This is a genomic window from Sphingomonas sp. GW821-FHT03E12, from assembly GCF_059420685.1.
Genome location: NZ_JBWKUF010000007.1, coordinates 1 through 54,817, shown reverse-complemented (window position 1 = coordinate 54,817; position 54,817 = coordinate 1). Strand labels below are relative to the sequence as shown.

General features: G+C 65.9%; 60 protein-coding genes (1 of these 60 cut by a window edge). 36 read left to right on the top strand and 24 right to left on the bottom strand.

All coding sequences use genetic code 11. The annotated features are described in order from the left end of the window. The 4 genes from AC07TU_RS19300 to AC07TU_RS19285 form a co-directional block, all read right to left on the bottom strand. Positions 1-404: the start of a serine hydrolase domain-containing protein gene (locus AC07TU_RS19300; RefSeq protein WP_495189559.1), read on the bottom strand. The gene continues 655 nt to the left of window position 1, outside the view; only the first 404 of its 1,059 coding nucleotides appear in the window; the start codon lies at positions 402-404; its stop codon lies off the left edge, out of view. Beyond that, positions 404-1,153: a class I SAM-dependent methyltransferase gene (locus AC07TU_RS19295; RefSeq protein WP_495189558.1), complete on the bottom strand. Its 750-nt coding sequence runs from the start codon at positions 1,151-1,153 to the stop codon at positions 404-406. The genes AC07TU_RS19300 and AC07TU_RS19295 overlap by 1 nt, the downstream gene beginning before the upstream one ends. A gap of 88 nt (positions 1,154-1,241) precedes the next feature. Beyond that, complete coding sequence (locus AC07TU_RS19290) at positions 1,242-2,561, bottom strand: amidohydrolase (protein WP_495189557.1); 1,320 nt, start codon at positions 2,559-2,561, stop codon at positions 1,242-1,244. Between the two features lie 68 nt (positions 2,562-2,629). After that, the gene (locus AC07TU_RS19285; protein ID WP_495189556.1) at positions 2,630-3,676 is read right to left on the bottom strand and encodes a DUF6882 domain-containing protein; all 1,047 of its coding nucleotides are present in this window, start codon (positions 3,674-3,676) and stop codon (positions 2,630-2,632) included. A 121-nt stretch (positions 3,677-3,797) separates the two neighbouring features. Here AC07TU_RS19285 and uvrC point away from each other — a divergent pair, with 121 nt between their 5' ends. The 3 genes from uvrC to AC07TU_RS19270 all read left to right on the top strand — a co-directional run bounded on the left by uvrC (position 3,798) and on the right by AC07TU_RS19270 (position 6,964). Beyond that, positions 3,798-5,714 (top strand): excinuclease ABC subunit UvrC, encoded by a 1,917-nt coding sequence (uvrC, locus tag AC07TU_RS19280; protein WP_495189555.1) that lies wholly within the window; start codon positions 3,798-3,800, stop codon positions 5,712-5,714. A gap of 160 nt (positions 5,715-5,874) precedes the next feature. Beyond that, complete coding sequence (locus tag AC07TU_RS19275) at positions 5,875-6,375, top strand: hypothetical protein (RefSeq protein WP_495189554.1); 501 nt, start codon at positions 5,875-5,877, stop codon at positions 6,373-6,375. A gap of 163 nt (positions 6,376-6,538) precedes the next feature. Beyond that, positions 6,539-6,964, top strand: a complete 426-nt coding sequence (locus AC07TU_RS19270) for a hypothetical protein (protein ID WP_495189553.1) — start codon at positions 6,539-6,541, stop codon at positions 6,962-6,964. A 163-nt stretch (positions 6,965-7,127) separates the two neighbouring features. On the opposite strand, the gene AC07TU_RS19265 is transcribed toward AC07TU_RS19270, so the two are convergent. Then, positions 7,128-8,369 carry an MFS transporter gene (locus tag AC07TU_RS19265; RefSeq protein WP_495189552.1) on the bottom strand — a complete coding sequence of 414 codons (1,242 nt, stop codon included), beginning with the start codon at positions 8,367-8,369 and terminating at the stop codon, positions 7,128-7,130. A gap of 471 nt (positions 8,370-8,840) precedes the next feature. Between AC07TU_RS19265 and AC07TU_RS19260 the strand changes: the two genes are divergently transcribed. From AC07TU_RS19260 to AC07TU_RS19230, 7 genes are read left to right on the top strand one after another with little or no spacing between them, the layout of a single operon-like run. Then, positions 8,841-9,794 (top strand): polysaccharide deacetylase family protein, encoded by a 954-nt coding sequence (locus AC07TU_RS19260; RefSeq protein ID WP_495189551.1) that lies wholly within the window; start codon positions 8,841-8,843, stop codon positions 9,792-9,794. Continuing rightward, a complete protein-coding gene (locus tag AC07TU_RS19255) occupies positions 9,791-10,708 on the top strand; it encodes a GNAT family N-acetyltransferase (RefSeq protein WP_495189550.1) in 918 nt (305 codons plus the stop codon). Before AC07TU_RS19260 ends, AC07TU_RS19255 begins: the two co-directional genes overlap by 4 nt. A 57-nt stretch (positions 10,709-10,765) precedes the next feature. Continuing rightward, positions 10,766-11,167 (top strand): hypothetical protein, encoded by a 402-nt coding sequence (locus tag AC07TU_RS19250; protein WP_495189549.1) that lies wholly within the window; start codon positions 10,766-10,768, stop codon positions 11,165-11,167. A gap of 46 nt (positions 11,168-11,213) precedes the next feature. Then, entirely contained in the window at positions 11,214-11,945 is a 732-nt protein-coding gene (gene recO, locus AC07TU_RS19245) for a DNA repair protein RecO (RefSeq protein WP_495189548.1), read from the top strand. A gap of 49 nt (positions 11,946-11,994) precedes the next feature. Then, entirely contained in the window at positions 11,995-13,041 is a 1,047-nt protein-coding gene (leuB, locus tag AC07TU_RS19240; RefSeq protein WP_495189547.1) for a 3-isopropylmalate dehydrogenase, read from the top strand. Then, on the top strand, positions 13,038-14,141 hold the full coding sequence (locus AC07TU_RS19235; protein WP_495189546.1) for a glycosyltransferase: 1,104 nt from the start codon (positions 13,038-13,040) through the stop codon (positions 14,139-14,141). Before leuB ends, AC07TU_RS19235 begins: the two co-directional genes overlap by 4 nt. Positions 14,142-14,183: 42 nt before the next feature. After that, positions 14,184-15,128 (top strand): TraB/GumN family protein, encoded by a 945-nt coding sequence (locus tag AC07TU_RS19230; RefSeq protein WP_495189545.1) that lies wholly within the window; start codon positions 14,184-14,186, stop codon positions 15,126-15,128. Position 15,129: 1 nt separating this feature from the next. Here the strand turns inward: AC07TU_RS19230 and AC07TU_RS19225 are convergent, their stop codons facing one another. After that, positions 15,130-16,371, bottom strand: a complete 1,242-nt coding sequence (locus tag AC07TU_RS19225; protein WP_495189544.1) for a glycosyltransferase family 39 protein — start codon at positions 16,369-16,371, stop codon at positions 15,130-15,132. Positions 16,372-16,454: 83 nt separating this feature from the next. On the opposite strand from AC07TU_RS19225, the gene AC07TU_RS19220 reads away from it, so the two are divergent. From AC07TU_RS19220 to AC07TU_RS19200, 5 genes are read left to right on the top strand one after another with little or no spacing between them, the layout of a single operon-like run. Beyond that, positions 16,455-17,663, top strand: a complete 1,209-nt coding sequence (locus AC07TU_RS19220) for a trans-sulfuration enzyme family protein (RefSeq protein WP_495189543.1) — start codon at positions 16,455-16,457, stop codon at positions 17,661-17,663. Next, complete coding sequence (apaG, locus tag AC07TU_RS19215) at positions 17,660-18,058, top strand: Co2+/Mg2+ efflux facilitator ApaG/CorD (protein ID WP_066573578.1); 399 nt, start codon at positions 17,660-17,662, stop codon at positions 18,056-18,058. Before AC07TU_RS19220 ends, apaG begins: the two co-directional genes overlap by 4 nt. Beyond that, positions 18,055-18,849: a LysR family transcriptional regulator gene (locus AC07TU_RS19210; protein ID WP_495189542.1), complete on the top strand. Its 795-nt coding sequence runs from the start codon at positions 18,055-18,057 to the stop codon at positions 18,847-18,849. The genes apaG and AC07TU_RS19210 overlap by 4 nt, the downstream gene beginning before the upstream one ends. Continuing rightward, on the top strand, positions 18,849-19,721 hold the full coding sequence (locus AC07TU_RS19205; RefSeq protein ID WP_495189541.1) for a hypothetical protein: 873 nt from the start codon (positions 18,849-18,851) through the stop codon (positions 19,719-19,721). Before AC07TU_RS19210 ends, AC07TU_RS19205 begins: the two co-directional genes overlap by 1 nt. After that, positions 19,721-20,254: a GNAT family N-acetyltransferase gene (locus AC07TU_RS19200; RefSeq protein WP_495189638.1), complete on the top strand. Its 534-nt coding sequence runs from the start codon at positions 19,721-19,723 to the stop codon at positions 20,252-20,254. Before AC07TU_RS19205 ends, AC07TU_RS19200 begins: the two co-directional genes overlap by 1 nt. Before the next feature lie 3 nt (positions 20,255-20,257). Here the strand turns inward: AC07TU_RS19200 and AC07TU_RS19195 are convergent, their stop codons facing one another. The 4 genes from AC07TU_RS19195 to parE all read right to left on the bottom strand — a co-directional run bounded on the left by AC07TU_RS19195 (position 20,258) and on the right by parE (position 24,753). Then, on the bottom strand, positions 20,258-21,562 hold the full coding sequence (locus tag AC07TU_RS19195; protein ID WP_495189540.1) for a serine hydrolase: 1,305 nt from the start codon (positions 21,560-21,562) through the stop codon (positions 20,258-20,260). 22 nt (positions 21,563-21,584) lie between these two features. After that, positions 21,585-22,163 (bottom strand): hypothetical protein, encoded by a 579-nt coding sequence (locus AC07TU_RS19190; RefSeq protein ID WP_495189539.1) that lies wholly within the window; start codon positions 22,161-22,163, stop codon positions 21,585-21,587. Next, positions 22,160-22,702, bottom strand: a complete 543-nt coding sequence (locus AC07TU_RS19185) for an RNA polymerase sigma factor (protein ID WP_495189538.1) — start codon at positions 22,700-22,702, stop codon at positions 22,160-22,162. Before AC07TU_RS19185 ends, AC07TU_RS19190 begins: the two co-directional genes overlap by 4 nt. Before the next feature lie 71 nt (positions 22,703-22,773). Next, on the bottom strand, positions 22,774-24,753 hold the full coding sequence (gene parE, locus AC07TU_RS19180; protein ID WP_495189537.1) for a DNA topoisomerase IV subunit B: 1,980 nt from the start codon (positions 24,751-24,753) through the stop codon (positions 22,774-22,776). 147 nt (positions 24,754-24,900) lie between these two features. Here parE and AC07TU_RS19175 point away from each other — a divergent pair, with 147 nt between their 5' ends. Further along, on the top strand, positions 24,901-25,740 hold the full coding sequence (locus AC07TU_RS19175) for an outer membrane protein (protein ID WP_495189536.1): 840 nt from the start codon (positions 24,901-24,903) through the stop codon (positions 25,738-25,740). Between the two features lie 141 nt (positions 25,741-25,881). After that, positions 25,882-27,363 carry a ComEC/Rec2 family competence protein gene (locus AC07TU_RS19170; protein WP_495189535.1) on the top strand — a complete coding sequence of 494 codons (1,482 nt, stop codon included), beginning with the start codon at positions 25,882-25,884 and terminating at the stop codon, positions 27,361-27,363. 6 nt (positions 27,364-27,369) lie between these two features. Here AC07TU_RS19170 and AC07TU_RS19165 read toward each other — a convergent pair whose 3' ends face one another. From AC07TU_RS19165 to AC07TU_RS19155, 3 genes are all read right to left on the bottom strand, one after another. Further along, complete coding sequence (locus tag AC07TU_RS19165; protein WP_495189534.1) at positions 27,370-28,893, bottom strand: methyl-accepting chemotaxis protein; 1,524 nt, start codon at positions 28,891-28,893, stop codon at positions 27,370-27,372. Further along, entirely contained in the window at positions 28,890-29,150 is a 261-nt protein-coding gene (locus AC07TU_RS19160; RefSeq protein WP_495189533.1) for a hypothetical protein, read from the bottom strand. The genes AC07TU_RS19165 and AC07TU_RS19160 overlap by 4 nt, the downstream gene beginning before the upstream one ends. Before the next feature lie 138 nt (positions 29,151-29,288). Further along, complete coding sequence (locus AC07TU_RS19155; RefSeq protein ID WP_495189532.1) at positions 29,289-29,948, bottom strand: GcrA family cell cycle regulator; 660 nt, start codon at positions 29,946-29,948, stop codon at positions 29,289-29,291. Positions 29,949-30,008: 60 nt separating this feature from the next. On the opposite strand from AC07TU_RS19155, the gene AC07TU_RS19150 reads away from it, so the two are divergent. From AC07TU_RS19150 to queE, 8 genes are all read left to right on the top strand, one after another. Next, entirely contained in the window at positions 30,009-30,854 is an 846-nt protein-coding gene (locus AC07TU_RS19150; RefSeq protein ID WP_495189531.1) for an ABC transporter permease, read from the top strand. Position 30,855: 1 nt separating this feature from the next. Next, positions 30,856-31,425: a hypothetical protein gene (locus tag AC07TU_RS19145; RefSeq protein WP_495189530.1), complete on the top strand. Its 570-nt coding sequence runs from the start codon at positions 30,856-30,858 to the stop codon at positions 31,423-31,425. A 178-nt stretch (positions 31,426-31,603) separates the two neighbouring features. Then, a complete protein-coding gene (locus AC07TU_RS19140; protein ID WP_495189529.1) occupies positions 31,604-32,800 on the top strand; it encodes an aspartate aminotransferase family protein in 1,197 nt (398 codons plus the stop codon). A 53-nt stretch (positions 32,801-32,853) separates the two neighbouring features. Next, a complete protein-coding gene (gene argF / locus AC07TU_RS19135) occupies positions 32,854-33,777 on the top strand; it encodes an ornithine carbamoyltransferase (protein WP_495189528.1) in 924 nt (307 codons plus the stop codon). A gap of 124 nt (positions 33,778-33,901) precedes the next feature. Beyond that, positions 33,902-34,813 (top strand): Hsp33 family molecular chaperone HslO, encoded by a 912-nt coding sequence (hslO, locus tag AC07TU_RS19130; protein WP_495189527.1) that lies wholly within the window; start codon positions 33,902-33,904, stop codon positions 34,811-34,813. A gap of 68 nt (positions 34,814-34,881) precedes the next feature. Continuing rightward, positions 34,882-35,274, top strand: coding sequence for a hypothetical protein (locus AC07TU_RS19125; RefSeq protein ID WP_495189526.1), 393 nt, complete (start codon positions 34,882-34,884; stop codon positions 35,272-35,274). Between the two features lie 55 nt (positions 35,275-35,329). Then, positions 35,330-36,019: a 7-cyano-7-deazaguanine synthase QueC gene (queC, locus tag AC07TU_RS19120; protein WP_495189525.1), complete on the top strand. Its 690-nt coding sequence runs from the start codon at positions 35,330-35,332 to the stop codon at positions 36,017-36,019. A gap of 8 nt (positions 36,020-36,027) precedes the next feature. After that, the gene (gene queE, locus AC07TU_RS19115) at positions 36,028-36,660 is read left to right on the top strand and encodes a 7-carboxy-7-deazaguanine synthase (RefSeq protein WP_495189524.1); all 633 of its coding nucleotides are present in this window, start codon (positions 36,028-36,030) and stop codon (positions 36,658-36,660) included. Positions 36,661-36,701: 41 nt separating this feature from the next. On the opposite strand, the gene AC07TU_RS19110 is transcribed toward queE, so the two are convergent. The 3 genes from AC07TU_RS19110 to lipB form a co-directional block, all read right to left on the bottom strand. Next, positions 36,702-37,376, bottom strand: coding sequence for a hypothetical protein (locus AC07TU_RS19110; protein WP_495189523.1), 675 nt, complete (start codon positions 37,374-37,376; stop codon positions 36,702-36,704). Positions 37,377-37,572: 196 nt separating this feature from the next. Next, positions 37,573-37,821, bottom strand: coding sequence for a hypothetical protein (locus tag AC07TU_RS19105; RefSeq protein WP_495189522.1), 249 nt, complete (start codon positions 37,819-37,821; stop codon positions 37,573-37,575). An 87-nt stretch (positions 37,822-37,908) separates the two neighbouring features. Then, the gene (gene lipB / locus AC07TU_RS19100; RefSeq protein ID WP_495189521.1) at positions 37,909-38,577 is read right to left on the bottom strand and encodes a lipoyl(octanoyl) transferase LipB; all 669 of its coding nucleotides are present in this window, start codon (positions 38,575-38,577) and stop codon (positions 37,909-37,911) included. Positions 38,578-38,718: 141 nt separating this feature from the next. Between lipB and AC07TU_RS19095 the strand changes: the two genes are divergently transcribed. Next, on the top strand, positions 38,719-39,534 hold the full coding sequence (locus AC07TU_RS19095) for a hypothetical protein (protein WP_495189520.1): 816 nt from the start codon (positions 38,719-38,721) through the stop codon (positions 39,532-39,534). Further along, positions 39,531-40,265, top strand: a complete 735-nt coding sequence (locus AC07TU_RS19090; RefSeq protein WP_495189519.1) for a hypothetical protein — start codon at positions 39,531-39,533, stop codon at positions 40,263-40,265. The genes AC07TU_RS19095 and AC07TU_RS19090 overlap by 4 nt, the downstream gene beginning before the upstream one ends. On the opposite strand, the gene AC07TU_RS19085 is transcribed toward AC07TU_RS19090, so the two are convergent. Genes AC07TU_RS19085 through AC07TU_RS19075 form a run of 3 tightly spaced genes read right to left on the bottom strand, consistent with a single transcriptional unit; the run spans position 40,229 to position 42,158 of the window. Beyond that, positions 40,229-40,828, bottom strand: coding sequence for a GNAT family N-acetyltransferase (locus AC07TU_RS19085; protein ID WP_495189518.1), 600 nt, complete (start codon positions 40,826-40,828; stop codon positions 40,229-40,231). The two genes, AC07TU_RS19090 and AC07TU_RS19085, sit on opposite strands and share 37 nt — an antisense overlap. Before the next feature lie 4 nt (positions 40,829-40,832). After that, the gene (gene hemF / locus AC07TU_RS19080; protein WP_495189517.1) at positions 40,833-41,684 is read right to left on the bottom strand and encodes an oxygen-dependent coproporphyrinogen oxidase; all 852 of its coding nucleotides are present in this window, start codon (positions 41,682-41,684) and stop codon (positions 40,833-40,835) included. Between the two features lie 9 nt (positions 41,685-41,693). Next, the gene (locus tag AC07TU_RS19075) at positions 41,694-42,158 is read right to left on the bottom strand and encodes a tRNA (cytidine(34)-2'-O)-methyltransferase (protein ID WP_495189516.1); all 465 of its coding nucleotides are present in this window, start codon (positions 42,156-42,158) and stop codon (positions 41,694-41,696) included. A 215-nt stretch (positions 42,159-42,373) separates the two neighbouring features. Between AC07TU_RS19075 and petA the strand changes: the two genes are divergently transcribed. The 5 genes from petA (at position 42,374) to AC07TU_RS19050 (ending at position 46,338) form a co-directional block, all read left to right on the top strand. Beyond that, positions 42,374-42,946, top strand: a complete 573-nt coding sequence (gene petA, locus AC07TU_RS19070) for a ubiquinol-cytochrome c reductase iron-sulfur subunit (RefSeq protein WP_495189515.1) — start codon at positions 42,374-42,376, stop codon at positions 42,944-42,946. A gap of 11 nt (positions 42,947-42,957) precedes the next feature. After that, positions 42,958-44,241 (top strand): cytochrome b, encoded by a 1,284-nt coding sequence (locus AC07TU_RS19065; protein ID WP_495189514.1) that lies wholly within the window; start codon positions 42,958-42,960, stop codon positions 44,239-44,241. Between the two features lie 17 nt (positions 44,242-44,258). Then, entirely contained in the window at positions 44,259-45,113 is an 855-nt protein-coding gene (locus AC07TU_RS19060; protein WP_495189513.1) for a cytochrome c1, read from the top strand. Between the two features lie 78 nt (positions 45,114-45,191). Next, positions 45,192-45,725, top strand: a complete 534-nt coding sequence (locus AC07TU_RS19055; protein WP_495189637.1) for an adenine phosphoribosyltransferase — start codon at positions 45,192-45,194, stop codon at positions 45,723-45,725. Between the two features lie 79 nt (positions 45,726-45,804). Beyond that, complete coding sequence (locus AC07TU_RS19050; protein ID WP_495189512.1) at positions 45,805-46,338, top strand: hypothetical protein; 534 nt, start codon at positions 45,805-45,807, stop codon at positions 46,336-46,338. On the opposite strand, the gene AC07TU_RS19045 is transcribed toward AC07TU_RS19050, so the two are convergent. Next, positions 46,335-46,781 carry a MaoC family dehydratase gene (locus AC07TU_RS19045; protein ID WP_495189511.1) on the bottom strand — a complete coding sequence of 149 codons (447 nt, stop codon included), beginning with the start codon at positions 46,779-46,781 and terminating at the stop codon, positions 46,335-46,337. The genes AC07TU_RS19050 and AC07TU_RS19045 overlap by 4 nt on opposite strands. A 91-nt stretch (positions 46,782-46,872) precedes the next feature. On the opposite strand from AC07TU_RS19045, the gene AC07TU_RS19040 reads away from it, so the two are divergent. Together AC07TU_RS19040 and AC07TU_RS19035 are read left to right on the top strand one after the other, a co-directional pair. Then, on the top strand, positions 46,873-47,709 hold the full coding sequence (locus tag AC07TU_RS19040; RefSeq protein WP_495189510.1) for an oxygenase MpaB family protein: 837 nt from the start codon (positions 46,873-46,875) through the stop codon (positions 47,707-47,709). Positions 47,710-48,218: 509 nt separating this feature from the next. After that, a complete protein-coding gene (locus AC07TU_RS19035; protein ID WP_495189509.1) occupies positions 48,219-49,676 on the top strand; it encodes an alpha/beta hydrolase in 1,458 nt (485 codons plus the stop codon). A 6-nt stretch (positions 49,677-49,682) separates the two neighbouring features. On the opposite strand, the gene ychF is transcribed toward AC07TU_RS19035, so the two are convergent. From ychF to AC07TU_RS19020, 3 genes are all read right to left on the bottom strand, one after another. Next, a complete protein-coding gene (gene ychF / locus AC07TU_RS19030) occupies positions 49,683-50,783 on the bottom strand; it encodes a redox-regulated ATPase YchF (protein WP_495189508.1) in 1,101 nt (366 codons plus the stop codon). A 237-nt stretch (positions 50,784-51,020) separates the two neighbouring features. After that, a complete protein-coding gene (locus tag AC07TU_RS19025) occupies positions 51,021-51,518 on the bottom strand; it encodes a glycine zipper 2TM domain-containing protein (protein ID WP_495189507.1) in 498 nt (165 codons plus the stop codon). Positions 51,519-51,597: 79 nt separating this feature from the next. Continuing rightward, on the bottom strand, positions 51,598-52,197 hold the full coding sequence (locus AC07TU_RS19020) for a TIGR02466 family protein (RefSeq protein WP_495189506.1): 600 nt from the start codon (positions 52,195-52,197) through the stop codon (positions 51,598-51,600). Positions 52,198-52,310: 113 nt separating this feature from the next. Here AC07TU_RS19020 and AC07TU_RS19015 point away from each other — a divergent pair, with 113 nt between their 5' ends. Next, complete coding sequence (locus tag AC07TU_RS19015; protein ID WP_495189505.1) at positions 52,311-52,874, top strand: hypothetical protein; 564 nt, start codon at positions 52,311-52,313, stop codon at positions 52,872-52,874. Between the two features lie 128 nt (positions 52,875-53,002). Beyond that, on the top strand, positions 53,003-54,001 hold the full coding sequence (locus AC07TU_RS19010) for a HupA family protein (RefSeq protein ID WP_495189504.1): 999 nt from the start codon (positions 53,003-53,005) through the stop codon (positions 53,999-54,001). A 153-nt stretch (positions 54,002-54,154) separates the two neighbouring features. On the opposite strand, the gene pth is transcribed toward AC07TU_RS19010, so the two are convergent. Beyond that, positions 54,155-54,730, bottom strand: coding sequence for an aminoacyl-tRNA hydrolase (gene pth / locus AC07TU_RS19005; protein ID WP_495189503.1), 576 nt, complete (start codon positions 54,728-54,730; stop codon positions 54,155-54,157). Between the last annotated feature and the right edge of the window lie 87 nt (positions 54,731-54,817).

Below are 54,817 nucleotides of genomic sequence, written 5' to 3'. Positions count from 1 at the left end.
TTGTCGCCGCCATGGTCGTATAGCCCGCCGCTGTGGCTCAGCAGGTGGCGCACCGTGATGGCTTGCGTGTCATAGCCGTCGGCCCGCAGGATGCGGTCGAGCCGCGGGTTGATCAGGCCGCCGATCGGTGCGTCGAGCGCGATCCGCCCCTGCTCCCATAGCCGCAGCACCGCGGCGGCGGTGAAGGTCTTGGTGTTGCTCGCGATCCGCACCGGCGTGTCCACGGTCAGCGCGCGGCCGGTGGCAGGATCGGCGAGGCCGTCCGCATAGCTCTGATCCGTGCCGCCGCCGGTGACGAAGATCGCGGCAGGCTTGCCGATCGCCGCCAGCTCGGCCTCGACGGATGTGGTCGCCCATGCGGATGGCGCCGCGGCGAGCACGATCGCGAGGATAGCGATACGCATCACTGCGTGCGCGGACGCACGAACTTGAACACGAACTGGTCGGTCTTGCCGCGGATCGAGGGATCGAAGACGCCGGCGGTGTGCGGATCGGCGGTGTTGCGCAGCAGGTCGAGCTTGCCGGCGAAGCGGAAGCCTGCCTTCTCGATTTCGCGCCGCGCGACATCGGGGTCGATGCGGTGGAGCGCGGTCGGTGCCTTGTTCTCGGGGTCGGCATTGGCGACGTGGTCGACCACCAGTAGCACGCCGCCGGGTTTCAGTGAATTGTAGAGCTTGCGCGTCACCGCCTCGCCCGTGCCCTTGGGGAAGGGGGCGAGGAACAGGTCGTGATAGTTCTGGACGGTCACGATCGCGTCGAGCTTTTCGGGGAAGTTGACCGCTCCCAGGCTCTCGCTCAGCGCGACGGTGTTGGACAGGCCCGCCACCGCGGCCTTCTGCTCATCGGCATAGGCGGCGCGGAACTTGATGAATTCTTCGGGCTGATAGGCGTAGACCTTGCCCTTCGCTCCGACGAGCGGCGAAAGAATGCGCGTCCAATACCCGCCACCCATCACGAAATCAGCAACCCGCTGCCCCGGCCTTATCCCGGCGAAGGTGAGCAGTTCGGCGGGTTTGCGCGTGGCGTCGCGGGTCCGGTGATCGGCGGGGCGCGACGGATCGGCGAGTGCGGCGGTGATTGCCGGCGTCGCCTTTTGTGCGGCGATCGGCGTGGCGACGGCGAGCAGGAGCGCGGCAGTGACAGCTAGCTTCATCATATCCTCCCCTATGATGCGGAGAGGCTATGAAGGGTCGCGGCGGCCTGCAATCGGCTTTCGACCAACTACAGGCCGCGATTCCGGGCTACTTCTTGAGGAGGTCGAGCACCGCGACGGTCATCGCCGTGGTGCCGAGCGTGACCGAGGGCTTCGGGTCGATCTTGAAGAAGGGGGAATGGTGGCCCGAGACCGGCTTGCCGCCATTCTTGCCCGCGTCGATATCTGCCTGCGGCGTGCCGCCGACGACGAAATAGGCGCCAGGAACGCCCAGATCCTTCTGGATGAAATAGGCGAAGTCCTCCGCGCCCATCCCGGAGCGTTCCTCATAGTGGATGATGCCGTCGCCGAACGCGGTGGTGATCGCGCCGCGTACCCGCTTGGTGAGCGCCGGATCGTTTAGCGTGACCGGGGTAGATTCGAAGCCGACCTTCACCTGCGGCAATTTGTCCTCGGGCAGGCCGTTCATGCGGCCGACATTGGCGGCGATCCGCTTGATCCCGTCGAGCAGCTTCTTGCGCGTGTCCTCATCGTCCGAGCGGACTGTCAGCTGAAGCTCGGCCTTGTCCGAGATGATGTTGTGCTTGAACCCCGAATGGAACGATCCGACCGTGACCACACCGGGCTTGAGCGGAGCGATCTCGCGGCTCACCAGCGTCTGCAGCGCCATCACGATCTCGGCACCCATCACGATCGGATCCTTGCCCAGATGCGGCGCGGCGCCATGCGTGCCGATGCCCTGGATGGTGATATCGACACTGTCGGACGAGGAACTGCTGATCCCCGGCTCGAGTCCGATCTTGCCCGTGGGAATGCCCGCGGTGACATGGAAGGCGACGGCGTAGTTGGGCTTGGGGAAACGCGTATAGAGCCCGTCGGCGAGCATCCGCCGCGCGCCGTCGATCCGTTCCTCGCCCGGCTGGACGACGAACACCACAGTGCCCTTCCAGCGGTCCTTCATCTTGGCGAGCTGGCGTGCGGTGCCGATCATCGACGTGATGTGCACGTCATGGCCGCAGGCGTGCATCACCGGCTTCACCACGCCGTCGATGTCGGTCTGGGTGACGGTGGACATGTAGGAAAGCCCGCTGTCCTCCTTGAGCGGCAGACCGTCCATATCGGCGCGCACCAGTACCACCGGGCCGTCGCCATTCTTCATCACACCGACCACGCCGGTCCCGCCGACGCCTTCGGTCACAGTGATCCCGCCGACTGCGCGCAGCTCCTTCGCCATGATCGCGGCGGTGCGCGTCTCCTTGAACGACAGCTCGGGGTTCTTGTGGAAGTCGAGGAACAGCTTTTCGAGATGCGTGGCATAGTCCGCATCCACCGCGGGCGCGAAGTCGGGCCCGGCGAGCGCGGGCGCGGCGAGCAGCGATGTGGCGAGAAGAGCGGAAAGCATACGCATGTGACGGATCCCCCGATATTGGTCTGGACCAAAGCTATCAGATGGAAACCGGTGTGCAATCGCCGGATTCAGGGCGCCTCGTTCCGCTGACCGGGCGGCGTGGGCCAGACGAACCCATCGCCCCAGTCGATCAGCTGGTCGGTAATCTTCAGCCCGCCATCGACCTGCTCGATGCGATAGACGGTCTGCCGCGAAAGCTCGCCGATCGCGACATCCAGTGCGCCGCCCTTGGGATGGAGAATAGTGAAGCGGAGCTGGACGGTGTCCGGATCATGATCCGACGGCCAGCCGACAGACGAGGGTTCCCAATAGTCGTCGTCCCGCGACCAGTAGCGTTGATAGATCTCCAGCTTGCGGTCGAGCAGGTCGCGCAGGCCTCCGCTTTCCTCCTCCCGTGCATGATAGTCACGGTCGAACGGCAGCATCTCGCGATCATAGCCGGCGGCCAGCGCATGCGCCGCCTCCAGCAAGCCATTGTTCGGCTCAGCGGCGCCCTTCGGCGCGGGCCCGTCGAAGCGCAGCGCCACGAACAGCGAGGTCGATCCGTTGACCATACAGCGATAGACGCCGTCCGCCCCGCCCTCCTGCGCGGCGAGCGCGAGCAGCGGCAACAAGTCGTCGAAGGCGACCGTCTGGACCGGCGTGGTCAGCGACGCGGCGCCGAGCCGCTCGCCCTCGGCCTTCAGGCGCGCCGCATCCTCGCAGAGCTCGGGCCGGATCGACGGATTGGCCCAGCTCCACATGAAGCTGCGGTCGCGCGGATCGAAGCTGCCGAGGATCTGCGCGTGCGCGGCAAGGGTCTTCCGCCCGCCGAACTTCAGGACGAGCTGGCCGGTATCCTGATCGAATGCATAATCGCGTTCGAGACCGACGCCCCGCTCACGCGCCAGCGCGATGTTGCAGTTCGAGAGCCAGTCGCAGGCGGCGTCGAGGCGCGCGGTCAGGCCGTCCGTCGCGGCCAAAGGCGGATGGGCGGGCGCATCGGGATCATCCTCCGCAAGCGACAGCGTCTGCTGGACGCTGGCGATTCGCCCTTGCGCGTCGCGCTCCACCCTGGCGCCCGGCGGTGCGGCGTCCTGATCGCCGGCCATCAATTTGCGCAGCCAGTCCAGCATGATCCACCTCTCCCTGTGACGGATCCCCCTTGGGATGCATTGATGGCATCGCCGCGACAGATAGGGAAGGTGCGCGTGCGCCGTTGCTGGGGAGCGGGACCCGTCCTAAATCGCTTGCCTGATGTCGGACCCCAATTCCCCCAATCGCTTCAATGAAGAAACCGCCACCTATGCCGTGCGCGGGTCGGAGACCCCCGATCTCGACGCGGGCGTGGCGGCGATCCGTAATGTGCTGAAGACCCTGCCCGCGCGGCCCGGCGTCTATCGCATGCAGGACGCGCGCGGCGACGTGCTGTACGTAGGGAAGGCGCGCGCGCTCAAGAACCGCGTCGCCAACTATACCCAGCCCGCCAAGCTCTCGAACCGCCTGCGCCGCATGATCGCGCAGACCCGGTCGATGACGGTGGTGACCACCAATAACGAGGCGGAGGCGCTGCTGCTCGAGGCGCAGCTGATCAAGCGCTTCCGCCCCGCCTACAACGTCCTGCTGCGCGACGATAAGAGCTTCCCCTATATCCTGCTGCGCGGCGACCATGATTTTCCGCGGGTCCAGCTCCATCGCGGTGCGCGGCGGGTCAAGGGCGACTATTTCGGCCCGTTCGCGGGGGCGGGGCAGGTGCGCAAGACGCTCAACGCCCTGCAGAAGCTGTTCCTGCTGCGCAGCTGCACCGACGGCTTCTTCAACACCCGCGACCGGCCGTGCCTGCTCTACCAGATCCGCCGCTGCTCGGCGCCCTGCGTCGATCGCATCGACAAGACCGGCTATGAGGAGCTGGTGAGCGACGCCCGCGACTTCCTGTCGGGCAAGTCGACCAAGGTTCAGGCCAAGCTCGGCGAGCAGATGCAGGCCGCGGCGGAGAATCTGGACTTCGAGCTGGCGGCGGTGCTGCGCGACCGGCTGAAGGCGTTGACCTTCATCCAGGGCAGCCAGGCGATCAATGCCGAGGGGGTGGGCGACGCCGACATCTTCGCGCTCGCCGCCAAACAGGGCACGATCGGCATCCAGGCCTTCTTCATCCGCGGCGGCCAGAATTGGGGCCATCGCGCCTTCTTCCCCGCGCACACCGCCGAGGTGCCGGAGGAGGAGGTCCTCGCGCAGTTCCTGATGCAATTCTACGAAGAGGTTCCACCGCCGCGCACCATCTTCGTCGACCGCAACATGGATGATCTGAAGCTGTTGTCGGAGGCGCTGGCCGAGCGCGCCGGGCGCAAGGTCGCGATCGGCATGCCGCAACGGGGGACTCGGCGGCGGCTGCTCGAACAGGCCAGGCGCAACGCGGTCGAGGCGCTCGACCGGCGGCTCGCCGAATCGACTACCCAGGCGAAGAATCTGCGCGACATCGCCGACCTGTTCGGTCTGGCCGAGCCGCCTGACCGGATCGAGGTCTATGACAATTCGCATATCCAGGGGACCAATGCGGTCGGCGCGATGATCGTCGCGGGGCCGGAAGGCTTCCGCACCGGCCAGTATCGCAAGTTCAACATCAAGAGCGCTGCAACCGACGATGATTTCGCGATGATGCGGGAGGTGTTCACGCGCCGCTTCAGCCGCGCGCAGGAGGAGGATCCGGACCGTGAGAAGGGCATCTGGCCCGACCTCGTCCTGATCGACGGCGGGCGCGGGCAGTTGAATGCGGCGCGCGCGGTGCTGGAGGAGCTGGGGATCGAAGATGTCTGCCTGGTAGGCGTCGCCAAGGGGCCGCATCACGGTCGTGAGGGACGCGAGGTGTTCCACCTGATGGACGGCAGCGAACGGATGCTGCCGGTCAACTCGCCGGCGTTGTTCCATATCCAGAAACTGCGCGACGAGGTTCACCGCTTCGCGATCGGCGCGCACCGCCAGAAGCGCGCCAAGGCGCTCACCGCCAGCCCGCTGGACGAGGTGCCCGGCATCGGTCCCGCGCGGAAAAAGGCGCTGCTGATGCATTTCGGCACCGCGCGTGCGGTGCGAGGCGCGAGCCTCGACGATCTCAAGAAAGCCCCCGGCGTCTCCGCGGCGGTCGCGCAGCAGGTCTATGATTTCTACCACGCGCGGTGAGGCGCTGATCGGCGTTTCGACCCTCTTCGATGGAGTCGACTGAAAGGTCGAGGACGCGTGCGATGGTGTCGGGCAGTGAAACGGAGCAAGGGGCACCCTTGCCGCGACAAGCCAAGCGCTCCATGGCTTAGCCGTCGGGCGCGCAAGCAGCGAAGGGGCGATGGTGTTGGCAGGGCGGGGATGCATCGTTGCCAGTGTCGCAATCGGCATTGTGTTGCTTGCCCTGCTGACCTGGCACAATCGACTTGAGACCATCGAGAGTACCGTTTCGGCAAACGGAACGGGGTGCTCGATTTCCACGGGCAGCTACGGCGGGTGGCGAAACGGGGTATTGGCGTCGCCCGTTGCCTACCCTCTGAAGATATATGTTTTCGTGCACGATTGCACCGGCCTGCCGGAGGGGCGGCCATATTCCGCAACGATCGTATCCGCCCAGTCGGGAAAGGTCGTTGCTTCGGGACTATCCTGTGCGGACTCCGCCCATGCGGAAGGCTATCCCTGCCGGCTTGAACTGCCACCCCTCGACAAATTGGCCGGGCAGGACCGCTACCGCGTTCGGGTCGTGAAGACCAAGGGACAAAAGGCGGGCGCTGCCGAGTTGCAGCTGTTCATCAAAAGCGAGTGGCGCAGCGTCGCATATGACGTGCTTCTGTCGGTTTAGCGCTCGCGTCCGCGGTGGCGTTGCCGGCTGCTTGACCGCTGCGGGGCATTGACTGGCGCCGGGATGGCCGAAACCGGTTGGCAAGCGAACCTTCCGCTTGGCGCGCTCGACGTGTGGAGAGCTGCCGTTGCGCCGATAATGCAGCTCTGTCAGGCTAGCGGCGATGCGGATCGATCCCTCCGAATATGCGCGTCTGCGATCTTGGCTCAGCCACATCGTCCCTAAGGTCTTTCCATCTGATCTACTCACTGCGGATACTCATCCGGTAGCTGTGCTCGATCGAATTGCGGAGAAGACCCCCGCAAAGGCGCGGAGCGGCCTAGGGATGGCGATAGGGGACATTGTCGAGTTTACGAGTGACTGGCCCGCCAGCCAGGTGACCGCAAGCGATCACGAGCTTGCGCAAGCTGGCTTGCCGACGCTGTCGGAGATGCGCGCGAGGTTCTCCAAGCTGGTCCGGCGAGTAGTCCGCCGGGGTCACATCAAGAGCGACGACGAGTTCTATGCTGTTCGCAACGCGGTCGAGCAGCAGGGCGCGGACTCGAGCAGCCTGTGGGCGCTACTGGACGCATACGAAGCTCGGACGTGAACGGGCGATCGCTTTCGGCGGGCTTGAGCGGCGACCTGAACGACTGACATGGGCGGTTGCGGTCTGCCCGCCACTGACGGGGCGGTGCCGGAAGCGGAACGGCTAGATTCCGCCAATCCCGAACATAATCCGGCGCCGATCGTGCTGGTAGACTCCCGGCGCTCTACAACGCCCCAGACCGAAGCTCCTGACGCCGCACCAGTCGGCCGCACAGCACCATCAGGAACGCGGCGAGCACGGCAGTGCCGCTGAGCAGGATGAAGGGAATCCGATACGATCCCGTCGCATCGAACACATAGCCCACGCCCGCCGGGCCGACCGCCGCGCCCAAATTGAACGCCGTCGTCATCACGGCGATCACCCGGATCATCGCGACCGGGCCAAAGATCTGGCGGGACAGCACCGGGATATTGACCAGGAAGCCGCCCTGCGTCGGGCCATAGACGATCGCGAGAAGGACGATCGTGCCGACTCCGCCGACGGGCAGCGTCAGCAGCACGCCAAAGGCGGCGATGAAGAAGCAGGTAGCCGCCCCGCTCGTCGAAAAGCGCTGGATCAGCCAGCCGAAGCCGATCTTCCCGACATTGCTCATCAGCATGACGCTGGAGAAGCCGATGGCAGCAATGCCGGCGCCGAGCTGCACTTCGCGGTCGAGAAACAGGAAGAGGTGGGTGGCGACCGATTCATCGACCAGGCCGATCAGGAAGTTCGAGCAGAGCAGCAGGATCAGGACGGACGAAAAGCGGATGCTGCGAAACGCTTCCGCCGGGCTTTCCTCGACAGCAGGGCCATCCTCCGTTCGGGCGGACGGCCGAATATGCTCGCGCGCACCCCACAGCAGGACCGGCAATGCGACGAACCAGATACCGGCGCTCATGATCAGCACGGCACTGCGCCAGCCATAGGCTTCGACCGCGACGGTGGTCAGCCACGGCACCACCACGCCGGCGGAACTCAGGCCGATAAAGGCGATGCCCACCGCCACCCCCTGGCCCTCCGCGAACCATTGGGACACGAAGATCTTCATCGAGGTCGCCGTACCCAGCGCGCTGAAGCCGAGCAGCGCGCCGACCAGATAGAGCATGGGCAAGGTCGCGGCATTGGCGAACATCGCCAGCGCCACGCCCGCCATCACCGCGCACAGGATGGCAAGCCGCTTGACGCCGAACCGTTCGACCAGATGGCCGGTGAAGAATGCGGTGGCGGCGCCGACACCGAATTTGATCGAGTTGAGGGTCGACACGTCCCCTCTCGACCAGCCGGTATCGTCCTGGATGGCGCCGAGCAGCACGGGAATCATCATCGCCGGGATGCCGACCGTGCAGAACAGGATCGTGAAGGCGACGAACAGATTGCGGCGCGCCGCCTTTCGCTCGCCGGGAGCCGGAAGATCGTCTTGGCTCAAGGAACGCGATTGGATCATGATACCTCGAAAGCCGGCGGGAAGCCGGGCGTCATGCGATGCGGTCAGGCGGACGATCCCGGCATCGCTCGGTGAAAGGATCGCGACATCCCGGGATCTGCAAACCGCATCGTGTTTGAACGTGAGGGCGGCGGCGTTTTGCCACCCGTTGCCGCGGGAATCATGCACGCAATCGGCGCGCCCGGCGGCCAATCAGGCGGGGAGCATCAACTGAGGATGCCGGTCCGGCTCATGACAAGGGCGAAGGAGACCAGGCTGAAGCGGCGGATCGTCATACCGGTCATCGTTACGCTCCGCCCCGTTACGCCTCGGACATGCGGCCTGTGTTGCCTGCCTTGCGCCCCAGCTCAAGAATTTTCTCGAAGCGCGGGAGCTTTCACGCCTAGGGGAGGGGAAAGGCCGGACAATGTCCGGATTTGGGATTTCTTCACGGGGGAAGGATAAAGCGGCGTCATGCCGACTCGTACGTTCCTCACCGTCGATACCGAACTGATGTGGCGTCACCACGCCGCGGGGCTGGACATCGACGCCATCGCCGAACGCTCGCTCGAGCCGGCGGGGGTGGGGATCGGCTATCAGCTGCGCAAGCTCGCCGAACATGATCTGAAAGCGACTTTCTTCGTCGATCCGATGCCCGCGGTCGCGTACGGCATCGAACCGATCAGGCGCGTCGTCGGCGCGATCCTTGAGGCGGGGCAGGAGGTGCAACTGCATCTCCATCCCAATTGGGCGGCGGCGAGTGCAGAGGATCGCACCAAGCACGCCTCGTTCGAGCTGATCGACTTCACGCTGGTCGAGCAGCGCGAACTGATTCGTGCGGCGTCGGACCTGCTGGTCGCGGCCGGCGCGCCGCGGCCGATCGCCTTCCGCTCGGGCAGCTATTCGGCGAGCGACGACACGCTGACGGCACTGGCCGAGATCGGCATCCGGTACGACAGCAGCCACAATGGCTCCGAACATCCCTGGCCCAGTGCGATCGGACTCCACGAGCGCCAGATCGCGCCGACCGAGCATCGCGGGGTGATCGAGCTGCCGGTGACGCTGATCGAGGACCGCGCCGGGCATCTGCGCCACTTCCAGATCTGCGCACTGTCGACCGCCGAGATGCGCGACGCGCTCGACCATGCGGTGCGCGCTGGGCATGCCGCGGTGACCGTCGTCAGCCACGGCTTTGAGCTGGCGAACCGCGCCGGCACCCGCGCCAATGCGGTGCATGTCGGGCGGTTCGAGGCGCTGTGCCGGATGCTCGACGAACGCCGCGGCGCGCTCGTCACCAGTCATTTCGCCGGACTGTCCGGCCTGCCGCTCGACCATAACGACGTGCCGCTCGGCCCCAGCCTGATCCGTACCCGTATCCGTCAGGCGCAACAGCTCTGGTCGAACCTCGTTTCGGAACGCGCCGCGTGACCAGCGTCGCGGCGGCAGCGCTCAACTTCCGTATCGGCGCGCGCACCGTGCTGCGCGTCAAACGCAAGCTTGTGCCGGTCGCGATCAGCCTCGATGCCGCGCGGGAGGGGCGGTTGCCTGCGCTTCCGCCGTTGCCCGACGAAGCGCAGGGCTATGTCGTCACCTCGCTGCCCGAGGACCGGGTGGAGGCGATGACCTTTGCCTCGGGCGGCATGATCGGCTTCGTCCGGCAGCGCTATACGCGCTACTTTGCGGATCTGACGGGAAGCTATGACGGCTATCTCGCGAGCCTGTCGTCGAGCGCGCGCCAGGGGGTGAAGCGCAAGGCCAAGAAGGTCGCGCAGGTATCGGGCGGGCAGCTCGACGTGCGGCGGTTCCGCACCGCGGCCGAGTTGCAGCAATTCCACGGCATCGCGCGCGGCATCGCGGTCAACACCTATCAGGAAAAGCTGATGGGGGAGGGGCTTCCGGGGACGCCGGAGTTCGTGCGCACGATGCTGGAGAAGGCGGCGGCGGGCGAGGTGCGCGCCTGGCTGCTCTATGTCGGCGACCGGCCCGCGGCATATCTCTATTGTCCCGCGCAGGGTGAAACGTTGATCTACGAATATGTCGGGCACGACCCGGCGTTCAACGATCTGTCTCCCGGCGCGGTGTTGCAAATGGAAGCGTTCCGCGACCTGTTCGCCAACAAAGACTTCGCCCGTTTCGACTTCACCGAGGGCGAAGGTCAACACAAACGCCAATTCTCCACCGACGGCGTCGCCTGCCTCGACCTGCTGCTGCTTCGCCCCAGCATCGCCAACCGCGCTGCGACCACGGCGCTGGGCAGCTTCAATCGCGCGGTCGCGGGCGGCAAGGCGCTGGTCGAGGCGGCAGGGCTGGACGGGCTGAGCAAGAAGCTGCGGCGGGGGTAGCATAGGGTGGCCCTAACGCTATGGCAGGTATGATCTCGTCTGTAGTAGCGCTCTCGAATGTCGATCGATTTCCCAAGCTTTCATGACGGCTATCTCGATGGCCTGTTGCTGCGCGATCAAACAGCCACGCTTTATCTCAGCCGGGCGGACGGGGAAGCATACACGCTGCATCTTGACGGCGTGGAGGCCATCCAGATGGATGATTTTCGCCGCGGCAACATTGTCGCCGACCTAGAGGTTTCGACAAGATGCCGTCTGGACGCCGATGCCAGGTTCGATCGTTTGTTCGAACCGCCACATCCCTCGGCGGAGGCCAGATTTCACGAGAAGCATACCAGGTTTGTGGAAGGTCACCTGAGCCGAATCGCCACGGGCGAAATGAAGCTTGTCTCGATCATGCCTGTCTATGGCGCGGATCTGCTCGCCCTTTGTCGCGAAGTCGCTTGTTGCCGCGCTTAGCGTAGCGGACATTTCCGCGCAGGCGCCGACGGTCTAAACCACCCCCATGCACCTAGCGACCTCCGCCATCGTTCTCGCGATCCGCCCGCACGGCGAGTCCGGGGCGATCGTGCGTGCGCTGACGGCGGAAGCGGGGTTGATGGCGGGCTATGTCCGCGGCGGACGCTCCCGCCAGCTACGGCCGGTGCTCCAGCCGGGCAATGTCATCCTTGGTGACTGGCGTGCTCGGACCGAGGAGCAACTGCCCGCGCTGACGGTCGAGCTGGTGCACAGCCGCGCGCCGATGTTCCGCGAGCCGTTGCCCGCCGCCGCATTCGAATGGGCGACCGCGCTCACCGCCGCTTCGCTGCCCGAGGGGCAGCCCTATCCGCTGATCCATTCGGCCCTTGAAGGGCTGCTCGACGCGATCGAGGCAGCACCGGCGGCGCGCGGCTGGGCCGCGGCCCTGGTGCGGTACGAGCTGCTGATGCTCGCCGAACTCGGCTTCGGGCTCGATCTGGAGCGCTGTGCGGCAACAGGGATCAACGACGATCTCGCCTATGTCAGCCCGAAGAGTGGCATTGCGGTCAGCCGCTCGGGCGCGGCCGGTTACGAATCGCGCTTGCTGGCGCTGCCGCGTTTCGTGGTCGCGGGCGGGCCGGCGGAATGGGCGGATATCTTTGCTGGGCTCAAGCTGACCGCACATTTCCTTGAACGCGATCTCCTCCACGGTAAGGCCGCCGAAGTGTTTGCGGCGCGCGCGCGCCTGGTCGACCGGTTCAACAGGGCGGTTGCGTGATCCGCGTGAGGCGGTAATGCGCCCGTGACCTGAGTGGGTGGGAGCATAGATGCCTTTGATCGCAATTCTTCCCGGCGACGGGATCGGGCCGGAAGTCACCGCGCAGGCGCGCCGCGTCCTCGATGCGCTCGATCTTGGCCTGAGCTTCGAGGAAGCGCCCGTCGGCGGCGCCGCCTATTTCAGCGACGGCCATCCGCTCCCCGCGCGGACGCTCGATCTGGCGAAGCGTGCCGATGCGCTGCTGTTCGGTGCGGTCGGCGATCCGCGTTGCGACACGCTCGAGCGCCATCTGCGCCCCGAGCAGGCGATCCTCGGCCTGCGCAAGGAACTGGAGCTGTTTGCGAATTTGCGCCCGGCACGGCTGTTCCCCGGCCTTGAGGACGCCTCGGCGCTCAAGCCCGAGGTGGCGGGCGCGATCGACATGGTGATCGTGCGTGAGCTCAACGGCGACGTCTATTTCGGCGAAAAGGGCATGCGCACCACCGCGGCCGGCCGCCGTGAGGGCTACGACATCATGTCGTACAATGAAGACGAAGTGGCGCGCATCGCCCGTGTCGGCTTCGAGACCGCACAGGTGCGCAACAAGAAACTCTGCTCGGTCGACAAGGCCAACGTCCTCGAAACCTCGCAGCTGTGGCGTGACGTGGTGATCGAGGTCTCGGCCGAGTTCCCCGATGTCGAGCTGACTCACATGTATGTCGACAACGCCGCGATGCAGCTGGTGCGCAATCCCGGCCAGTTCGACGTGATCGTCACCGGCAATCTGTTCGGCGACATCCTGTCCGATCAGGCGAGCATGTGCGCCGGATCGATCGGCATGCTGCCCTCGGCCGCGCTCAACGGCAGTGGCAAGGGGCTGTACGAGCCGATCCACGGCTCGGCGCCCGACATCGCTGGACAGGGTAAGGCCAATCCCTGCGCGACGATCCTGTCGGCGGCGATGCTGCTGCGTTACTCGCTGGGCATGGACGAGGCGGCGGACCGGATCGAGGCGGCGGTGACCGCGGCGCTGGTCGGCGGCGCGCGTACCGCGGATCTGGGCGGGACGCTGTCGACCGAAGCGATGGGCGACGCCGTGCTGAAGGCGCTTGCGTGACGGCTGAGACGCTCGAACTGGCGGTCGTCATCCCGACCTTCAACGAGCGGTGCAACGTGCCGATCCTTGTCGCTGCGCTCGACAAGGCGCTGGCGGGGCGGCGCTGGGAAGCGATCTTCGTCGATGACGACAGCCCCGACGGCACCGCCGAGGCGGCGCGCGAGCTGGGGCGGACCGATACCCGCGTCCGGGTGATCCAGCGGATCGGGCGGCGCGGGCTTTCCTCGGCGACGATCGAGGGGATGTGCGCCACCGCCGCGCCGCATGTCGCGGTGATCGATGGCGACATGCAGCATGACGAGACGCTGCTGCCGAAGATGCTCGACACGCTTCAGGGCGACGCGGGTCTGGACGTCGCGATCGGATCGCGCTTCGTCGATGGCGGCGGCACCGGTGAATGGGACAAGGATCGCGTCGCCAAGTCGGCACTGGCGACGAAGCTGTCGCGTCGGGTGCTCAAGGCCGAACTCAGCGACCCGATGAGCGGCTTCTTCATGATCCGCAGCGACGTAGTGCGCGAGATGGTGCCGCATCTGTCGGCGATCGGCTTCAAGATCCTGCTCGACATCATGACGGCGAGCCCGCGGCCGCTGAAGTTCACCGAGCTGCCCTATGTCTTCCGTACCCGGCAGGAGGGGGAGAGCAAGCTCGATCATGTCGTCGCGATGGAATATCTGATCGCGCTGTACGACCGCATGTTCGGGCGCGTGATCCCGGTGCGGTTTGCGATGTTCTCGGGCATCGGCGCGCTTGGTGCGGGCGTGCATTTCAGCGCGCTGTGGCTGTTCTACCGGCTGTTCGGATACAGCTTCCTGACCGGTACCATCGTCGCGACATTGGTCGCGATGACCTTCAACTTCTTCCTCAATAACGCGCTCACCTATCGCGATGCGCGGTTGAAGGGGTTCCGTCCGCTGCTCGACGGCTGGATCGGCTTCTGCATCGTCTGCTCGGTCGGCGCGATCGCCAATGTCGGGGTCGCCGCGTTCCTGCATGATGTGCAGCAGGCGCAATGGGCCCCCTCCGCTCTGGCGGGGATCGTGGTGGCGGCGGTGTGGAATTTCGCGCTGTCGTCACGCTTCGTGTGGGGCAGATACTAAGGCTGCCTTATTCGCGCTTTGATTGCGCGCGAGGGAGCGGCGATGGTCAGGTCGCGTATGCTGCTTCTTCCGCTTGCCCTGTTGTCGGTGAGCATTGCGTTTCCCGTTGCAGCGCAGGAGGACGAACCTGAGCAAGAGGTGGTCGTCACCGCGCGGCGCTCGGGCGCGCCGATGTGGACGATAGAGACTCCGTCCGGCGTGGTCTTGCTCGTCGGTGAGATCACCAATGTGCCCAGGACCGCGCCGTGGCAGCCTGAGCGGCTGGAAGTAGCCACCGCCGGGGCACAGCGCATCATCCTGGGCACCAAGGCCCGGGTTTCGCCCGGCGATATCCTGCGGATCCTCTTCAAGGGCGGGAGGCTCACCAAGCTTCCCGACAAGGGCGTTGCATCCGACTATCTGGATGCGGACCGGCTGGCGCGCTTGCAGGCCCTCGAAGCGAGATATGGTCAGAATTATGCGCGCGGGAACTTCCTGATGACCGCGTTCGACCTGCTCTCGAAGCGGCTGGCGTTCAGCAAGGACACAACCGAAGATGCCACCGATGTGGTGCGCAAGTCCGCGCGCCGTGCGGACATTCCGACCCGTCCGGTCGGGGAGGTGCGGGGCGAAGATATCCTCGACAATCTGTTCGCGGCGGCGCCCGCCAGCCATCTCCCGTGCCTCGACGCCGCAATGGCCGCAGCCGAGATCGGGCCGGATATCGTGACCGCGCGGGGCAGGGCGTGGACCGGTTTCGATATTCCCGCGGTGATGGCCAATCCGCTCGAGACCGCACTGGGGCGCTGTTGGCCATGGACCGACAGCAGCTTCGGCTCCGCGCTGCGCGGGCACTGGATCGAAGCGATTGACGAGGCGCTGGCGCAGCCCGGCGTGACGCTCGCGGTGGTGCCGGTACGGGTGCTTGCAGAACCGGACGGTGTGCTCGACCGGCTCGAGCGCCGCGGGCTTTCGGTGAAGGGGCCGCTCTGGCGCGCTGCGCGCTAGCTCAGGCCCAGCTCGGGAACCAGATCCAGCGTTCGAACCCGCGGCTGCTCGGCAATGCCAGTGCAGCAAGGATCGGGTAGAAATAGGCGAACAGCCCGACGCACAGCACCAGATACCATTCGTCGGTCCGCTTCACCCGCGCGGCATAGTGCTGAAAGGCGACGGCCAGCACTACCGACAGGATGATGCCGGGCAGATAGTAATAATAGTAGAAGCCGAGCGACTTGGGGATCACCGCCCAGACTCCGAACGAGACGGTCCAGAGAATCGCTGCGGCGAGCGGTGCGCCCGCCTTGTCGCGCAGCCCTGCCCACCAGCAAGCGGCGACCGCGACCAGGCCGCCCCACATGATTGCGGGATTGCCGATCAGCAGCACACCGCGCTGGGCGCCCTGGTCCGGTTCGTAGAAATACCAGATCGGACGGAGCATCAGCGGCCAGCTCCACCAGTCGGACTCGTAGTTGTGCGGGGTCAGCGGCTGGGTCTGGAGCTTCCACATGTCGATCTGGAACGGGACGAGCCGGGCCAGTGTCAGCGGGTCGGTCGCGTAGAAGAAGGCGGGGGTGAAAGTGAGGAAATAGGTGGCGATGCTGACGCCGCCGAGGATGGCCAGACCGGCGAACCAGCCGATCCCGCCGAATCGCCCGGGATGCCCGCGCCGCAGCCAGAGGAACGCCATGCCCGCCAGCGCCACATAGGGCACCGCCGCCCATTTGACCGCGACGGCGGCACCGAACCAAGCGGCGCTGACAAACAATAGCGTGGCCGCACGCCATCGCGATTCGATCTGCATCGCGCGCAGGAACGCAGTGCCCGCCCAGACGAGGAACGCACCAAGGAACACGTCGAGCATTCCGATCCGCGCCTGGATGAATACCAACTGCCCGAGCATCGCGAACAGTGCGGCGAACAAACCGGCACGCACCGAACCGGTGAGATGGCGGGTAAAGGTATAGACGCCCACAATCGTCAGCGCGCCGGCCAACACCGACATTGCCCGCCAGCCGATCGGATTGTCACCGAAGATCATCATTCCCAATGCGATCAGTGACTTGCCAAGCAGAGGGTGCTCGATATTCACCGGATGCGCGAGATCGATCAGCACGCGCGCGGCAGGCACGTAGTGGACTTCGTCGAACATCAGGATGCTGGGGCGCTGCACGCCGATGCCGAACAGCAGCAGCGCTGCAATGCCGATCAGCAGCGCCAGCAGGACAGGGCGTTGTTCGAGACGATCGAGCATCGGCGGCGTGGATAGCGCAGCTTTTGGGTGCCGTCACCCACTGCCCTTGCGCGGCCATGCCCTAGGCTTCTAGAGGGTTCGCCATGAAGCGCCGTACAGGACAAGACCGTAGCATCACCCAGAACTGGAAGCCCGCGACGCAGGCGATCCGGGGTGGCACCGCTCGTAGCGAATGGGGGGAGACGAGCGAAGCGCTCTTCCTGACCTCGGGCTACGCCTATGATTGCGCCGGCGATGCCGCCGCGCGCTTCGCGGGCGATCAGCAGGGCATGACCTATTCGCGCCTGCAAAACCCCACGGTCGAGATGCTCGAGCAGCGCATCGCCCTGCTCGAAGGCGCCGAGGCGTGCCGCGCGACGGCATCGGGCATGGCCGCGATGACCGCGGCGCTGCTGTGCCAGCTCTCGGTTGGCGATCATCTGATCGGCGGTCGTGCCGCCTTCGGCTCGTGCCGTTGGTTGACCGATACGCAGCTTCCCAAGTTCGGGATCGAGACGACGGTGGTCGACGCGCGCGATCCGCAACATTTCATCGACGCGATCCGCCCGAACACCAAGGTGTTCTTCTTCGAGACGCCCGCCAATCCGACGATGGACGTGGTCGACCTCAAGGCCGTCTGCGCGATCGCGCGCGAACGCGGCATCGTCACCGTGGTCGACAATGCGTTCGCCACCCCGGCCCTGCAGCGGCCGATGGACTTCGGCGCCGACGTCGTCGCCTATTCGGCGACCAAGATGATGGACGGTCAGGGCCGCGTGCTCGCCGGCGCGGTGTGCGGGACCGAGGAGTTCATCAACAACACGCTGCTGCCCTTCCACCGCAACACCGGGCCGACGCTGTCGCCGTTCAACGCCTGGGTCGTGCTCAAGGGGCTCGAGACGCTCGACCTGCGTATCCAGCGGCAGAGCGAGAACGCGCTCAAGGTCGCGCGCTTCCTCGAAACCCGCGTGCCGCGGGTCAATTTCCCGGGCCTGCCCAGCCATCCCCAGCACAATCTGGCGATGAGCCAGATGGCGGCTGCCGGACCGATCTTCTCGATCGAACTGGATGGCGGGCGCACACAGGCGCATGGGCTGCTCGACGCGCTCGGCCTTATCGACATCTCGAACAATATCGGCGATTCTCGCTCGCTGATGACTCACCCGGCCTCCACCACGCATAGCGGCGTATCCGAAGAGCAGCGCCTCCTCATGGGCGTGGGCGAGGGGATGCTGCGGCTCAACGTCGGCCTCGAAGATCCGGAGGACCTGATCGCCGATCTCGATCAGGCCCTCGGCTCGGTCGGGTTGTGAAGGCGCTCTTCTCTCAGGAGGAAAACACGCGCGACATCGTCGTGCGCGTATCGGTGAGCTATCTGCCCGAACAGTCGGAGCCCGATCGCGGGCGCTGGTTCTGGGCCTATCACATTCGCATCGAGAACCAGTCGCATCAGGCGGTGCAGCTGCTGACGCGCCACTGGATCATCACCGACGGTCGCGGTTCACGGCATTCGGTGGAGGGCGAGGGCGTGGTCGGCGAGCAGCCGATGATCGCCCCCGGCGCCAGCTATGATTACGTGTCAGGGTGCCCGCTCGCGACGCCGACCGGATCGATGCAGGGCAGCTATCGGATGGTCGGCGCGGACGGCATGGAGTTCGACGTGGCGATCCCCAAATTTTCCCTATTGGCCCCGGCGGTTGCGGAATGAAGCGGACTCATCTTCCTCTGAACGGCCTGCGCGTGCTCGATGCGGCGGCGCGGCATCTGTCCTTCACCCGCGCGGCGGACGAGCTGGCGGTGACCCCCGCGGCGGTCGGCCAGCAGATTCGCGCGCTCGAGGATACGCTGGGTGTCGTGCTGTTCCGCCGCACCACCAAGGGGCTGGAACTGACGCCTGAGGCGGAGGCGGGTCTGGCCGCGTTGCGCGCCGGCTTCCTCCAGTTCGAGGAATCGGTCCGTGCGATGCAGGCGGGCCAGTCGTCCAAGTCGCTGACCATCGCCGCGCCGCGCGACCTGACCGAGAAATGGCTGATGCCGCGCCTTGCTGAGATTGCGCGTGACGACGCCGAACTGCGCTTCGTGCTGGTGACCGCGGACGACGCGATCGACTTCACCGAAGCCAATCTCGACCTCGCGATCCGCTGGGGCGAGGGACCGGGCGAGCATGAGGGCGAGGCGCTGGAAAGCGACGGCATGGTGACCGTCGGCCGTCCGGGTTCCAACGCCGATACGCCGATCGCATGGCCGGGCTGCGTTGCCGAGGATGGCGTCGCGCTGGTGCGCGTAGGCGATGCGGGGCTTGCGCTCGATGCGGCGGCGCAGGGGCTGGGCCGTGCGACCGTTCCTGAACTGCTCGCGCGTGACGATATCGAGGCGGGGCGCGTCGCTGTGCTCGGCGATCCCAAGGCGTCGCGGCTCGGCTACTGGATGGTCGCACCGCTGCCGCAATGGCGGCAGAAGAAGGTGAAAACACTGGTCGAGGCATTGGGAGAGGCGTGATGCTGGCAACTCTTGTGGCGATGCTCGCATTGGCGCAGGAGGCACCCCGGTTCCCGCCCCATTATGCCGGACGCGCTACGACCTGTCCGGTCGGCGGCGAGAAGTTCGATGCTCCGGCGTTGATGCACTATTCGACGTTCGGCGCGCTGCCGGATGGACAGCCGGAGGGATCGATCGAGTTTCCCATCCTGCTCGCTGAATGTCCGGGCAATGGCCTGGTGATCTATGACGAGTTCACGCCCGAGCAAGTGGCCAAGCTCGCGCCGCTGGTCTCGAGCGACGCCTACAAGGCGCTGCGCGGCGTCGAGAGCAGCTACTATCGCGCCTCATGGCTGGCGGATGCGCTGGGTGACAGGAAACAAGCGGCGTGGTTGCTCTTGTCCGCGACCTGGGAAGCCAAGAACATCGACCCCGCTGGGGAGCAGGCACGTCGGTACAATGCCGCGTTCGTTGCGGCGGCGATGGCGTTTCCGGCCGATATGAAGGACTTCACATCGATCGCACTGCGCGCCCGGGCTGCCAATGCGCTCCGTGAGCTGGGCCGGTTCGATGAGGCGGAGGCGTTGCGCGCCGCCATCGTCGTTGCGCCGGATGCGGGCGGTACCAAAGAGAATGCAGCGGAGAACCGCGAGGGCTGGGCCGGCTATCTCAAGAAACTGGCTGTGCCGATCGCACGGAAGGATCCGGCGCGCGAGCCGATCGATATGATGCCGGACCGCGAGGTCGCATTCCGCTGCCTCGGCAAGGAGTATGCGGTCCGCTATAAACAGCCCTCGCCGCCGCCCCTCACCGCGTTCGAGATCGAATATTGCGCAAGGCCCGAGTTCGCCGCGAACCTCGCCGAGCGCCGCAAGCAGCTCGCTGCGCAGTGATCGTGCAGCGCGAAACGATCGTGATCGAAACGTCGCGGCTGGTCCTGCGGCCGCGGACGCTCGACGATGCCGAGGCGCTGCACGCCGCCTTCTCCGATGTCGAGCTGATGCGCTACTGGTCCGGCCCACCGCATGCGAGCGTCGAGGAGACTCGTGCGGATCTGGCGCGGGACGCACCCGAATGGCGCCGCTGGGCGATCACGCTGAAGGGCGACGATAGGGCGATCGGCGTTGTCGTGGCCGGCGAGAAGCGGCAGGGCAATGTCACCGAGATCGGCTACATCCTCGTCCGCGATCACTGGGGCAGCGGGATCGCGCGCGAGGCGGTGTCGGCGGTGATCGACCGGATCTTCGCCGAGGGGCAGCGCCGCGTGTTCGCGGATACCGATCCCGACAACACGCCGTCGCGCGCAATGCTCGAGAAACTGGGGTTCAGGCTCGAAGCGGTGCTGCGCGCCGAATGGGAAACGCATCTCGGTGTGCGCGATACGACGATCTATGGGCTGCTGCGCGACGAATGGCAGGGCCGCTGAAGCCTATTGCGCCGCCACCTGCGTCAGCAGGCGGCTCATCAGCATCGCGAAACCGCGTTCGTCCACAGCGCTGTCCTTGCGCGCCCAGCCGCCGGTGACGGCATACCAATTGCCCTTCTTCGTCTTCACCAGCCAATTGGTGTAGATCACGCCCGATTCCGACCCGCCCTTGAACCCCGCATAGTCGAACAATGCCGCGCTGGCCGTGCCGGGGTTGATCGCAAGGATCTCCAGCGCTTCCTGGCCGCCGTTGGTGCGCAGCCAGTTGAGCACCGCGGCTTCGTCGCGGGCGCTTGCGAACCATTCCACATCGGGCGCCATTGGCTTGTCCGCGAACATCGACGGATCGATCTTCGTCGCGGCCAGCCGCGCGCGATTGTCAGCGAGCAGCTTGCGGCGGCCGTCCGGCCCGGCCGCCTTCCACTGCGCAGCCAGATCGGCATTGGCGGGCACCTTGAGCTGGAACAGCTCCATCGTCGTCAGCAGCGGGAGCGTCGCGGCGGGATCGGCGACTCCGGTCTGCGCGACCATTGCGTCGACCCTGTCGCGTCCGAGCGCGTGGAGCAGCGCATCGGTCGCGGTATTGTCGCTGATCGAGATCATCAGCGTCGCCAGCGTGTGGAGCGTCACCGGTGCGCCCTTGGGCCAGTGCTGAGTGATCCCGGATGGCATCGAGCGCTCGTTCAACGTGACGACGTCGCTCCACTTGCGCATCCCCGCGTTCACCTGCCGCGTGGCCTCGGCAAGGATCCACAGCTTGAACGCCGATCCGATCGGCATCGGCCGACTTCCCGCCAGTTCGGTGACGGGCGTCACACCGTCGCCCAGCGCATAGATACCGAAAGCGGCGGTGCCGGGCAGCATGCGGATATCTGCCGTCACCTTCGTCACGCTGTCGCCGCGCGGCTCGACGCGCGAGATCCGCAGGCCGGTGACGCGATGCGGCGGGGTGGGATCGACCACGATATCGACGATGGCGATGCCCTTCTCGAAACCCAGTTCGACCGTGGCGGCATGGGGTGAGGCCGCGGTGACCTTCTCGACCTTCACCACCGCGCCATATTGCGCCTTCAGCTGCGGGCCGATCTGGTCGAACTGTGCCTTGGGTATGTGCGCCTTGAACGCGGGGGCGAAGAACGCCTCGAAATCACCGGTGCCGTCGATCAGTGCCGGCAGCGCATCGATCCGCGCCTTGAGGGCCGGCGGAACCTCGGCATTCGCGGGCGCCGGCTGTGCAGCGGATTGCGCGAGGGCGGGAGCGGTCATTGCGGAGACCAGACAGCAGGTAGCGAGAAGGACTGTTCGCATCAGGAATCCTTTCGGGGGCGGATCAATCAATAGCGGGGTCGGCGTCGAGCGTCGCGATTTCCATGGTGAGGATGCGGGCGGCGGCGCGGTTGAGCCACAACACCAGCCCGAAGCCGAGTGTGATCACCGCGGTTCCGATGCCGCCGTTGAGCAGCGCGGTGCTGAGCGGCGCAGTTTCGGCCTGCGCGAGGACGCTCGCCGGGACGAAGACGACCATGCCGGGGATGAACGGGGCAATATACCAGCGGCCGACGCTCGCCAGCGCGTCGCGCCGTGCGACAAGCAGCTGGCGATAGTGGGTGCGCGCATCCCGGGCCAGCGCCGCCGGGTCATCGGCCGGACGCCGAAGCCATAGATTGCGGATGACGATACAGACTCCGGCGATGATCATGAGGCTGGCGATGCGGACGCCCCAGTCGGACGCCCCGATGGTGATGTTGCCGAAGAAGAGGATGCCCAGCGCGCCGAACCCATATTCGAGCAGATTGCTGACGCGCATCCGGTTGCGGAACCGGCCGGCGCGCTCGGCCAGCTCGGCGACGGAGGGAGGGCGAGCGCCGGCCTGTTGCGCCGTCCAGAGGTTGACGATCGGATCGGTCATGCCGGTGTTCCCGTTGCGAAATGGCTGGCGAACAGCGCCTTGATGCGGTGCACCTTCACCGCGACGTTGCCGGGCGAGAGGCCGGCGATATCGGCGATCGCCGATGCCTCGACGCCTTCGAGATAGAGCAGGATGATACTGCGGTCGGGCGGCTTGAGCGCGGCGATCAGGCCGTGCAGGCGTGACAGCAGGCGGGTCTGATCGATCGCTGCTTCCGGGTCGTCATCGGCGAGGATCGCATCCGCCTCGTCGAGAGAAACAAGACGCGCGCCACGTCTGGCCCGCGCAACGTGCGTAGCGGCGATGTTGTGTGCGACGCGATAGACCCAGGTCCCCAGCGTGCAGCGGCCGTCATAGGCGGCGAGGCTGCGCCACAGCGCGAGATGCATATCCTGTTCGAGATCGCGGGCACGGTCGGCATCCGCTTCGACCGCCCGCGCCAGACGCGCTATCGCAGGGGCATATCCGACGGAGGCTTCGGCATAGAGCCGGTCCCGTGCCGCATCCCCGCTGTCGATCTGCGCCATTTCCGCGTTCATGCCCCTTTAGTCGCGGGCGACGCGGATTTCTTACACGCGGGCGTAAAAAAGATCAGGGGCGCGAAAGAAGGTCAGGCGTCGATCGCTTCCTCGTCCAGCCGCGCGGCATTTTCCTGGATGAAGGCGAAGCGGTGCGCCGGGTTGGTGCCCATCAGCCGGTCGACCAGATCCTTCACGCCCGCACGCTCCTCATATTCCTGCGGCAGGGTGATGCGGATCATGCCGCGGGTCTTCGGGTCCATCGTCGTCTCGCGCAGCTGGCCCGGGTTCATCTCGCCCAGGCCCTTGAAGCGCGCGACCTCGACCTTGCGGCCCTTGAACTCATTGGCCTCGATCTCGGCGCGGTGCGCGTCGTCGCGGGCGTAGAGCGACTTGATGCCCGCGGTCAGGCGGTAGAGCGGCGGCTGGGCAAGATAGAGATGCCCGCGGCGGACGATGTCGGGCATTTCCTGGAAGAAGAAGGTCATCAGCAGGGTAGCGATATGGGCGCCGTCGACATCGGCGTCGGTCATGATGACGATGCGTTCGTAGCGAAGGCTGTCGGGCTGGCAGTCCTTGCGGGTGCCGCAACCGAGGGCCAGGATAAGGTCCGCGATTTCGGTGTTCGCGCTGATCTTCGCGCTGGTTGCCGATGCGACGTTGAGGATCTTGCCGCGGATCGGGAGGATTGCCTGGGTCTTGCGATCGCGCGCCTGCTTGGCGCTGCCGCCGGCCGAATCGCCTTCGACGATGAACAGCTCGGTCCCGGCGGGGTCGTCGGCTGAGCAGTCGGTGAGCTTGCCCGGCAGGCGCAACTTGCGGCCAGAGGTCGCGGTCTTGCGCTTGACCTCACGCTCCTGCTTGCGGCGGAGGCGGTCGTCCATGCGCTCGAGGACATAGCCGAGCAGCGCCTTGCCGCGGTCCATGCGGTCGGCGAGGAAATGGTCGAAATGATCGCGCACCGCCTTTTCGACCAGGGCGGTCGCCTCGGGCGAGGTCAGCCGGTCCTTGGTCTGCGACTGGAATTGCGGTTCGCGAATGAACACCGAGAGCATCAGTTCGGAGCCGACCATGATGTCGTCGGCGGTGATATCCTTGGCCTTTTTCTGCCCGACCAGCTCGCCGAAGGCGCGGATACCGCGCACCAGCGCCTGACGCAGTCCCTGTTCGTGCGTGCCGCCATCGGGCGTCGGGATGGTGTTGCAGTACCAGCTGTAGCTGCCGTCGCTCCACAGCGGCCATGCCACCGCCCATTCGACGCGGCCCTGCGAGTCGGGGAATTCCTGGGTTCCCGAGAAGAATTCGGCGGTCGCACCTTCGCGCGTGCCGAGCTGCTCCTTCAAATGATCGGCAAGGCCGCCGGGAAACTGGAACACGGCCTCGGCCGGGGTGTCGTCCGAAATCAGTTCGGGCGCGCATTTCCAGCGGATCTCGACGCCCGCGAACAGATAGGCTTTCGAGCGGGCGAGCTTGTAGAGCCGCGCCGGCTTGAAGTTCATCTCCCCGAAAATCTCGGAATCGGGGATGAAGCTGACAAGGCTCCCGCGCCGGTTGGGGGTTCCGCCGAGATGCTCGAGTGGCCCCAGCGTCTGGCCCTGGCTGAAGCGCTGGCGATAGAGCTGCTTGTCGCGCGCCACCTCGACCACCGTATCGACCGACAGCGCGTTGACCACGCTGATGCCGACCCCATGAAGGCCTCCGGACGTTGCATAGGCCTTGCCCGAGAATTTGCCGCCCGAGTGGAGCATCGAGAGGATCACCTCGAGCGCCGACTTGTCCGGGAATTTCGGGTGCGGGTCGATCGGGAAGCCGCGGCCATTGTCGGTGATCGTCAGCCGGTTGCCGACGTCCAGCGTCACCTCGATCCGGTTGGCGTGCCCGGCCACCGCTTCGTCCATCGCATTGTCGAGCACTTCGGCGGCGAGGTGATGCAGCGCGCGCTCGTCGGTGCCGCCAATATACATGCCGGGACGGCGGCGGACCGGCTCGAGCCCCTCGAGCACCTCGATCGACGAGGCGTCGTAGGTATTGGCGGGGTTGGCGGACGAGGGCTGGAACAGATCGGAGGACATCAGCTGTTGCTATATCGTTCCGCGGGGTGCGGGCAAGCGGGGCTGTTGCTGCAATGCAACACAACGGGCGGTTTCGGGCAATGTGAGGGATAGAATGGCGGAATCGGCCGTTATCCCGCCGCTAGTAACCAACGGAGTACCCCCCAAATGCGTATGCGTACCCTGCTGGGCGCCACTGCCGGCGCCCTGACCCTCGCTGTTGCCGCGGCACCGGCTTATGCCCAGGATGCCCCGAGCGGCGACGAGTTCACCGGATTCTATGTCGGCGGATCGGTCGGCTACACCGTTCAGAAGAACGATCGTGGCGAATCGATCCTGTTCGATGCGGGCCGCAACGGCAGCTTTGGGGACACGATCACGACCTCGACCGGCGACAACGCTTTCGCGCCCGGCTTCTGCAACGGCGCAGCGACATCGACCGCCAACATCGCCTGCCGCAACGACAAGGACGATATTGAGTATTATGCCCGCATCGGCTTCGACAAGCAGATGGGCAAGGTCGTGCTCGGCGCGGTCGCGGAGTTCGGCAAGTCGGAAGTGAGCGACAGCGTCTCCGCGTTCAGCTCGACCCCGGCTTTCTACACCATGACCCGTGAGCTCGACTGGAACGCGGCGCTGCGTCTGCGCGGCGGCTATACGGTCGGCCCGAAGACACTGGTCTATGCGACTGGTGGCGCTGCCTATGCCAAGATCGATCACAGCTTCGCGACCAGCAACACCGCGAACAGCTTCGCGGTCACCGGCGACGACAATGCCTGGGGCTGGCAGGCCGGCGGCGGGCTGGAGCAGAAGGTCGGCAAGAACTTCTCGCTCGGCGTCGAGTATCTCTACAGCCGCTATGACGACGACAAGTCGGGCGTGACGGTCGGCAACGGCACCGCGGGCGCGACCAATCCGTTCGTGCTGGCGGGCGGCGCGGATTTCGCGCGCAGCCAGAGCCGGTTCGACATGCATTCGCTTCGCGCGACGGCAGCGTTCCGCTTCTAATTCGCTTGTGAGCGAGGGCGACGGCCGGCGGAGCGATCCGCCGGCCGTTTTCTTGCGTCCGCCGCGGATCGTTTCGACGCGCGTCCGTCATCGATTTGCGCTATGCTCCTCGCGGGTCACGGGGGAACGGCGATGCCATTCGTGGACGATGACTTTGTCGACATGCGATGCGACGATGGCAGCATCTGGCACCTCTATTGGGGCGACGAGATCGAGCTGGTCTCGACCAGCGCCGCCGGCCATCGCATCAAGGCGCTGGAGCATGGCGGCAAGGTGCGGCGCGAGGGGCTGGTCAAATCCTCGGCCAGGTTCCGCGATACCGCACTGCTGCGCCTCTCCATGATCGACGTCCAGCAGGGCGACGGGCTGATCCTGGAGACGCCGGGGCGCAAGACGATCTTCATCGACGGCGGCGACAACAAGCTGTTCGCGCGCCACGCCGCCTTCCGCTTCCGTGGCACCACCGCGGCGGATCCGCTCAAGGTCGATCTGCTGCTCGTCACCCATGGCGATGCCGACCATTTCGAAGGGCTCAATATCCTCCAGGGGACCGAGACCGAGGCCGGAATCGACGAGCGGCAACGGCTCTTCATCGCGCCGGTCCGCTATTACCATAACGGCATGGTCAAGCGGCCGGGCAAGAAGCCCGACGGCAAGACGCGCAAGGATCTGGAGATGCTGGGCGCGGCCACGGAGGTCGACGGGGTGCCCTTCGTCACCGGTCTGGTCGATGATCCCGCCGACGTGCCCGAGGCCGAGCGCAACAAGCATTTCAAATCATGGGTGGAAGCGCTCGACACCTGGGGTGCGCGCACCGCCGCGCTGACCGGCGCGCCGATGATCCGCCGCCGGGTTGATCACCTGAGCACCGATGCGTTCGATTTCCTGCACGAGGACGGGGTGACGGTCGAATTGCTCGGCCCGATCAGCGAGCCGACACCCGCCGGGCCGGGGCTCCGCTTCCTGCGCAGCCCGCCCAACGACGCCGATATGATGCTCGGCACCTTCCCGCCGCCCGGCAAGGGCAGCTGGTCGGAAAGCCACACGATCAACGGTCATTCGATCACCTTCCGCCTGCGCTACGGCAATGTCCGTTTCATGTTCACCGGCGACATGAACCAGGAATCGATGGCGCGGATGCGCGCGGCACTGCCCAATGCAGCGCTGCGATCGGAGATTCTCAAGACCCCGCATCATGGCGCCGCCGATTTTGACATGGAGTTCCTGAAGGAGGTCGGTGCGGTCGTATCGATGATCTCGTCGGGGGACGAAAGTGCGGCCAAGGAGCATATCCACCCGCGCGCCACGCTGATGGCGGCGCTGGGCAAGGCGTCGCGCACCACGCCAGCAGTGATCTTCTGCACCGAACTGGCGGCATTCTTCGCGATGCGCGGCCCGTCGCGCGATCTGGAGCCGGGGGCGAAGGAGAAGCCGGTCTATTTCGGGTTCGAGCGCACGAACTACGGCATCATCCACGTCCGCACCGATGGCGAGCGCGTGCTTGCTTTCACCCATTCGGGCGAGCGCGGGACGAATGAGGCTTATCGCTTCGCGGTCTCGGCGAATGGCGACATCGCCTTCGCCCCGCGGCCGGGATCGGTCAGCGCGCCCAAGGCGAGCTAGCGGCGGTCAGGCGGCGCTGATCCCGGTGACGAACTGACGCGTTGCATCGTCGAGGCGGCGCGCGGTCGCGGAAAGGCTGCGGGCGGCACCAGCGACGCGATCGGAAAGCGTTTCGGTTTCGCTGGCGATTGACGCGATCTCGACGACCCGGCCCGCCATCGCTTCGACACCGAGTGCGGTGTCGCGTGCCGAAAGCTCGATCGCTGCAGCGGTCTGGCGTTGCATTTCGACCGCGCTGCGGATCGCATTGGCCGCGGTGGCGAGGTCGGCGACCATCTCGGAAATCTGGGTGAGCGCGTCCTGCGCGATGTCGGCCCCGGAATCGACCGATCCCGCCAGTTGCCGGATCTCTTCGGTCGCGGTGGCGGCCTGGCCGGCAAGGGCCTTTACCTCATGCGCGACCACCGCAAAGCCGCGGCCGACATCGCCGGCATGCGCCGCCTCGATCGTCGCGTTGAGCGCCAACAAGTTCGTATGTGCGGCGATGTGGTGGATCGAGTCGGCGAAGCCGGTGATGCTGTGCGATTGTTCGGTCAGGATGCGCACCGCGTCGCGGCCTGCGGCGGAAATGCTGCTGGCGTCGTCGCTGCGCCGGGCCTGCTGATCGGCGCTGGCGGCGATCGCCGTGATCGAGGCCGCCATGTCGTGGAGGCGCGCGGCGAGGACATCGGCGCTGGCCGATGCCTGGGTCGCCCGGCTCGCGGTGTCGGTCGATTCGCGGCTGCCCCGGCGCGCCATGTCGAGCAATGCGTGGCCGAGGTTGTCGAGCTCGGCGGCGGCATCGCCGACCGCGCGGACGACGCCGGCGACATTTGCCTGAAAGTCGAGTGTCAGCTTCTGCATCTGCTGGCGCGCGGCGGCGGCGCGTTCGGCTTCGGCCTGGCGTTTGCGCTCTTCCGCTTCGCGCCGCGAGGCCTCGGCCGCCGCGGTCATGGCGTCTTCGGCGGCGCCGCGGCGTGCCTCTGCATCCTCGGCGACGCGTTCGCTCTCCAGCCGGGCGTCGGCCTGGCGCTGCATCAGGCTGCGCAGCATATGGATGAGGTAGATGAGCATCGCCGCCTGCATCACCACCGCGGCGGCATGGAAGACCACCCGGCCGAGCCCGCTGCCGTCGTAGAAGACCCAGGCCGGCATGATGAATTGCAGGACGAGGTGATGGAGCGCGATCAGCGCCGATGCGACGATGATCGCGCGCCAGTCGCACAGGATCGTCAACGCGGCGAGCGCGACGAAGAAGTACATGTGCGCGTCCATCTGCCAGCTATGGCCGCTGAGCGCATAGACGCCGAGCGCGGGCAGGATGGCCGCCAGCGTGCTGACCGTGATTCGCGCGGCACCGTCGGTGCGCCCGCGCTCGACCATCCAGGTCGGCAGGATATTGGCGGCGGTGCCCATAATCAGCACGGGCAGTGCCTTGCCTTCGGCATAGATTGCGGTGGCGATGACGATGAACAGCGTCACCGCCCAGCTGGCCGCTACGAGGATCCGCATTCCGCGCTGGCGCAGGAGCGTCACCTCGGGCGGGGTCATCCGCGGCCCCTTTCCGCGCCGCACCAGCTGGCCGGTGCGGCGATGACAAGAACGCCGCGTGCCAGCATCGGCCAGAGGATCAGGTCGCGCTGCGCATCAACGATCAGGATGTTGGCCCGAGGCCCCCGTGCGAGCAGCCTGGCGCCGCGCTCAATCGCCGGATTTGCCAGCTTGCCGGCGTCGCTGCCGTCGAGCGCGATCAGCGCCATCGGGCCCTGTGCGCCCGGCGCGAAAGAGATGCCAAGCAGGCTTGCCACAACCACTCCGAGCTGGAGCAGAGGCAAGGAGACGCGAGAGAGAGGAAGCCGCGCGATCACGCGGCCCTTCTATCAGGCATATCTTATTGAGCGGTAAACCGTGCGTAGCGGGCGGTAAACCGTTCGCGGATCAGCCGATCAACGGACGCGCGGACCGCCATAGGGCATGGGCGGCGGTGGGCGGCGATCGCGGCGCGGCAGCTGTGCCTGATAGGCATGGCCGCAATGCGCGACGCAATAGGGGAAGCCCGGATTCACCTTGTCGCCGCAGAAATGGAAGTCAGGTTCGCCGGGATGGCCGAGCGGCCATTTGCAGATCTTGTCGTTGAGATCGAGCAGGCTGGTCTTGCCTTCGATCTCCTTGCTCGGCTTGGCGGGAACCAGACGGCGCGGCGGGGCAGGCGCGCTCGGAGGCGTCTGCTCGCCCGGGTTCTGGCGGATGAAGCCGCCGGGGCCGACCGAACGCAGAACCGGGGCGTCGGCCGCAGGCCGGGGCGCGGCAGGCTGCACGGACGCAGCCGGCTCAGCCTCGCGCGGTTCGGGCGCGGGGGCGGGTACGGGCTTGGGCGCGGGAGCCGGTCGCGGCGCAGGTGCGGCCTCCGCGACGGGCGCAGCGGCCTTCGCCTCGGGTGCGTTGGGCTTCACGGGCGAGGGGCGCGAGGCGAGGCCAAGGCGATGCGCCTTGCCGATCACGGCATTGCGGCTCACGCCGCCCAGTTCCTCGGCGATCTGGGTGGCGGTCAGGCCGCTGTCCCACATCTTGCGCAGCGTCTCGATCCGTTCGTCGGTCCAGCTCATTCAAACGTCCTTCATCATCCCCGTTGCGGGGGGCAGCGGGAGCCATTACCCGGCCTAACCATGACCGAACAACCCCAGTCGCATGAAACCATCATCGCCGCCCCCGGCGTTCCGGTGATTCGCAACGTCAATTGGGGAGGGCTTTGGACGCTATATGTGAAGGAGGTGCGCCGTTTCTTCAAGGTGCAGCTCCAGACCATCTGGGCGCCGGCGGTCACGACGCTGCTGTTTCTGGTGGTTTTCACCGTCGCATTGGGCGGCGGCGGGCGTACCGTCGTGCTCGATGGCAAGTCGATTCACTTCGCCGATTTCATCGCGCCGGGGCTGATCGTGATGGGGATGCTCCAGAACGCTTTCGCCAATGCCAGCTTCTCGCTGCTCGTCGGCAAGATCCAGGGGACGATCGTCGATTATCTGATGCCCCCGCTGTCGACCGGGGAACTGCTCGCGGCGCTGTGCGCGGGCGCCGTTACCCGTGCCTTCTGCGTCGGCGCGACCGTGTGGCTGGCAATGGCGTTGTGGCCGGGGGTGAGCGTCACCCCGCATCATCTGTGGGCGATCCTGTGGTTCGGTTTTCTCGGCGCGCTGTTCCTGTCGCTGCTCGGCGTGATGACGTCGATCTGGGCGGAGAAGTTCGACCATGCCGCCGCAGTGACCAATTTTGTCGTCGCGCCGCTCGCGCTGCTGTCTGGAACCTTCTACTCGGTCGACAAGCTGGCGCCGACCTTTCAGGCAATCAGCCACGCGAACCCGTTCTTCTACATCATCTCGGGCTTCCGCTACGGTTTCCTCGGCGTCGCGGATTCACCGATCGCGCTGGGCAGCGCGGTGATCCTGGGGCTTGATATTCTGCTCGCTCTTGCCTGCTATGCGCTGCTCCGTTCGGGGTGGAAGACGCGGAGCTGATATGCAGATACCAGAAATCGCAGTCGGAGCGATCGTCGCCGCCTGTATCGCTGGTTTCCTGTCGTTTCTCGGGCTGGTGGCAGCGAAGGAGCATCGAACGTCTGAATTTCGCCAGGCCTGGATCGACGCTGCGCGAGAGGATGTCGCGCTATTGATCGGTGCCTGCCATGCGATTCTGGATGAGTATCGCGTCAGGGATACGGACCTGACCAAAGCCTGGCTGAGCCTTCGATCTGATCTTCTGACAGCCAATGTCGCCTGGGCTCGATTGCGGATGCGATTGAATCCGGACGAAACCGAATCTCAGCTGGTCATCAAATTGGTCAGAGAGATCGAGGAGAGGCTCAATGATATGCCGGATCAGGATGATGAGCCGGCCATGGCCGAGTTGCGGCAGTTTGTGTTCAGTCATGTGGCCTTGCTCGCTGACGCTGCCGGAGTGGTCTTCAAGACGGAATGGAAGCGCGTCAAACGAGGTGAGCCGATTTTTCGGATATCTAAGTGGGTAGCGTTGATAGCTGGGGTGGGGGTGGCTGCGGGCCTTGGTGCACGGCTGATGATCTTGGGTTGAGATGCGCTCCCTAGGCCTGGCCTCCAACGTTGGAATGGGTTTGACCGGCCAGCGATGTTGACGCTTCACCCTGTCACCGAGTAAATGCGCGCTCCGGGCGGTCCGGTTGGGCCGCCTTTGTTGTTTCCGGAGCCCAACCCAGCTTTTCGAAGCGCCATTTCAAAGGAGGAGCAGTCCAATGTCGATCACCCCACTCATGCCCGTCTACCCGCGGTGTGAAGTGCGTCCGGTGCGAGGCGAGGGCTGCTACCTGATCGGCGAACGAGGGGAGCGATATCTGGATTTCGCTGCGGGGATCGCGGTGAATGCGCTGGGCCATGGCCATCCGCACGTCACCAAGGCGATCGCCGATCAGGCCGCGACGCTGATGCACGTCTCCAACCTCTACGGCTCGCCGCAGGGTGAGGCGCTTGCACAGCGCATCGTCGACAACAGCTTCGCTGACACGGTGTTCTTCACCAACTCCGGCGTCGAGGCGATCGAGTGCGCGATCAAGACCGCGCGCCGCTATCACTATGTCAACGGCAATCCGCAGCGGCACAAGCTGATCACGTTCAAGAATGCCTTCCACGGCCGTTCGATCGGTGCGATCAGCGCGACCGACCAGCCGAAGATGCGCGACGGGTTCGAGCCGCTGCTGCCGGGCTTCGACTATGTGAAGTTCAACGACCTCGAAGGCGCCTTGGCCAAGATCGACGGCGAGACCGCGGGTTTCCTTGTCGAGACGGTGCAGGGCGAGGGCGGTATGACCGCCGGCACGGTCGAGTTCATCCAGGGCCTGCGCAAGGCGTGCGACGAGCACGGCCTGTTGCTGATCCTGGACGAGATCCAGTGCGGCTATGGCCGTACCGGCAAGTTCTTCGCATATGAGCATTACGGCATCACGCCCGACATCATGACCGTGGCGAAGGGCATCGGGAACGGCTTCCCGCTCGGCGCCTGCCTAGCGACCGAGGAAGCGGCCAAGGGCATGGTCGCCGGCACGCATGGCTCGACCTATGGCGGCAACCCGCTCGCCATGGCCGCCGGGCAGGCGGTGCTCGACGTGATGCTCGAGCCGGGCTTCTTCGAGCATGTCGAGCAGATGGGCGAGCGTCTGCGCGCGGGGTTCGAACAGCTCATCCCGAACCACGATCAGCTGTTCGATGAGATCCGCGGCAAGGGGCTGATGCTGGGCATCAAGCTCAAGGAGCCGGCGGTGGCACGCGATTTCGTGGCGCATCTGCGCGACAATCACGGGCTGCTGACCGTCGCCGCGGGCGAGAACGTGTTCCGCGTCCTTCCGCCGCTGGTGATCGAGGACAGCCATATCGCCGAGTGCATCGAGAAGCTGAGCGCCGGCGCGCGCAGCTATGTGCCGCCCAGCGACGATTGATCCTTCCCGCCGGTGCTGCTGCGCGGCGCCGGCGGTGACGGGGGAGCTTTCACATGACCTATCGTAATTTCCTTTCGCTTTCCGACGCGGGGCCGGATGGCGTTGCCGCGATGCTGGCCGACGCGATCGACCGCAAACGCGCGCGTGCGGGCTTGCCCAAGGGGGCGGTCGATGCCGATGCCCCGCTTGCCGGGCACACGCTCGCCATGGTGTTCGAGAAGAACTCGACCCGCACCCGCGTCAGCTTCGAGATGGCGATCCGCCAGCTCGGCGGCAGTGCGGTGGTGCTCGACGCCGCAACCAGCCAGCTCGGCCGTGGCGAGACGGTGGCGGACACCGCGCGCGTCCTCTCGGGCTATTGCGACGCGATCATGGTCCGCACCGACGACCACGCCAAGCTGCTCGAAATGGCGCAATATGCCACGGTGCCGGTCATCAACGGCCTGACCGACGACAGCCATCCCTGCCAGATCATGGCCGATCTCCAGACGATCCTGGAGAGCGGCAAGGCGCTGCCCGGCCTCAAGGTCGCGTGGCTGGGTGACGGCAACAATGTCCTCGCCTCGATCGTCGAGGCGGCGGGAATGATGCATTTCGATGTGATCGCCGCCTGTCCGCAGAGCTTCGCGCTTCCCGAGGAGGCGATGGCGCTGGGCAAGGGGCGTGCGCGCACCGTCAACGATCCGGCCGAGGCGGTAGCGGGCGCCGATGTCATCGTCACCGACACCTGGATTTCGATGGGCCAGGCGCATGCGGACGTGAAGCTCGCCGCGCTTGCGCCCTATCAGGTGACCGAGGCGCTGATGGCGCAGGCCAAGCCCGACGCGAAGTTCCTCCACTGCCTGCCCGCGCACCGCGGCGAGGAAGTGACCGACGCCGTGATCGACGGGCCGCAGTCGCTGATCTGGCCGGAGGCGGAGAACCGTCTTCATGCCCAGAAGGCGGTGCTGCGCTGGTGCTTCGGCCAGATCGGCTGAAGCCGGCGGTGAGTTGAAGCGGGGCTGCGGCTCCCCATATTTCGGCGAAACCTGACAATCCATTCGCTTCCTGACCCGGGATCGGCAACGGTCCCGGGTCAGGCATGAATGGTGGAGACACGATATGACGACGCCCGCCACCGATCTCGACCGTACGGTCAATTTCACGATCCCGGCCCGCCATGCGCGCGGCCGTGTCGCACGGCTGGGTCCGGTGCTCGACCGGATCCTCGCGGCGCATGCCTATCCCGCGCCGATCGAACGGGTGCTCGCCGAGGCGTTGACGCTGACGGCCTTGCTCGGCTCGACGCTCAAGGATTCGGGTGGGCAACTGACGCTGCAAGCGCAGACGCCGGCAGAGCGGGGCGGCGGCATCATCCGCCTGCTGGTCTGCGACTATAAGGGCGGTGAATTGCGCGGCTATGTGCAGTTCGATGAAGCGCGGTTGGCCGAACTGGGCGAGAATCCGTCGCTCTACGCGCTGTTCAACCAGGGCTATCTCGCGGTCACCTTCGACCAGGCGGCGACGGGCGAACGCTATCAGGGCATCGTTCCGCTCGACGGCGGGTCGCTGGCCGAGGCGGCGGAGAATTATTTCGACCAGTCCGAGCAGATTCCGACGCTGGTGCGGCTTGGTGTCGGCCATGACGCGCAGGGCAAGTGCATCGCGGGCGGCTTGTTCCTCCAGCATCTTCCCGAAGGGGAGGAGGGCGGCGAGCGGCTGCACGCGCGCGAGGCGCATGCCGAATGGGAGCATGTCGAAGCGCTGGGATCGACCATGGGCGCGGATGAACTGGCCGACGCGTCGATCCCGCTCGAGAATCTCGTCTGGCGCCTGTTCAACGAGGAAGAGGAAGTGCGCGTGCAGGGCGGGGTCGATCTCGTCCGCGGCTGTCGTTGCGACACTGCCTATATCGAATCGGTGCTGGCCAAGTTCAGCCCGGAGGATCGGGCGGAGATGGCCGAGGATGGCGTAATCACGGTCGATTGCGCCTTTTGCGCGCAGAAATTCCCGATCGCGGTCGGCGCCGCCTGACTGCAGCCGCAATTGGCGGTCTAATTGTCAGCCGATTGAAAGCCGAATCGTGTTAATGGAGCGGTGAAATGAGCAGAATCGCCATCATTGCCACCGCCCTTGCCCTCTCGATCGGGGGCGGCGGCTATGCGCTGGCCCAGTCCGGTACCCTCTCTGCCCTCGCCCAGATCGAGCGCGGCGAGTGGACGCTGCGCGCCTCCGACGGAAGCACGCGTGCGATCTGCGTCACCGATCCGCGCGTGCTGCTCCAGCTGCGCGACCGCTCGGCCGGCTGCACCAACTTCGTGGTCGAGAACGGACCGAATGGCGGCCGCATCACCTTCAGCTGTCCGACGGGCAAGACCGACACGCGCCTCACGGTGGAAACGCCGCGCCTGGTGCGGATCGAGACCCAGGGAATCAGCCGGGGCCTGCCCTTCACCGAGGAGTATGAAGGCCGCCGCACCGGTGCCTGCCGCTGACCCGGGTTTCTGCCCCGGCCTTGCCGCGCTGCGGCAAAGCCGGTAGCCGAAGACGATGACCGACAGCAAAATTGCCGTCGCCCTTGTTTCGGGCGGCCTCGACTCGTTCGTTTCCGCCGCGCATGCCCGCGCGGACGGCTATCGCCTGCTTGCGCTTTCGGTCGACTATAATCAGCGGCACCATGTCGAGCTCGCGGCCGCGCGCCGCATCGCGCACGCGCTGGGCGCCGAGCGCCATGTCGTTCTCCCGCTCGATCTGTCACAGTTCGGCGGTTCGGCGCTGACTGCGGATATCGATGTGCCGAAGGACGGGGTGGGGGACGAAATCCCCGTGACCTATGTCCCGGCGCGCAACACCATCTTCCTCAGTCTTGCGCTTGGCTGGGCCGAGGCGGCGGGCGCCCGCGACCTCTATATCGGCGTCAACGCACTCGACTATTCGGGCTATCCCGATTGCCGGCCGGAGTTCATCGAAGGGTTCGAGAAGCTCGCCGAGCTTGCGACCAAAGCGGGGGTAGAGGGCGCGCCGTTCCGCATCCGCGCCCCGCTTCAGTTCATGAGCAAGGCGGACATCGTCCGTGAAGGCATGCGCCTTGGCCTCGACCTCGGCCTCAGCTGGTCGTGCTACGATCCGGCGCCCGGCGGGCTGCATTGCGGGCTGTGCGACAGCTGCCGGCTGCGGTCCAAGGGGTTCGAGGAAGCGGGCGTGCCCGATCCCACACGTTACGCCGAAACGGCCGGATAGGCGGGGCGATGAGCTACGCGGTCAAGGAAATGTTCCTCACCTTGCAGGGTGAGGGGGTGAATGCCGGCGCGCGCGCGGTGTTCGTGCGCTTTGCCGGGTGCAATCTCTGGTCGGGCCGCGAGCAGGATCGCGCCGCGGCGGTGTGCAAATTCTGCGACACCGATTTCGTAGGCACTGACGGGTTGGGCGGTGGCAAGTTCGCGGATGCGGATGCGCTGGCCGCAGCGGTCGAGGGGTTCTGGGGACCGGGCAGCGAGCGCCGCTTCGTCGTGCTGACCGGCGGCGAGCCGATGCTCCAGGTCGACGACGCGCTGGTCGATGCGCTCCACGCGCGTGGTTTCCGCATCGCGATCGAGAGCAACGGTACCTTGCCCGCGCATCCGGGCATCGACTGGGTCTGCATCAGTCCCAAGGCCGGGAGCGAGGTCGTCCAGCGCAGCGGGGACGAACTCAAGCTGGTCTGGCCACAGGCGGGCACCGATGTCGGGACTCTGGAGGCATGGGATTTCGCCCATTTCCTCGTCCAGCCGATGGATGACGCGAACGCCGTCGCCAATGTACAGGCGGCGGTCAATTTCGCGCTGGAGAGGCCGAAATGGCGTCTGACGCTTCAGGCGCACAAGGCGCTGGGACTGCGCTGATCCAGACGTTCCGGGGGCTCCCGAAGCAGCCCCCGATATCCCTACCGCCTCGGCAGGCAGCGCGAGGGCGAGTAGACGTTCTTGCGCCAGCATTTCTCGTTGCCGAACATCGGAATCTGCGCCGCCACCGGGACATGGGCATAGTAGATACCGGGGAACTGCTGCTCGCCCCATTTGGTCAGGCTGTTGCGCAGCTCGCGCAGGCGCAGCGCCGCGACTTCACCGACCTGTCCGCGCGGTGCGAAGACGACCTGATGCGAGACGTCGTCGGCGGCGGCGCAGAAGGTGAGCTGGGCATGGACCGCCGAGAAGCTCGAATAGACCCGGGTGCCATATTGATCGAGCGCCAGCTGGCCCGCCTTGGGCGTCTTGTTCACGCGCATGAAGTATTTGGTCAGCGTCGCGTAGGAGCTGTTGAGCTCGGCTGAGTGGTCCTTGAGGATGGTGTTGTAGTTGGGCAGCGTCAGCAGCGTCTTGGCGAACTGGCACTGAAGCGCGGCGACGTTGAGCGCGGCGCGCAGGTTCCACACCATCGCGGCGCGCAACTCGACCGGTGTCGCGCCCGGCAGCTGCTGGGCGAGAACGCCCGGCTCATCGCCGTTGATGCGGGGGCCGGCGATGTCGGGTCCCTTGAAATAGAACTGGGCCGATGCGGGCGCCGCACCGAACAATGCCGCCGCGCCGGCGGCGGCGCATAGCAAACGCGAAACGAGCATCCTGACCCTCTTGAACGCGATACGAAAGATGCCCCCGGGTTACGGATTTTTTACCCTGTGCCCAAGCGCTTTTTGGCCGTTGAGATTGCGGCTGTCGTTGCGGTTGCGCAAGAAGCGGCGGAATTACAACGACTTGAATCGAATGGGCCGCCCGGTCTCCCAGGCGGCCCATGACTGAAAATTCGCCGGAGCGAACTTACATGCCGTTGCCCATGGTGGTGTTGCCCATGGTGTCGTTCGCCATGCCCGTGTCGTTGCCGGTGGCGCCATCGACCATGGTCATGTTGTCGCTGACAGTGCCGTCGAGCACCGGGTCGGTCGCGTTCACGTCCATGACCGCGGTGTTGTCAGCGGTGGTCTGGGTCTTCTCGCCGCAGGCCGACAGCAGCAGTGCGGCGCTGGCGATCATCGAACCGGCAACAGCCTTGGTGAAAAGTGCGCGCATTTATGAGGCTCCCTAGAAATGGATCGGGGCCGGCATTGCCGTCATTCCCCGGATCGCGGTGGACATTAACCGCTACGGCCTGTCCTCTCAACCCTGCTTCTCGGCGGCGCATGCACCGCCTACCGCATCGAGAAAGGCCGGGAACGCAAACGCCAGCGCTGCGTCAAAGGTTGCAGGCGCAATATCCTTGCCCAGCGCGGCGGCGCTGGTCACCGGGAATTCGGGCAGTCCGCACGGTACGATCCCGTTAAAGTCGTCGAGGTCCGGGTTCAGGTTGACCGCGAAGCCGTGCATCGTCACCCAGCGCCGGACGCGCACGCCGATCGCGCCGATCTTCGCCTCGCTCCCGCCGTCGCGCGTCCAGATGCCGATCCGGCCCTCGGCCCGGAACGCGTTGATCCCCAGTTCGCCGAGCGCTGCGATCACCCAGCCTTCAAGCGCGTGGACATAGCAGCGCACGTCCTTGTTGCGGCGGCTGAGGTCGAGCATCGCATAACCGATCCGCTGGCCCGGCCCGTGATAGGTATAGCGCCCGCCGCGTCCGGTCGCGAAGACCGGGAAGCGCGGGTCGATCAGCTCGGCCGGGTCGGCACTGGTGCCTGCGGTATAGACCGGCGGGTGTTCGAGCAGCCAGATCAGCTCGCCCGCCTGCCCTTGCTGGATCGCGGCGACGCGCGCTTCCATCGCCGCCAGCGCCTCCGGATAGGGCACGCGCCCGTCCGCGACGCGCCATTCGATACCGTTCCTTGTTTCCATCGCGCGCAGATGGCCCGCCATGCGCCACTTCGCAATGTCTGAAGTACGGCGGTGCCGCGTTCAGTTTGCTGAACAAGCTCTAGTGGCGCGTGCCGGTCCGATCGGCTAACGGTTCGCAACAAGGGGTGTGATATGGTCAGCATGGGTACCGTCTGGGATCGGACGGCGGAGTTTCTGAGCGACAATCTGGGGAGGCTCCTCCCGCTCGCGCTGGGCGCGATCTTCATACCCTCCGCGATCAGCGGAAGCCTGTCGGGCCTTCAGCAGACCGCGACCCCTGGTCTGGCAATGGGCCTGGGCCTCGCTTCGCTGGCGCTGGCGATCGTTACCTTCTGGGGGCAGCTCGCAATCACCGCGCTCGCGCTCGATCCCGCGATCGGCCGCGGCGCTGCGCGGACCGCGACAGCGCGCCTGCCTGCCGCGCTGCTCGTGACCGTCGTGCTGTTCCTGGTGCTGTTTCTGCTCGCCATCCCCGCGGGGATCATCCTGGCGGCGAGCGGCGCCGATCTGAGTGGCGGCGGTGCCGGCACGATGCCACAGATACCGGCCGCCGCTGCGCCCTGGCTCCTGCTCTATTTTCTGGTGTTGATCCCGGTCGCGATTTGGCTGGGTGCGCGCCTGCTGCTGATCGTGCCGGTGATCGTGGGTGAAAATGCGATGTTCGGCGCGATCCAGCGCAGCTGGACGCTGACACGCGGTGCGACGCTCCGGATCGTCGGCGTGTTGATCCTCTACGCTGTTGTGGCATGGGTTGCCTATCTTGCGGCGACCGCCGCGTTCGGCGCGATCATCACGCTGGTCGCCGGACGGGGAGAGGACGGACTGTCGATCGCCATGGTGTTGACCGGAATCGTCGGTGGCGCGGTCTCGACCGCCTTCACCGTACTGGGCGCTGCGTTTGTGGCGAAACTCTACCTTGCGCTGCGCACCGCCAGAGAGGCTGTCGCCGCGCAATGAGACTTTTGCTTGGCAGCGTTCTCGCTGACGCTGCGATCCTGTGGCGTGCGGAGCGCGATCTCGTCGTTCGCATCGCCGGGGTCTTCTATCTCCTTCCGTTCCTTGCGTTGGCGCTGCTGGCGAGCGGTCTGGAAATTCCCCAGGGCACGACCCCCGAACAGACGTTTGAGGCATTCAGCGCCTACTATCGCGCCAATCTGGCCTGGGTGTTTGCGCTTTCCGCCGCGCTGGAATTTGGCACGCTGGCGCTGTTGAATCTGTACCTGCAGCGCGGCTTTACGGTTCGCGAGACGCTGCAGGCGTCAGCGCTCCGCCTGCTGCCTTTCTTTCTGCTGGGCTATGCGAACAGCGCGATGATCCAACTCGCCGCCACGCTGTTCGTTATCCCGGGCCTCTATGTGTTCGGCCGCACCTGGATGATGGGAACGGCCTATGTTGCCGAACCCGAGCGGGGGTTGTTAGGTGCGATTGAGCGCGGTTTCCGGCTGAGCGCTGGCAATGGCTGGCGGCTCGCGCTGCTTGGCATGGGTACCATATTGGTCACCGGTGCCGCGACGCTGGCATTGCTGATCGTGACGCAGCTGTTGGTTGCGCTCTTCGGCGGCGCGGAATGGGCGCAGGCACTGTTCCTGCTGCCCGTGATGGCGGCGGCTGCAGCGGCCCACACCGCCTTCACCCTGATCCGGATCGCGGCCTATCGCCGGCTGGCGGGGTCCAGTAACGGAATGTGAGGCGCCGCTTCGCGCGGCAGATGGCCTGACAGGCGCGGATCGGGAAACGTCTCGACTGCGCGTGCGAAAGGCTCGAAGCCCGAGGCGCGATAGAAGCCGAGCGCCTTTGGGTGATCCAGCGTGCAGGTGTGCACCCAGACCCGCGTCACGTCCGGCCGCCAGGCGCGCATCAGCGCATGTGCCATCAGCCAGCGGCCATGCCCCTGGCCGGCCAGCTCGGGCACCAGCCCGACGAACGAAAGCTCGCAGATCGCCTTCTCGCGATAGTCGAGCTCAAGCAGCCCGATCTCGATCCCGCGGGGGTCGGCGACGGCGAAGATCTCGACGGCAGGATCGTGGATGATGCCGCTCAGCCGCGCCTCGTCCATGATCAGGCGCGAGAACCACAACCATGGCTCGCCGACACGGCGGAACAGTGCGCGGTACTTCTCGGGCGAAGGTTTTTCCCATTTCACCAGCCGCAGCGGCGAATCGGGCAGCGGCCGGAGGCGGGGTCGCTCCAGCATCTCGAGGCTGGTGACGATCGTCGCCACCTCGCCGGGCTTGACCGGAATCAGGCCCAACCCATCAACTCCACGTCGCGAGCGGCGGCAGGCTCATCAGGATCGCGTCGATATTGCCGCCGGTCTTGAGGCCGAACAGCGTGCCGCGATCATAGACCAGGTTGAACTCGGCATAGCGGCCGCGCCATTCGAGTTGCTGCGCCTTGTCCGCTTCGGTGAAAGGCGCCGCCATCCGCCGCCGCACGATCGCGGGAAAGATGTCGAGGAAGGCGCGGCCTACGTCCTGGGTGAAGGCGAAGTTCGCGTCCCATGCATCGCCTTCGCTGTCGAGGTGGTCGTAGAAGATGCCGCCGACACCGCGATGCACCTTGCGGTGCGGGATGTAGAAATAGTCGTCGGCCCATTTCTTGAAGCGCGGATAATGTTCCGGATCATGCGCGTCGCATGCTGCCTGCATCGCGGTGTGGAAGTCCGCGGTGTCGGCTTCATAGGGAATCGGCGGATTGAGGTCCGCGCCGCCGCCGAACCAGCGCTTGGTCGTGCACAGGAAGCGCGTGTTCATGTGCACCGCAGGGACGTGCGGGTTGGCCATGTGCGCGACCAGGCTGATGCCGGTGGCGAAGAAGCGCGGATCCTCGCCCGCGCCGTGGATGGTCTTGCCGAACTCGCCCTCGAACGTCCCGCCGACGGTGGAGACGTTGACGCCCACCTTCTCGAATACGCGGCCCTTCATCAGGCCCCGCACGCCGCCGCCGCCGGGCTCGCCCGACGGATCGGTGCGATCCCAGGGGAGGTATTGGAAGGCGGCATCCGATCCGGCCTCGCGCTCGATTGCCTCGAATTCGGCGCAGATCTGGTTGCGCAGGTCTTCGAACCAGGCGCGGGCAGTGGCTTGTTGATCGTCGAGGCTCAGCATGCGCGGCCCCTAGCCGATCGGTGCCGGGGAGGGCCAGTGGGCAGTTTGTCTCAGCCCCTCGGCCAGCACGATGCCGACCGAGACCGACAGATTCATCGACCGCAGCCCTGCAGCCATTGGAATCACCACCCGCGCATCGGCCCGCGCATGGACATGCTCGGGAACCCCTGCGCTCTCGCTGCCGAACAGCAGGATATCGTCCGGCGCAAAGGCGAAATCGTGCAGCGGGGTTGCGCCTCTTGTGGTCAGCAGCACGATTCGGCCCTGTGCCTGCTGTTCGAACGCGTTCCAATCGGCGTGGCGAGTGATCTCTACATGGTCGATATAGTCCATGCCCGCGCGCGCGACGCGCTTGTCGTCCCATGCGAATCCCATGGGTTCGATCAGATCGACCGGCGTGGCGAGGCACGCCCCGATCCGCAGGACGGCGCCGACATTTCCGGCGATATCGGGCTGGAACAGGGCCACGCGCATGCCCGCTCCGATAGGGCAGGGGCATGGCCAGCCGCAAGTCGGCGCAGCGCGGGGCAAAAAGGCGGTTGGCAAAAGCGGCATGTGCCGTCTATCAGGCCCGCCAGCCACCGGGGGACGCCGGAGGGCTTGGCGTAGCGTTCGCGCGGTGCGCCGCATCCGGTGACCGAAGTCGCGCAAAGCGTCTCGGTGAATTTTTGAAGTGCAAGGGCTGATGCATGGCAACGCATGATGATGCTGTTACCCAGGACGGAGCGATCGACGCGCCGGCCGATCCCCGCCGCCGCGATTATCTCGCGATCGGTGCGGTCGCCTGGGCGGGTGTGGGCGCTGGCGTTGTTGCGCTGCCGCTGATCAACCAGATGAGCCCGTCGGCCGACGTGCTCGCGCTGTCGACCACCGAGCTTGACGTCTCGGCGATCCAGCCTGGCCAGTCGGTCAAGGCGACCTTCCGCAAGCAGCCGCTGTTCGTGCGCAACCTGACGCAGAAGGAAATCGACGAGGCGAACGCCGTTCCGGTGTCCGATCTGCGCGATCCGCAGACGCTCGCGCAGCGGACCAAGGAAGGCAAGCAGAACTGGCTGATCACGCTGGGCGTGTGCACCCACCTCGGCTGCGTGCCGCTGGGTGCGGGCGAGGGCGAGAACAAGGGCCCGTTCGGCGGCTATTTCTGCCCGTGTCACGGTTCGGCCTATGACACTGCGGGTCGCATTCGTACCGGCCCCGCGCCGACGAACCTGCATGTTCCCGAGTATGAATTCATTTCCGACACCGCGATCCGGGTCGGCTGAGGGCTATTGGCATGAGCTTCCCATGGGCAAAGCAGTATGAGCCGAAGCATCCCGTGATGAAGTGGGTGGACGATCGTCTGCCGCTTCCGCGCTTCGTCTACAACGCCGTCGGCGCCGGCTATCCGGTTCCGCGCAACCTCAACTATTTCTGGAACTTCGGCGTTCTCGCCGGGATGTTCCTGGCGTTCCAGCTCGTCACCGGCATCGTGCTGGCGATGCATTATGCGGCGAACGCCGGCATCGCGTTTGACAGCGTCGAGCACATCATGCGCGACGTGAACGCTGGCTGGTTCCTCCGCTATGCGCACGCCAACGGCGCGTCGATGTTCCTGCTGGTGGTCTATATCCATATCGCCCGCGGCCTGTGGTACGGTTCGTACAAGGCGCCGCGCGAGATGGTATGGCTGCTCGGCGTCGTCATCTTCCTGCTGATGATGGCCACCGCGTTCATGGGCTATGTCCTTCCCTGGGGTCAGATGAGCTTCTGGGGAGCGCAGGTGATCACCGGCTTCTTCTCGGCGATCCCCGGCGTGGGCGAGACGATCCGCGTGTGGCTGCTCGGCGGCTTCGCGCCGGACAACGCCGCGCTGAACCGCTTCTTCTCGCTCCACTATCTGCTGCCGTTCGTGATCGTCGGTGTGGTCATTCTCCACATCTGGGCGCTGCACATTCCGGGTTCGTCGAACCCGACCGGCGTCGAGGTGAAGAGCGAGCAGGATACCGTGCCGTTCCACCCCTATTACACCGCCAAGGATGGCGTGGGCGTGGGCGTGGCGCTGCTGGTGTTCGCGGCGCTGATCTTCTTCGCGCCGAACCTGCTGGGCCACCCGGACAATTATGTCCCGGCCAACCCGCTCTCGACCCCGGCGCACATCGTGCCCGAATGGTACTTCCTGCCGTTCTACGCGATCCTCAAGTCGTTCACGATCGACTTCATCTTCCCGGCGAAGCTGTGGGGCGTGCTGGCGATGTTCGGTTCGATCCTGCTGCTGTTCTTCCTGCCGTGGCTCGACACCTCGCCGGTCCGTTCGGCCAACTATCGCCCGACCTACAAGTGGTTCCTGATCGTGCTGCTCGTGGACGTGCTGGTGCTGGGCTACATTGGCGGCGCGTCGCCGACGCCGGGCGTGATCCTGATCGGCCAGATCGCGACCGTCTATTACTTCCTGCACTTCCTCGTGATCCTGCCGATCGTGTCGGCGATGGAGCGTCCGCGTCCGCTGCCCAACTCGATCACCGAGGCGGTGCTTGGCGGTAAGGGTGGCACTGCGCAGACCGCGCTGGCTGCCGAATAAAAGGGGCTTGAGATAACATGGTTCGCATTGGCGGATTTATCGTCGGCGTCGGGTTTGTCTTTGCCCTTCTGCTCGGCATCTTCGACACGGTGTACAACTGGATCAAGGAGCCCCCGGCTGCGACCGCGGAGCACGAGTTCCACGCGCACCCGAAGAAGGTGGACTTCTCGTTCAACGGTGCGTTCGGCAAGTACGACAACCGTCAGCTCCAGCGCGGGCTTCAGGTGTACAAGGAAGTGTGCGCCGCCTGCCACTCGCTGCGGCTGGTGTCGTTCCGCGACCTCGAGGCGCTGGGCTATAGCGAAGGCCAGGTGAAGACCATCGCCAAGGGCTTCCAGGTCCCGTCGGTCAACCCGGAGACGGGTGAGCCGGCGACCCGTGACGGTGCACCCTATGACCGCTTCCCGCTGGTCTATGCGAACGACGTCGCCGCGCGCGCTGCCAACAACAACGCGATCCCGCCCGATCTCTCGCTGATGGCGAAGGCGCGTCACGACGGCAGCAACTATATCTATTCGCTGCTGACCGGCTATCAGGACCAGAAGGGCTACAAGAACGAGAAGGGCGAGGAACTGCTGAAGCACTTCCCCGATGCGAAGACCCCCGAGGGGCTTCACTTCAACCCCTATTTCGCGACGCTCAACCTGGCGATGGCGCAGCCGATCAAGGATGGTCAGGTGACCTATTCGGACGGCACGGCCGCGACTGCGGACAACTATGCGAAGGACGTCGCTGCGTTCCTGACCTGGACCGCCGAGCCGAAGATGGAAGCACGCAAGACCGCCGGTCTCGCGACGCTGGTCTTCCTCGTGATCTTCTGCTTCCTCGCCTATGGCGCCAAGAAGCAGATCTGGCGGAACGTGAAGGACTAAGGTCCACCGCCTGAAAAATCTCCAGCGGCCCGGGAAGCGATTCCCGGGCCGTTCGTTTGAAGGAGGCCGCAAGTGACCATCCTTGCCGACGATCTCGCCGCGCTGATCCGTACCATTCCCGACTTCCCCAAGCCCGGGATCATGTTCCGCGATATCACCACCCTGCTGCTCGATCCCGCTGGTCTTGGCCGCGCGGTCGAGGCGATCGTGGATGCCGTGGAGGGCCCGGTCGATCTGGTCGCGGGGATCGAGGCGCGGGGCTTCCTCTTCGCCTCGCCCGTGGCGCTGGCGCTTGGGGCAGGTGTGCTGCTGGTGCGCAAGGACGGCAAGCTGCCCGGTGCGACCATCGCCGAGGATTATGCGCTGGAGTACGGCACCGACCGTATTGCGATCCATGCCGACGCCTTCGCGCCCGGCGCGCGCGTGCTGCTGATTGACGACCTCATCGCCACCGGCGGTACCGCGCGTGCTGCGGTGCGCCTGCTGCGCAAGGCTGGAGCAGTCGTGACGCAGGCGGCGTTCGTGATTGACCTGCCCGAACTGGGCGGCGCCGATGTGCTGCGCGCGGAGGGGATTCACGTCACCACGCTCGTCGCGTTCGACGGCCACTAGGGCGCGCAGGGAACCGCACGGGCCTCTCCTCCGTTTCCAGACGGTTAAGGACGCTTTTACGCGTCCGTGGAGAGTGATCATGCGTATCCCGCGTATCTTCGCCGCCAGCCTGATCGGTGCGGCGGCGTTCGGGCTTTCCGCCTGCACCGACGGCTATGGCTATTCGGGCGTCTCGGTCGGTTACGGCAGCGGCGGCTATTATGACGACGGCTATTACGGCTACGCCGGAGGCTATGGCAGCCCGTATTGGGGCTGGTACGGCGACTATTACTACCCCGGCACCGGCTACTATGTGTACGACAGCTACCGCCGCCCGCATCGCTGGAACGACAGCCAGCGCCGCTATTGGGAGCAACGCCGCTATGGCTGGCGCGGAGACCGCAGCGCGATCCGCGACAATTGGCGCGCGTTCGGGCGCGACCGGCGGCAGGATGATCGCGCCTTCCGCCAGGACCGCTGGCAGGATCGCCAAGCCTATCGCGACGGCCGGATGACGCGCGAACAGTTCCGTGAGGAACGGCGCGACGATCAGCGCGACTATCGCCGCGAATACCGGAGGGACCGCGGTGACCTGCGGCGCGACAACCGCCAGGACCGGCGGCGCCCCCGTTAAGCGGGGCGGCGGGCGATCAGTCCGCGGGCGATGAAGCTCATCACCGGTTCGTCATGCTGGTTGAAGACGGTCATGCGCGCGCGGGTGCGGCCCATCTCGGGACGCTTCTCCATGAGCTCCTTCTCGAGCAGCTCGTTCTCGCAGCGCAGCGTGTCGCCGGGGAAGACCGGCTTGATCCAGCGCAGCTCGTCGATCCCGCCCGCGCCCAGGCTGGCGGAAGGGTTGGCCTTCATATGCTCGACGAACATCGACATGGTCATCGCACAGGTGTGCCAGCCGCTGGCCGCCAGCCGCCCGAAATGGGTCCTGGCCGCCGCCTCATCGGAGAGGTGAAAGGGCTGCGGATCATATTTCTCCGCGAAGGTCAGCACTTCCTCGCGTGTGACCTCGTACGAGCCGAAGCTCGCTCTGTCGCCGACCGTCAGGTCCTCGAAATACTTCATATAATCAGTTTCGCCTTGAAACTTGTTTTTGGCAAGAGGCATGTAAGACCACCCGTTGCGGCGGCGCTTTGTGGCGCCTAGCTTCGCCGCGATGCCGCCACCCGATCTCGCCGCCGGCCTTCGTACCCGCCTGATCGGGGTGGTGCGCCGCACCTTCAACGATCAGGACAAGGGCGAGAAACCGGTCCAGCGCAGCGACGACGCGCTGTTTCCGCGCGGCAGCGTCACTTGGCGCGTGCATGGCGATGTGACTACGATGATGGTCGGCGGGGTGGCCTCGCTGCTGCTGCAGATGCTGCACCCGGCGGTGCTGGCCGGGGTGTGGGACCATAGCGCGTTTCGCAAGGACATGCTCGGCCGCCTGCGCCGCACCGCGCGTTTCATCGCCGAAACCACCTATGCCGAGCGCAGTATCGCCGAAGCATCGATCGCCAAGGTGCGCGAGGTGCACGAGCGGGTCGCGGGCACATTGCCCGACGGCACACCCTATCGTGCCGACGACCCCGACCTGCTGGCATGGGTGCATGTTACCGAGATGTGGAGCTTCCTTGCCGCTTGGCAGCGCTACGGCGTCCCGATCACACGCGAGGAAGAGGACACCTACTTCGCCGAGACCGCACGCACTGCCGCAGCGCTCGGCACCGACCCGATCCCGCGCAGCAAGGCCGAGGCGGAGGCGCTGATCGCCGCGATGCGGCCGCAACTCGTGGTGGACGCCCGCACGCGCGAGGTGGCGCGCTTCGTGCTCGATCATCCGGCGCCGAACCTGGTCATCGCGCCGGCCCAGACCGCGATCTTCGCGGCGGCGGTCGACCTGTTGCCCGACTGGGCGCGTGAGATGCACGGCCTCAAGCGTCCGCCGGCAGCCCCGCTGGTGCGCGGATCGACGCTGGCGATCGCCAAGACGTTCAGATGGGCGTTCGGATAGGTGTGCATGATTCCACTTTGCCTATCTGGTTTGTAATTCTGCAGGATCATATCCTATTTGGATGATGTAGGAAAATGCGGCGTGCAACGGATTGAGTTGCCGGCGTTTTTCAGAGGCGGCAGGTCCGGACGCGGACGGTGAGGCGGCGTTTGGCGCGAGTCGTCACCGGTGAGCGCGGAAAGCGAAGTGGAACATGTCGCGTCCGATGTTGGTGAATCCGCCACGGCGCGTGTCCATGTTCCGGGCGGGAATGTCGCGAAAGTGGAAGCGGGCGGTCAGAGGCCGCGCGCTGCGGGTGGCGCTGAGCCCTCGACAAGCAGGAACGCGTCGGGCTTGAGTGCCGCCTTGAGGCGCTTCAGCGCTTTACCGGCCAGACGGTGCTCGGTGGAGCGCGCGCGCCCATTCCACCGGGCGTTCGGCCGAGCGGGAGATGCTGTCCTGTTTCGACGGTCGCTGCTAACCCGACATTCATTTCGTGGTCGCCACGATCGCATCGGCGGGAGACGGGCATGCGGCATCTGGTTCTGGGGGTGATCCTGATCGGGCTGGCAGGGGCGGCACCAGCCATGGCGGGGCAGACCCCGCTGAATCTCACGCCGGGCACCCAGACCGCCGCGGATGGCAGCGCCGTCCGGTATGAAGCGGGTGCGATCGAAGTTCCTGAAAACCGGGCCCGGCCCGGGAGCCGGCGGATCAAGGTCGGCGTGCTGCGGATCAAGGCCGTGCGGCCCAATGGCCAGCCGCCGATCTTCCTGCTCGTCGGCGGCCCCGGGGTTACCCTGCTCGATACGCTGACCGATCAGAGCCCGGCGGCGAAGCGTCGGCTGCGCAGCTGGCTGGATTATAGCGCGACCAATGATCTCGTGATCGTCGAGCAACGCGGTTACACGGTGCCGGGCGAGATGCTGGAGCTGCGCTACCCCGCAGCGGCGCTCGATCGGCCATCGCGGATCGAGGACGATGTCGCCGTGATGACGGGGCTGGCCCGCGGGGTCGCGGCCGCCAATCCGGGGCATGATCTTGCCGGCTATACGATCGCCGAATGCGCCGACGACGTCGATGCGGTTCGCCGTGCCTTTGGCTATGACCGCATCAGCCTGATGGGCGCGAGCTTCGGATCGCAATGGAGCTTCGCGGTGATGAAGCGCCACCCGGGCATCGTGGCGCGCGCATTGATCGCGTCGGCCGAGCCGCTCAACAACGGCTATGATATGCCCTCTCACGTTTTCGCGGTGCTACAGCGTGTCGCACATGAGGCCGAGCAGGATCCGGCGCTTCGGCCGTTCGTGCCCGAAGGCGGGCTGATCGCTGCGGCGCGGACGGTACGCGATCGCTTCGCCAAGGCGCCCGTTACCGTCGAGGTGCCGGGGGAGGGCAAGGTCGTCCTCGGCCTTGGCGATTTCCAGCAGGCGCTGTTCGCCCGTGTGATCGATGCGAGCCGGTGGCCTGCCTTCGTCATCGATCTCTATCATGGCCGCTACGCGGCCTGGGCGCGCGACGTGGCCGCGGAGCGCAAGGCAAGCACCACGGCGCTGATCGGTCCGCTGATCGACACCGCGACCGGGGCTACCGCCGCACGGGTGGCGCAGCTGCGCACCGACCCTGCGCGCGATATGCTCGGGGAATGGAACTTCGCGACCTATCTCGCCACCGCCGGGGCCTGGCCGACCTCCGATCTGGGCGACGGTTTTCGCCTGCCGGTGCGCGACGAGACGCCGGTTCTGTTCGTCCAGGGCGACTGGGACGCCAACACGCCGATGGAAAATCTGCTCGACCTGCTGCCCTGGTTTCCGAACGGCCGGGCCCTGATCGTCCATCGCGGTCAGCATAACGGGCCGATGCCGTTGCTGCGCGATCATCCGGCGGTTGCGGCGGCAGTGCTGCGGTTCCTGCGCGAGGGGAGCACAGAGGGGGTGCCGAGCCGCGTCGAGGCGGCGCCGGTCAGCTTCGCGCTGCCGGCGCAATAATTCGCCTCAGACGTTGAAGCGGAACAGCATCACGTCGCCGTCCTGGACGACATATTCCTTGCCCTCCGAGCGCAGCTTGCCGTTGTCGCGTGCGCCGGACTCGCCGTTGAACTTGACGTAGTCGTCGAAGGCGATGGTCTCGGCGCGGATGAAGCCGCGCTCGAAATCGGTGTGGATTTCGCCCGCCGCCTGCGGCGCCTTGGCGCCGACATGGGTGGTCCAGGCGCGCGCTTCCTTGGGGCCGACGGTGAAGAAGGTGAGGAGGTGGAGCAGGCTGTAGCCGGCGCGGATCACGCGGGCGAGGCCGGTCTCCTCAAGGCCCAGCTCGCCGAGGAACTCGCCGCGCTCGTCGGCGGGCATGGTGGCGATTTCGGCCTCGATTGCGGCCGAGACGACCACCGCTTCGGCGCCCTCGGCCTTGGCCTTTTCGAACACGCGCGCGGAGTAGGCGTTACCGTTGGCGGCGTCTTCCTCGTTGACGTTGCAGACGTACAGCACCGGCTTGGCGGTGATGAGCTGCGCCTGCTTGAGGACGCGCTCTTCCTCGATATCCTTCGGCTCGGTCAGCCGCGCGGGCTTGCCCTCGCGCAGCAGGTCGAGCGCCTGGCCGAGGACGCTGGCGGCGATCTTCGCCTCCTTGTCGCCCTGCGCGGCCTTTTTCTGGAGGTTGGGGACGCGCTTCTCGAGCGACTCAAGATCGGAAAGCATCAGCTCGGTCTCGACCGTCTCCGCGTCGGCGATCGGATCGACCTTGTTGTCGACATGCTGGATGTCGTCATTCTCGAAGCAGCGCAGGACATGGACGATCGCATCCACTTCGCGGATGTTGCCGAGGAACTGGTTGCCGAGGCCTTCGCCCTTGCTGGCGCCGCGGACGAGGCCGGCGATGTCGACGAAGCCGAGCTGGGTCTCGATGATCTTGGCCGAGCCGGCGATCCTGGCGAGCGAATCGAGGCGCGCGTCCGGCACCGCGACGTTGCCGACATTCGGCTCGATCGTGCAGAAGGGATAATTGGCCGCCTGCGCCGCCGCAGTCTCGGTCAGCGCGTTGAAGAGCGTCGATTTGCCGACATTCGGCAGGCCGACAATGCCGCAGCGAAAGCCCATGATCTGGTCCTGTAACTCGGGAAAGGCGCGCAGATAGGGCGGACGGCGGGAAAAGGCCAGAGCGCAAAATCCTCCCCTTCAGGGGAGGTGGCATCGCGTAGCGATGGCGGAGGGGCCGCCCCGCAGAGGGCGGTGGTTGCGGCAAGGTCTACCGCCGTCTTCGCGGCGGCCCCTCCACCACTCGTTGCGCGAGCGGTCCCCCTCCCCCAGCAAGCTGGGGGAGGATTTCAGGTCATCTCAGCGGCAGCGCACGTTGCCGCGGTCGATCTCGCGGCCCAGCAGCGCACCGCCCGAGCCGCCAAGCAGCACGCCGAGCAGGTCGCCATTGCCGATCGCGCCGCCGAGGATGCCGCCCAGCGCCGCGCCGACCACCAGACCGGTGGTGCCGTCGTTGCGGCGGCAATAATAGCGGTTGTCGCGGCCGCGATAGATCTGATCCTGACGGCTCAGACGCCGCTCGCGATAATTGCCCTGGCGGTAATTGTCGTACGGATCCCAGCGGCGGTCGCTGCGGTCGCCACGCCAGCGATAGTCGCGCTGACCGTCGCGGTTGCGATCCCGCCAGTTGCGGTCGCGATCCCGGTCGCGCCAGTCGCCGCGGCGCTCATTATATTCGCGGTCGCGGTCACGTTGGCGCTCTTCCCAGCTCTGCGCATGCGCGGTGCCCGTCAGGACGGGCGCGGCGAGCGGGACGGTGAGCGACAGCGCGAGAAATGCTGTCAGACCTTTGCGCATGGTGAATCTCCTGAAACCTAGGAGGTAGAATCGTATCACATGCGCAATGGTTCCCGAAACCGGGCCGGATCGATGCGATTCAGCGATAGTTGAAGCTGATGCTGATCCGTTCGGCCCTGGCGTTGCCCGCCACCACTTCGTGCCGCAGCCAGCTTTCCCACAGGAAGATGGTGCCGGGTGCGGGCTGCGCATAGACGAAGGTCTGGAGATCCTCGGGCGCGTCGGGCCGGCGCGGGGGAGCGGCCATCATCAGCGGCAGCCGCGGATCCTCGAGCTTCAGCGTACCGGCGCCCGGCGGAATATCGACATAGAGCGTGCCCGAGATGATGCTGTGCGGGTGGATATGCCCCGAATGGGTGCCGCCGGGCTTGAGGATGTTGACCCACAGGCTGTCGAGCTTGGGCTTGCGGGCAAGATCGAACGCGCATTCATCGGCGAACTTCGCGGCATGGCGGTTGAGATGGCGGACCAGATCGCCGAAGCGCGGGTCGCGCGCGGGCAGGTCGTCGAGCGAGGCATAGGAGGTGTAGCCGCGATAGCCATGCGCCTTCGACCATGCCTGGCCCGCGCGGTCCTGCTCTGCCAGATCGCGGCACGCGTCGCCGAGTTCGGCAAGCAGCGCGTCGTCGTTGAGCGCCGTTTCGGAGAAGCGCGTGGCGAAGAGAGTACGGATCGTCATGCCGCTTCGCACAGCACGCGCACGGGGTCTGCGCAAGCCGGGAGATGTTTACACCGATGTTGACACCCCGGCCCGAGACGGCAAACTCGCGGGCGCACAAGGAGAGGAAATTCATGAAGCGCATCGCAATTCTGGCGCCGCTGGCGCGCGTTGCCATTTTCGCGCCATTGGCGCTGGGTGCGCTGTCGGCCTGCGGCGACAATGGCGCCAAGGAAAAGGCTGCGGCCGAGGCGAGGGCCAAGTCGCAGGAAGCGCAGAAGGCGAAGCTGCTTGAAGACGCGCTGGCGCTCAACACGCGCTGCTTTGCCGCGGTGAAGTGGCAGCAGCGCCTGCTCGACAGCCCGGTACCGCGCTCGATCGCGGGCGGGGCGAAGCCGTTCCTCGATTATTATCGCACGATGATCGCCAACAAGCTGGGCGATCAGGTCATCCCGGCTGCGGACCCCAAGCCCGAATTGTCCAAGGCGAAACTCGACGCCTATCTCGACTGGGCGGCGAAGGATCAGGCCGCGAACATCTTCGAAAAGGGCGACCGCACCCAGAATTTCGCCACCGTCACCACCTGTGTGCAGAGCGCGGCCGAATTCGGCACCGGCACGATGGCGACGATCAGTCCCGCCGAACGGTTGGGCAAGATTCAGCAGCTTCGGCAGATCATGCAGGAAACGGGAAGCTGATTGCGGCCTTTCGTTTCCGGCTCCGTCACGCTACCGGAGAACGCACGCAACCCTTGCGGGCATGGCCCGTTCATCTGCGGTAAATGCGAAAACCGCCTTGCAGATGGGCAAGTAACAGGAGTCGAAGGATGATTCGCCGTTCCATTCTGATCGCCAGCACCGCCGTGGCGCTGACCGTCGCCGGGTGCGGTGGCGGCGATGATCCGACCCCGACCCCGTCGCCCTCGCCGAGCCCCTCGCCGAGTCCGTCGGCCTCGCCGACCTATTCGGCGCTCCCGCTTGCTGCGGCGGCCGAGGTGTTCACGGTCAGCGCCGCGACCAGCTACAGCGGTGACATTGCCGGGCCGGTGACGCTGCTTCCGGCGAACACTGCACCCTATTCGAACCGTGTGCGCTTCGCGCTTCAGAGCGCCATTACGTCGACGATGACGACCGAAGTCGTCGCGCGCGAGAATGCTGAGGAATCGCGTTTCTCCGGGCCTGACCTGGTGACCGCGCCTGCCGTGGGCGTGCAGGAATATGTGTTCCGCGAGAGCACGGCGCCGACGACGGCGGGTGCGTTCACCCAGATCGAGCTCTACAACAACACGATCGAGAATCCGGCGTCCACGACGACGCCGAAGGAAGCGTATCTGACGACGTACAAGCGCTCCAGCTATGCCAGCTGGTGGCGCGGCGACAGCACCGCCGGTGCGAAGCGGATCTCCTATGGCCTGTTCGGCTATCCGACCGTGTCCAGCGACATGCCGAACAGCGGCACTGCAACCTATACGGTCCAGGTCGTCGGCCGTGCCGTCGTCTCGCCTGCAGCCGGCGCCAGCTCGGTCGACAAGCTCACCGGCACCGCGACGCTGTCGATCAACTACGGGACCGGCCTCGTCACGCTGACGCTGAACCTCAACCGCGGCGGGACCGCATACGGCACCTTCACGGGCACCGGCGCGATCCCGGTGGGCGAAAACCAGTTCACCGGCAGCTTCGGCCCGGGCAGCACCGCAGGCGGTACCTTCCAGGGCATCGGCTATGGCTCGAAGGCCGAGGAAGTCGGCATCAGCTTCGCGATCACCCAGGATGGCGCTGCAAGCTCCAGCCGCGCGGTCGGCGTGCTGCTCGCCAAGAAGAACTGATCCGCCGCACAGGCGTGAAAATGAGAAGGCCGGGGTCATCCCCGGCCTTTTCTTTTTTGACTTGGAGGCGGCACCGGCCCGCTCCCCCACCCGGCCACCCATAGGATACTGGCATTGGGTGGCCGGGTGGGGGAGCCGGCCGGTGCCGAACCCTCAGGGGCTCTGGTGCAGCCGCAGGGCGATATCGCTCATGAAACGGGCGTCGTCGCCCTTGGCGAGCCATTCGGCCTCGCCCGCGATCGCGCCGAGCAGGTCGGAGAGGTCTTCGATCTCGGCCTTGGGATAGTTGCCGAGGACATAGCCGGTTACCCGGTCCTTGTGCCCCGGATGGCCGATGCCGATTCGCACGCGGCGGAAGTCCGCGCCGATATGCGCGATCGCGCTGCGGATGCCATTCTGCCCCGCCGCGCCGCCGCCGCGCTTCACCTTGACCTTGAAGGGGGCGAGGTCGAGCTCGTCGTGGAAGACGGTGACATCCTCGGGCGCGAGCTTGTAGAAATCGAGCGCGGCGCGGATCGCGCGTCCGCTTTCGTTCATGAAGGTCGCGGGCTTGAGCAGCAGGATCTTCTGCGTGCCCACGCGCCCTTCCTGCAGCCAGCCCTGGAACTTCTTCGCAGGCGGCGTGAAGCCATGCACTTCGCCGATCGCGTCGGCGGCCATGAAGCCGATATTGTGCCGGTTCATCGCATATTGCGGACCGGGGTTACCAAGGCCGACCCAGAGCTGCATCGTTGTTTGTCCGTTAGGCGGTGCCAGCCCGCTCCCCCACCCGGCCACCCATAGAATATACTGGCGTTGGGTGGCCGGGTGGGGGAG

Bases quoted from the DNA above. Each gene is read 5' to 3' on its own strand.
- AC07TU_RS19295 (WP_495189558.1), bottom strand. From the start codon at position 1,153: ATGAAGCTAGCTGTCACTGCCGCGCTCCTGCTCGCCGTCGCCACGCCG.
- AC07TU_RS19290 (WP_495189557.1), bottom strand. From the start codon at position 2,561: ATGCGTATGCTTTCCGCTCTTCTCGCCACATCGCTGCTCGCCGCGCCC.
- AC07TU_RS19285 (WP_495189556.1), bottom strand. From the start codon at position 3,676: ATGCTGGACTGGCTGCGCAAATTGATGGCCGGCGATCAGGACGCCGCA.
- uvrC (WP_495189555.1), top strand. From the start codon at position 3,798: ATGTCGGACCCCAATTCCCCCAATCGCTTCAATGAAGAAACCGCCACC.
- AC07TU_RS19275 (WP_495189554.1), top strand. From the start codon at position 5,875: ATGGTGTTGGCAGGGCGGGGATGCATCGTTGCCAGTGTCGCAATCGGC.
- AC07TU_RS19270 (WP_495189553.1), top strand. From the start codon at position 6,539: ATGCGGATCGATCCCTCCGAATATGCGCGTCTGCGATCTTGGCTCAGC.
- AC07TU_RS19260 (WP_495189551.1), top strand. From the start codon at position 8,841: ATGCCGACTCGTACGTTCCTCACCGTCGATACCGAACTGATGTGGCGT.
- AC07TU_RS19250 (WP_495189549.1), top strand. From the start codon at position 10,766: ATGTCGATCGATTTCCCAAGCTTTCATGACGGCTATCTCGATGGCCTG.
- recO (WP_495189548.1), top strand. From the start codon at position 11,214: ATGCACCTAGCGACCTCCGCCATCGTTCTCGCGATCCGCCCGCACGGC.
- leuB (WP_495189547.1), top strand. From the start codon at position 11,995: ATGCCTTTGATCGCAATTCTTCCCGGCGACGGGATCGGGCCGGAAGTC.
- AC07TU_RS19230 (WP_495189545.1), top strand. From the start codon at position 14,184: ATGGTCAGGTCGCGTATGCTGCTTCTTCCGCTTGCCCTGTTGTCGGTG.
- AC07TU_RS19225 (WP_495189544.1), bottom strand. From the start codon at position 16,371: ATGCTCGATCGTCTCGAACAACGCCCTGTCCTGCTGGCGCTGCTGATC.
- AC07TU_RS19220 (WP_495189543.1), top strand. From the start codon at position 16,455: ATGAAGCGCCGTACAGGACAAGACCGTAGCATCACCCAGAACTGGAAG.
- AC07TU_RS19210 (WP_495189542.1), top strand. From the start codon at position 18,055: ATGAAGCGGACTCATCTTCCTCTGAACGGCCTGCGCGTGCTCGATGCG.
- AC07TU_RS19205 (WP_495189541.1), top strand. From the start codon at position 18,849: ATGCTGGCAACTCTTGTGGCGATGCTCGCATTGGCGCAGGAGGCACCC.
- AC07TU_RS19195 (WP_495189540.1), bottom strand. From the start codon at position 21,562: ATGCGAACAGTCCTTCTCGCTACCTGCTGTCTGGTCTCCGCAATGACC.
- AC07TU_RS19190 (WP_495189539.1), bottom strand. From the start codon at position 22,163: ATGACCGATCCGATCGTCAACCTCTGGACGGCGCAACAGGCCGGCGCT.
- AC07TU_RS19185 (WP_495189538.1), bottom strand. From the start codon at position 22,702: ATGAACGCGGAAATGGCGCAGATCGACAGCGGGGATGCGGCACGGGAC.
- parE (WP_495189537.1), bottom strand. From the start codon at position 24,753: ATGTCCTCCGATCTGTTCCAGCCCTCGTCCGCCAACCCCGCCAATACC.
- AC07TU_RS19175 (WP_495189536.1), top strand. From the start codon at position 24,901: ATGCGTATGCGTACCCTGCTGGGCGCCACTGCCGGCGCCCTGACCCTC.
- AC07TU_RS19165 (WP_495189534.1), bottom strand. From the start codon at position 28,893: ATGACCCCGCCCGAGGTGACGCTCCTGCGCCAGCGCGGAATGCGGATC.
- AC07TU_RS19155 (WP_495189532.1), bottom strand. From the start codon at position 29,948: ATGAGCTGGACCGACGAACGGATCGAGACGCTGCGCAAGATGTGGGAC.
- AC07TU_RS19150 (WP_495189531.1), top strand. From the start codon at position 30,009: ATGACCGAACAACCCCAGTCGCATGAAACCATCATCGCCGCCCCCGGC.
- AC07TU_RS19145 (WP_495189530.1), top strand. From the start codon at position 30,856: ATGCAGATACCAGAAATCGCAGTCGGAGCGATCGTCGCCGCCTGTATC.
- AC07TU_RS19140 (WP_495189529.1), top strand. From the start codon at position 31,604: ATGTCGATCACCCCACTCATGCCCGTCTACCCGCGGTGTGAAGTGCGT.
- argF (WP_495189528.1), top strand. From the start codon at position 32,854: ATGACCTATCGTAATTTCCTTTCGCTTTCCGACGCGGGGCCGGATGGC.
- hslO (WP_495189527.1), top strand. From the start codon at position 33,902: ATGACGACGCCCGCCACCGATCTCGACCGTACGGTCAATTTCACGATC.
- AC07TU_RS19125 (WP_495189526.1), top strand. From the start codon at position 34,882: ATGAGCAGAATCGCCATCATTGCCACCGCCCTTGCCCTCTCGATCGGG.
- queC (WP_495189525.1), top strand. From the start codon at position 35,330: ATGACCGACAGCAAAATTGCCGTCGCCCTTGTTTCGGGCGGCCTCGAC.
- queE (WP_495189524.1), top strand. From the start codon at position 36,028: ATGAGCTACGCGGTCAAGGAAATGTTCCTCACCTTGCAGGGTGAGGGG.
- AC07TU_RS19110 (WP_495189523.1), bottom strand. From the start codon at position 37,376: ATGCTCGTTTCGCGTTTGCTATGCGCCGCCGCCGGCGCGGCGGCATTG.
- AC07TU_RS19105 (WP_495189522.1), bottom strand. From the start codon at position 37,821: ATGCGCGCACTTTTCACCAAGGCTGTTGCCGGTTCGATGATCGCCAGC.
- lipB (WP_495189521.1), bottom strand. From the start codon at position 38,577: ATGGAAACAAGGAACGGTATCGAATGGCGCGTCGCGGACGGGCGCGTG.
- AC07TU_RS19095 (WP_495189520.1), top strand. From the start codon at position 38,719: ATGGGTACCGTCTGGGATCGGACGGCGGAGTTTCTGAGCGACAATCTG.
- AC07TU_RS19090 (WP_495189519.1), top strand. From the start codon at position 39,531: ATGAGACTTTTGCTTGGCAGCGTTCTCGCTGACGCTGCGATCCTGTGG.
- hemF (WP_495189517.1), bottom strand. From the start codon at position 41,684: ATGCTGAGCCTCGACGATCAACAAGCCACTGCCCGCGCCTGGTTCGAA.
- AC07TU_RS19075 (WP_495189516.1), bottom strand. From the start codon at position 42,158: ATGCGCGTGGCCCTGTTCCAGCCCGATATCGCCGGAAATGTCGGCGCC.
- petA (WP_495189515.1), top strand. From the start codon at position 42,374: ATGGCAACGCATGATGATGCTGTTACCCAGGACGGAGCGATCGACGCG.
- AC07TU_RS19065 (WP_495189514.1), top strand. From the start codon at position 42,958: ATGAGCTTCCCATGGGCAAAGCAGTATGAGCCGAAGCATCCCGTGATG.
- AC07TU_RS19060 (WP_495189513.1), top strand. From the start codon at position 44,259: ATGGTTCGCATTGGCGGATTTATCGTCGGCGTCGGGTTTGTCTTTGCC.
- AC07TU_RS19050 (WP_495189512.1), top strand. From the start codon at position 45,805: ATGCGTATCCCGCGTATCTTCGCCGCCAGCCTGATCGGTGCGGCGGCG.
- AC07TU_RS19045 (WP_495189511.1), bottom strand. From the start codon at position 46,781: ATGAAGTATTTCGAGGACCTGACGGTCGGCGACAGAGCGAGCTTCGGC.
- AC07TU_RS19040 (WP_495189510.1), top strand. From the start codon at position 46,873: ATGCCGCCACCCGATCTCGCCGCCGGCCTTCGTACCCGCCTGATCGGG.
- AC07TU_RS19035 (WP_495189509.1), top strand. From the start codon at position 48,219: ATGCGGCATCTGGTTCTGGGGGTGATCCTGATCGGGCTGGCAGGGGCG.
- ychF (WP_495189508.1), bottom strand. From the start codon at position 50,783: ATGGGCTTTCGCTGCGGCATTGTCGGCCTGCCGAATGTCGGCAAATCG.
- AC07TU_RS19025 (WP_495189507.1), bottom strand. From the start codon at position 51,518: ATGCGCAAAGGTCTGACAGCATTTCTCGCGCTGTCGCTCACCGTCCCG.
- AC07TU_RS19020 (WP_495189506.1), bottom strand. From the start codon at position 52,197: ATGACGATCCGTACTCTCTTCGCCACGCGCTTCTCCGAAACGGCGCTC.
- AC07TU_RS19015 (WP_495189505.1), top strand. From the start codon at position 52,311: ATGAAGCGCATCGCAATTCTGGCGCCGCTGGCGCGCGTTGCCATTTTC.
- AC07TU_RS19010 (WP_495189504.1), top strand. From the start codon at position 53,003: ATGATTCGCCGTTCCATTCTGATCGCCAGCACCGCCGTGGCGCTGACC.
- pth (WP_495189503.1), bottom strand. From the start codon at position 54,730: ATGCAGCTCTGGGTCGGCCTTGGTAACCCCGGTCCGCAATATGCGATG.